58 protein-coding genes and 1 pseudogene (1 of these 59 running past the window's edge) are annotated in these 57,671 nt (G+C 43.4%); 20 read left to right on the top strand and 39 right to left on the bottom strand.

Annotated features, from left to right (window positions below):
- The 4 genes in view from yfkAB to RG959_RS13190 are tightly spaced (at most 17 nt apart) and all read left to right on the top strand, a layout consistent with a single transcriptional unit that may run on beyond the window.
- Window positions 1–1,075 carry the 3' portion of a radical SAM/CxCxxxxC motif protein YfkAB gene (gene yfkAB, locus RG959_RS13205; RefSeq protein WP_342797494.1) on the top strand. Its footprint begins 53 nt before the window's first position, so 1,075 of the gene's 1,128 nt are visible here — the last part of the coding sequence; its start codon lies beyond the left edge, outside the window; it ends in the stop codon at window positions 1,073–1,075.
- Window positions 1,072–1,611 (top strand): peptide-methionine (S)-S-oxide reductase MsrA, encoded by a 540-nt coding sequence (msrA, locus tag RG959_RS13200; protein ID WP_342797493.1) that lies wholly within the window; start codon window positions 1,072–1,074, stop codon window positions 1,609–1,611. Before yfkAB ends, msrA begins: the two co-directional genes overlap by 4 nt.
- A complete protein-coding gene (locus tag RG959_RS13195) occupies window positions 1,577–2,962 on the top strand; it encodes an aminotransferase-like domain-containing protein (RefSeq protein ID WP_342797492.1) in 1,386 nt (461 codons plus the stop codon). The genes msrA and RG959_RS13195 overlap by 35 nt, the downstream gene beginning before the upstream one ends.
- A gap of 17 nt (window positions 2,963–2,979) precedes the next feature.
- Window positions 2,980–3,261, top strand: coding sequence for a DUF6509 family protein (locus RG959_RS13190; RefSeq protein ID WP_342797491.1), 282 nt, complete (start codon window positions 2,980–2,982; stop codon window positions 3,259–3,261).
- 92 nt (window positions 3,262–3,353) lie between these two features.
- On the opposite strand, the gene RG959_RS13185 is transcribed toward RG959_RS13190, so the two are convergent.
- The 8 genes from RG959_RS13185 to RG959_RS13150 form a co-directional block, all read right to left on the bottom strand.
- Complete coding sequence (locus tag RG959_RS13185) at window positions 3,354–3,491, bottom strand: hypothetical protein (RefSeq protein ID WP_242232960.1); 138 nt, start codon at window positions 3,489–3,491, stop codon at window positions 3,354–3,356.
- A 113-nt stretch (window positions 3,492–3,604) separates the two neighbouring features.
- Complete coding sequence (locus tag RG959_RS13180; protein ID WP_342797490.1) at window positions 3,605–4,009, bottom strand: sporulation protein; 405 nt, start codon at window positions 4,007–4,009, stop codon at window positions 3,605–3,607.
- A gap of 120 nt (window positions 4,010–4,129) precedes the next feature.
- Window positions 4,130–4,759, bottom strand: coding sequence for a metal-dependent hydrolase (locus RG959_RS13175; protein ID WP_342797489.1), 630 nt, complete (start codon window positions 4,757–4,759; stop codon window positions 4,130–4,132).
- 58 nt (window positions 4,760–4,817) lie between these two features.
- Window positions 4,818–5,117: a hypothetical protein gene (locus RG959_RS13170; RefSeq protein ID WP_242232963.1), complete on the bottom strand. Its 300-nt coding sequence runs from the start codon at window positions 5,115–5,117 to the stop codon at window positions 4,818–4,820.
- Window positions 5,118–5,259: 142 nt separating this feature from the next.
- Complete coding sequence (locus tag RG959_RS13165) at window positions 5,260–5,610, bottom strand: hypothetical protein (protein WP_342797488.1); 351 nt, start codon at window positions 5,608–5,610, stop codon at window positions 5,260–5,262.
- A 219-nt stretch (window positions 5,611–5,829) separates the two neighbouring features.
- Window positions 5,830–6,030 (bottom strand): cold-shock protein CspD, encoded by a 201-nt coding sequence (gene cspD, locus RG959_RS13160; RefSeq protein WP_242232965.1) that lies wholly within the window; start codon window positions 6,028–6,030, stop codon window positions 5,830–5,832.
- Window positions 6,031–6,145: 115 nt separating this feature from the next.
- Entirely contained in the window at window positions 6,146–6,661 is a 516-nt protein-coding gene (locus RG959_RS13155) for a hypothetical protein (RefSeq protein ID WP_309088184.1), read from the bottom strand.
- Between the two features lie 58 nt (window positions 6,662–6,719).
- Window positions 6,720–8,090, bottom strand: coding sequence for an aldehyde dehydrogenase (locus RG959_RS13150; protein WP_342797487.1), 1,371 nt, complete (start codon window positions 8,088–8,090; stop codon window positions 6,720–6,722).
- 117 nt (window positions 8,091–8,207) lie between these two features.
- On the opposite strand from RG959_RS13150, the gene RG959_RS13145 reads away from it, so the two are divergent.
- The gene (locus RG959_RS13145; RefSeq protein ID WP_342797486.1) at window positions 8,208–8,804 is read left to right on the top strand and encodes a YitT family protein; all 597 of its coding nucleotides are present in this window, start codon (window positions 8,208–8,210) and stop codon (window positions 8,802–8,804) included.
- Between the two features lie 19 nt (window positions 8,805–8,823).
- Here RG959_RS13145 and RG959_RS13140 read toward each other — a convergent pair whose 3' ends face one another.
- Window positions 8,824–9,816 (bottom strand): metal ABC transporter solute-binding protein, Zn/Mn family, encoded by a 993-nt coding sequence (locus RG959_RS13140; RefSeq protein ID WP_342797485.1) that lies wholly within the window; start codon window positions 9,814–9,816, stop codon window positions 8,824–8,826.
- A gap of 114 nt (window positions 9,817–9,930) precedes the next feature.
- Window positions 9,931–10,674: a type I methionyl aminopeptidase gene (gene map / locus RG959_RS13135; protein ID WP_251272356.1), complete on the bottom strand. Its 744-nt coding sequence runs from the start codon at window positions 10,672–10,674 to the stop codon at window positions 9,931–9,933.
- Window positions 10,675–10,827: 153 nt separating this feature from the next.
- On the opposite strand from map, the gene RG959_RS13130 reads away from it, so the two are divergent.
- Complete coding sequence (locus tag RG959_RS13130; RefSeq protein WP_251272357.1) at window positions 10,828–11,451, top strand: HAD hydrolase-like protein; 624 nt, start codon at window positions 10,828–10,830, stop codon at window positions 11,449–11,451.
- Between the two features lie 29 nt (window positions 11,452–11,480).
- On the opposite strand, the gene RG959_RS13125 is transcribed toward RG959_RS13130, so the two are convergent.
- The 5 genes from RG959_RS13125 to parE all read right to left on the bottom strand — a co-directional run bounded on the left by RG959_RS13125 (window position 11,481) and on the right by parE (window position 18,862).
- On the bottom strand, window positions 11,481–12,677 hold the full coding sequence (locus RG959_RS13125) for an MFS transporter (protein ID WP_342797484.1): 1,197 nt from the start codon (window positions 12,675–12,677) through the stop codon (window positions 11,481–11,483).
- A 20-nt stretch (window positions 12,678–12,697) separates the two neighbouring features.
- Window positions 12,698–13,567, bottom strand: a complete 870-nt coding sequence (locus RG959_RS13120; protein WP_342797483.1) for a TetR/AcrR family transcriptional regulator — start codon at window positions 13,565–13,567, stop codon at window positions 12,698–12,700.
- A gap of 138 nt (window positions 13,568–13,705) precedes the next feature.
- Complete coding sequence (gene mscL / locus RG959_RS13115) at window positions 13,706–14,086, bottom strand: large conductance mechanosensitive channel protein MscL (RefSeq protein ID WP_342797482.1); 381 nt, start codon at window positions 14,084–14,086, stop codon at window positions 13,706–13,708.
- A 371-nt stretch (window positions 14,087–14,457) separates the two neighbouring features.
- A complete protein-coding gene (parC, locus tag RG959_RS13110; protein ID WP_342797481.1) occupies window positions 14,458–16,881 on the bottom strand; it encodes a DNA topoisomerase IV subunit A in 2,424 nt (807 codons plus the stop codon).
- A gap of 4 nt (window positions 16,882–16,885) precedes the next feature.
- Window positions 16,886–18,862: a DNA topoisomerase IV subunit B gene (gene parE / locus RG959_RS13105; RefSeq protein WP_342797480.1), complete on the bottom strand. Its 1,977-nt coding sequence runs from the start codon at window positions 18,860–18,862 to the stop codon at window positions 16,886–16,888.
- Window positions 18,863–19,095: 233 nt separating this feature from the next.
- On the opposite strand from parE, the gene plsY reads away from it, so the two are divergent.
- Entirely contained in the window at window positions 19,096–19,698 is a 603-nt protein-coding gene (gene plsY, locus RG959_RS13100) for a glycerol-3-phosphate 1-O-acyltransferase PlsY (RefSeq protein WP_342797553.1), read from the top strand.
- Between the two features lie 118 nt (window positions 19,699–19,816).
- Window positions 19,817–20,134 (top strand): HesB/YadR/YfhF family protein, encoded by a 318-nt coding sequence (locus RG959_RS13095; RefSeq protein ID WP_342797479.1) that lies wholly within the window; start codon window positions 19,817–19,819, stop codon window positions 20,132–20,134.
- Here RG959_RS13095 and RG959_RS13090 read toward each other — a convergent pair.
- The gene (locus RG959_RS13090; protein ID WP_342797478.1) at window positions 20,115–20,417 is read right to left on the bottom strand and encodes a hypothetical protein; all 303 of its coding nucleotides are present in this window, start codon (window positions 20,415–20,417) and stop codon (window positions 20,115–20,117) included. The genes RG959_RS13095 and RG959_RS13090 overlap by 20 nt on opposite strands.
- Entirely contained in the window at window positions 20,417–20,839 is a 423-nt protein-coding gene (locus tag RG959_RS13085) for an acyl-CoA thioesterase (protein ID WP_342797477.1), read from the bottom strand. The genes RG959_RS13090 and RG959_RS13085 overlap by 1 nt, the downstream gene beginning before the upstream one ends.
- Before the next feature lie 235 nt (window positions 20,840–21,074).
- Between RG959_RS13085 and RG959_RS13080 the strand changes: the two genes are divergently transcribed.
- The gene (locus tag RG959_RS13080; protein ID WP_342797476.1) at window positions 21,075–21,491 is read left to right on the top strand and encodes a peptidase dimerization domain-containing protein; all 417 of its coding nucleotides are present in this window, start codon (window positions 21,075–21,077) and stop codon (window positions 21,489–21,491) included.
- A 40-nt stretch (window positions 21,492–21,531) separates the two neighbouring features.
- Window positions 21,532–23,211, top strand: a complete 1,680-nt coding sequence (ggt, locus tag RG959_RS13075; RefSeq protein ID WP_342797475.1) for a gamma-glutamyltransferase — start codon at window positions 21,532–21,534, stop codon at window positions 23,209–23,211.
- Between the two features lie 96 nt (window positions 23,212–23,307).
- Here ggt and cobT read toward each other — a convergent pair whose 3' ends face one another.
- Both cobT and acnA read right to left on the bottom strand, forming a co-directional pair.
- A complete protein-coding gene (cobT, locus tag RG959_RS13070) occupies window positions 23,308–24,357 on the bottom strand; it encodes a nicotinate-nucleotide--dimethylbenzimidazole phosphoribosyltransferase (protein WP_342797474.1) in 1,050 nt (349 codons plus the stop codon).
- 153 nt (window positions 24,358–24,510) lie between these two features.
- Window positions 24,511–27,237, bottom strand: a complete 2,727-nt coding sequence (acnA, locus tag RG959_RS13065) for an aconitate hydratase AcnA (protein WP_342797473.1) — start codon at window positions 27,235–27,237, stop codon at window positions 24,511–24,513.
- A 690-nt stretch (window positions 27,238–27,927) separates the two neighbouring features.
- Here acnA and RG959_RS13060 point away from each other — a divergent pair.
- A complete protein-coding gene (locus RG959_RS13060; RefSeq protein WP_342797472.1) occupies window positions 27,928–28,212 on the top strand; it encodes a hypothetical protein in 285 nt (94 codons plus the stop codon).
- Between the two features lie 411 nt (window positions 28,213–28,623).
- Here RG959_RS13060 and RG959_RS13055 read toward each other — a convergent pair whose 3' ends face one another.
- Window positions 28,624–29,034 (bottom strand): hypothetical protein, encoded by a 411-nt coding sequence (locus tag RG959_RS13055; protein WP_342797471.1) that lies wholly within the window; start codon window positions 29,032–29,034, stop codon window positions 28,624–28,626.
- A 463-nt stretch (window positions 29,035–29,497) separates the two neighbouring features.
- Complete coding sequence (locus RG959_RS13050) at window positions 29,498–29,656, bottom strand: hypothetical protein (protein WP_242232988.1); 159 nt, start codon at window positions 29,654–29,656, stop codon at window positions 29,498–29,500.
- A 676-nt stretch (window positions 29,657–30,332) separates the two neighbouring features.
- Here RG959_RS13050 and RG959_RS13045 point away from each other — a divergent pair.
- Window positions 30,333–30,551, top strand: coding sequence for a hypothetical protein (locus RG959_RS13045; protein WP_342797470.1), 219 nt, complete (start codon window positions 30,333–30,335; stop codon window positions 30,549–30,551).
- A 570-nt stretch (window positions 30,552–31,121) separates the two neighbouring features.
- Here RG959_RS13045 and RG959_RS13040 read toward each other — a convergent pair.
- From RG959_RS13040 to RG959_RS13025, 4 genes are all read right to left on the bottom strand, one after another.
- Window positions 31,122–31,277, bottom strand: coding sequence for a hypothetical protein (locus RG959_RS13040; protein ID WP_342797469.1), 156 nt, complete (start codon window positions 31,275–31,277; stop codon window positions 31,122–31,124).
- A gap of 129 nt (window positions 31,278–31,406) precedes the next feature.
- Window positions 31,407–32,006 carry a lytic transglycosylase domain-containing protein gene (locus RG959_RS13035; RefSeq protein WP_242232991.1) on the bottom strand — a complete coding sequence of 200 codons (600 nt, stop codon included), beginning with the start codon at window positions 32,004–32,006 and terminating at the stop codon, window positions 31,407–31,409.
- 111 nt (window positions 32,007–32,117) lie between these two features.
- Complete coding sequence (locus RG959_RS13030) at window positions 32,118–33,629, bottom strand: glycine betaine uptake BCCT transporter (RefSeq protein ID WP_342797468.1); 1,512 nt, start codon at window positions 33,627–33,629, stop codon at window positions 32,118–32,120.
- 132 nt (window positions 33,630–33,761) lie between these two features.
- Window positions 33,762–35,237 (bottom strand): hypothetical protein, encoded by a 1,476-nt coding sequence (locus RG959_RS13025; RefSeq protein WP_342797467.1) that lies wholly within the window; start codon window positions 35,235–35,237, stop codon window positions 33,762–33,764.
- Between the two features lie 216 nt (window positions 35,238–35,453).
- Here RG959_RS13025 and RG959_RS13020 point away from each other — a divergent pair, with 216 nt between their 5' ends.
- The 3 genes from RG959_RS13020 (at window position 35,454) to RG959_RS13010 (ending at window position 38,111) form a co-directional block, all read left to right on the top strand.
- Window positions 35,454–35,807, top strand: a complete 354-nt coding sequence (locus RG959_RS13020; protein ID WP_242232993.1) for a DUF485 domain-containing protein — start codon at window positions 35,454–35,456, stop codon at window positions 35,805–35,807.
- Window positions 35,808–35,809: 2 nt separating this feature from the next.
- Window positions 35,810–37,327: a solute symporter family protein gene (locus RG959_RS13015; protein ID WP_410493052.1), complete on the top strand. Its 1,518-nt coding sequence runs from the start codon at window positions 35,810–35,812 to the stop codon at window positions 37,325–37,327.
- 73 nt (window positions 37,328–37,400) lie between these two features.
- Window positions 37,401–38,111, top strand: coding sequence for a L,D-transpeptidase family protein (locus RG959_RS13010; protein ID WP_342797466.1), 711 nt, complete (start codon window positions 37,401–37,403; stop codon window positions 38,109–38,111).
- Here RG959_RS13010 and RG959_RS13005 read toward each other — a convergent pair.
- The 5 genes from RG959_RS13005 to mug all read right to left on the bottom strand — a co-directional run bounded on the left by RG959_RS13005 (window position 38,108) and on the right by mug (window position 43,654).
- Complete coding sequence (locus RG959_RS13005) at window positions 38,108–39,334, bottom strand: PucR family transcriptional regulator (RefSeq protein WP_342797465.1); 1,227 nt, start codon at window positions 39,332–39,334, stop codon at window positions 38,108–38,110. The two genes, RG959_RS13010 and RG959_RS13005, sit on opposite strands and share 4 nt — an antisense overlap.
- Before the next feature lie 201 nt (window positions 39,335–39,535).
- Entirely contained in the window at window positions 39,536–39,985 is a 450-nt protein-coding gene (locus tag RG959_RS13000; RefSeq protein WP_342797464.1) for a hypothetical protein, read from the bottom strand.
- Between the two features lie 756 nt (window positions 39,986–40,741).
- Window positions 40,742–41,500, bottom strand: a complete 759-nt coding sequence (locus RG959_RS12995) for an exodeoxyribonuclease III (RefSeq protein WP_342797463.1) — start codon at window positions 41,498–41,500, stop codon at window positions 40,742–40,744.
- 702 nt (window positions 41,501–42,202) lie between these two features.
- Window positions 42,203–42,850 carry a serine/threonine protein kinase gene (locus tag RG959_RS12990; RefSeq protein ID WP_342797462.1) on the bottom strand — a complete coding sequence of 216 codons (648 nt, stop codon included), beginning with the start codon at window positions 42,848–42,850 and terminating at the stop codon, window positions 42,203–42,205.
- A 270-nt stretch (window positions 42,851–43,120) separates the two neighbouring features.
- On the bottom strand, window positions 43,121–43,654 hold the full coding sequence (gene mug, locus RG959_RS12985) for a G/U mismatch-specific DNA glycosylase (RefSeq protein ID WP_342797461.1): 534 nt from the start codon (window positions 43,652–43,654) through the stop codon (window positions 43,121–43,123).
- 203 nt (window positions 43,655–43,857) lie between these two features.
- Here mug and RG959_RS12980 point away from each other — a divergent pair, with 203 nt between their 5' ends.
- Complete coding sequence (locus RG959_RS12980; RefSeq protein ID WP_342797460.1) at window positions 43,858–44,136, top strand: hypothetical protein; 279 nt, start codon at window positions 43,858–43,860, stop codon at window positions 44,134–44,136.
- 666 nt (window positions 44,137–44,802) lie between these two features.
- Here the strand turns inward: RG959_RS12980 and RG959_RS12975 are convergent.
- The 4 genes from RG959_RS12975 to RG959_RS12960 form a co-directional block, all read right to left on the bottom strand.
- Window positions 44,803–44,982: a hypothetical protein gene (locus tag RG959_RS12975; protein ID WP_242233001.1), complete on the bottom strand. Its 180-nt coding sequence runs from the start codon at window positions 44,980–44,982 to the stop codon at window positions 44,803–44,805.
- 167 nt (window positions 44,983–45,149) lie between these two features.
- Window positions 45,150–45,743: an SCO family protein gene (locus RG959_RS12970; RefSeq protein WP_342797459.1), complete on the bottom strand. Its 594-nt coding sequence runs from the start codon at window positions 45,741–45,743 to the stop codon at window positions 45,150–45,152.
- A 101-nt stretch (window positions 45,744–45,844) separates the two neighbouring features.
- Window positions 45,845–48,952, bottom strand: a complete 3,108-nt coding sequence (locus tag RG959_RS12965) for an AAA family ATPase (protein ID WP_342797458.1) — start codon at window positions 48,950–48,952, stop codon at window positions 45,845–45,847.
- Entirely contained in the window at window positions 48,949–50,070 is a 1,122-nt protein-coding gene (locus RG959_RS12960) for an exonuclease SbcCD subunit D (protein ID WP_342797457.1), read from the bottom strand. Before RG959_RS12960 ends, RG959_RS12965 begins: the two co-directional genes overlap by 4 nt.
- Window positions 50,071–50,199: 129 nt before the next feature.
- Between RG959_RS12960 and RG959_RS12955 the strand changes: the two genes are divergently transcribed.
- Window positions 50,200–50,628 (top strand): DUF2621 domain-containing protein, encoded by a 429-nt coding sequence (locus RG959_RS12955; protein ID WP_342797456.1) that lies wholly within the window; start codon window positions 50,200–50,202, stop codon window positions 50,626–50,628.
- 30 nt (window positions 50,629–50,658) lie between these two features.
- Here the strand turns inward: RG959_RS12955 and RG959_RS12950 are convergent, their stop codons facing one another.
- Together RG959_RS12950 and RG959_RS12945 are read right to left on the bottom strand one after the other, a co-directional pair.
- Window positions 50,659–51,147, bottom strand: coding sequence for a CcdC family protein (locus RG959_RS12950; RefSeq protein WP_342797455.1), 489 nt, complete (start codon window positions 51,145–51,147; stop codon window positions 50,659–50,661).
- A 23-nt stretch (window positions 51,148–51,170) separates the two neighbouring features.
- On the bottom strand, window positions 51,171–51,878 hold the full coding sequence (locus tag RG959_RS12945; RefSeq protein ID WP_342797454.1) for a cytochrome c biogenesis CcdA family protein: 708 nt from the start codon (window positions 51,876–51,878) through the stop codon (window positions 51,171–51,173).
- A 172-nt stretch (window positions 51,879–52,050) separates the two neighbouring features.
- Here RG959_RS12945 and RG959_RS12940 point away from each other — a divergent pair, with 172 nt between their 5' ends.
- On the top strand, window positions 52,051–52,230 hold the full coding sequence (locus RG959_RS12940; protein WP_342797453.1) for a Spo0E family sporulation regulatory protein-aspartic acid phosphatase: 180 nt from the start codon (window positions 52,051–52,053) through the stop codon (window positions 52,228–52,230).
- Between the two features lie 26 nt (window positions 52,231–52,256).
- Here the strand turns inward: RG959_RS12940 and RG959_RS12935 are convergent, their stop codons facing one another.
- Window positions 52,257–52,775 (bottom strand): hypothetical protein, encoded by a 519-nt coding sequence (locus tag RG959_RS12935; protein ID WP_342797452.1) that lies wholly within the window; start codon window positions 52,773–52,775, stop codon window positions 52,257–52,259.
- A 769-nt stretch (window positions 52,776–53,544) separates the two neighbouring features.
- Between RG959_RS12935 and RG959_RS12930 the strand changes: the two genes are divergently transcribed.
- Window positions 53,545–53,679 carry a hypothetical protein gene (locus RG959_RS12930; RefSeq protein ID WP_342797451.1) on the top strand — a complete coding sequence of 45 codons (135 nt, stop codon included), beginning with the start codon at window positions 53,545–53,547 and terminating at the stop codon, window positions 53,677–53,679.
- A 585-nt stretch (window positions 53,680–54,264) separates the two neighbouring features.
- Window positions 54,265–55,542: a M48 family metallopeptidase gene (locus RG959_RS12925; protein ID WP_342797450.1), complete on the top strand. Its 1,278-nt coding sequence runs from the start codon at window positions 54,265–54,267 to the stop codon at window positions 55,540–55,542.
- A 490-nt stretch (window positions 55,543–56,032) separates the two neighbouring features.
- Here RG959_RS12925 and RG959_RS12920 read toward each other — a convergent pair whose 3' ends face one another.
- Window positions 56,033–56,467, bottom strand: a complete 435-nt coding sequence (locus RG959_RS12920; protein ID WP_342797449.1) for a hypothetical protein — start codon at window positions 56,465–56,467, stop codon at window positions 56,033–56,035.
- 207 nt (window positions 56,468–56,674) lie between these two features.
- Window positions 56,675–56,923, bottom strand: a pseudogene (locus RG959_RS12915) (recombinase family protein); the annotation flags it as partial.
- Window positions 56,924–57,671 lie beyond the last annotated feature (748 nt).

Below are 57,671 nucleotides of genomic sequence, written 5' to 3'. Positions count from 1 at the left end.
TGACCAGTCCGGCTTTGCCCGGCTGTCTAATATTGAGTTTACGACGACGACACTCTGCAATATGCGCTGCGAGCATTGTGCGGTCGGCTATACGCTTCAAACAAAGGACCCTGAGGCTCTGCCTCTTTCGCTGCTGCTGTCACGCCTGGAGGAAATTCCACATTTGCGCGCGATCAGCATCACAGGCGGCGAACCGATGCTTTCCAAAAAATCAGTTGAACAGTATGTAAAACCATTGCTCAAATATGCCCACGAGCGTGGTGTTTATACCCAAATGAATTCCAATTTGACGATTGATGCCGGGCGTTATGAAGAGATTGCGCCTTTTCTTGATGTTCTGCATATTTCCCATAACTGGGGCACTGTAGACGATTTTGTGGAAGCCGGGTTTGCCAATATGGAGCGTAAACCTTCCTACAGCCAGCGGGAAAAGCTATTTGACCGAATGATCGAAAACAGCCGGATTTTATCTGAGGCAAATGTGATGGTATCGGCCGAGACGATGCTGAATAAACGGACTCTTCCTCATCTTGAACACATTCATAAACAAATTGTCGGGGAAATGAAATGTGCCCGCCATGAGGTTCATCCGATGTATCCAAGTGATTTTGCCAGCGCGCTTGAATCTTTGACGCTTGACGAAACCCGCAGCGCGATCCATCACTTGCTTGATGTTCGTGACCCAGATGTGTGGATGCTCTTCGGAACACTTCCGTTTTTTGCGTGCAGTTCAGATGAACGCGATCGTGAACTTCTGACCCGCCTGCACGAGGAACTGCTCGTAACCGTGCGCAATGACCCGGATGGACGCTCGCGATTAAATGTGAATATTTTTTCCGGTGATGTGATCGTAACCGATTTTGCAGATGCACCGTCGCTTGGCAATATTGCAGACAACTCTCTTCAATCTTCTTTTGAAACGTGGCATCGTTCTGCATTGGCAAATGAAATTGCCTGCCATTGCTCGTCCGTCCGGTGTTTAGGCCCGAATTTACTTGTTAAAAAAGCTTATTATCCAGATACAGATTTTACAACACAAACAGCTTGGACAGAAAGAAAGGAAGTACAGCAATGAAAAAAGAAAAAGCGATTTTTGCTGGTGGGTGTTTTTGGTGCATGGTCAAGCCATTTGACCAATGGGACGGTATTGAATCCGTCATTTCCGGTTACACAGGCGGGCACACAGAAAACCCGACGTATGAGAAAGTAAAAGCCGGCGGCACCGGCCATAAAGAAGCAGTTGAAATCATCTACGATGCCGATATTATTTCATATGAGCAAATCCTTGAGGTATACTGGCAGCAAATCGATCCAACCGATGACGAAGGACAGTTCCAGGACCGGGGTGACTCTTACCGGGCCGTTATCTTTTATTTGTCTCCTGAGCAGCAAAAAGCGGCCGAGGAGTCTAAACGAAAACTGGCAGAGAGCGGTATGTTTAAAAAGCCGGTTGTGACGCCTGTTTTACCGGCTGGTCCGTTTTATCCGGCAGAAGACTACCATCAGAATTTTTATCAAACACACGAGGAAGAATATAAAGCGGACCGGGCACAGTCCGGCCGCGATGAATTTTTAAATGAGCATTGGACAGATCATGAAACGAAGCATTAAGTCAGATGCTGTTGCTGGCTGGATTAAAGATCAAATCGTGCGCGGCAAATGGGCGATTGGCACGAAGATTCCAAGCCAGCGTGTTTTGGCAGAAGAACTGTCTGTAAACCGCAGCACGGTTGTAGCTGCGCTCGAACAGCTGAAAGCGGCTGGAATTATCGAGGGCGTAATGGGAAAAGGAACGATTGTAGCGAGCAATACATGGTCGCTTCTCGCTGCCCTGCCTGCAGAAGATAAAGTACAATCTTTACCAGCAGATACGGGGATTATTGACTTAAGCAAAGGTGAGCTTGCCGAAGATGTTTTTCCGGAAAATTATTTAAATGATGTGCTCAGCCGGCTGTCTGGAAAAATCCATTCACTAGGATATGAAGACCGGGGCGGTTATGAGCCGCTTCGTGAGGCCATTGCCGGGTATATGACCCGGCAGGGAACCAAGGTAGCGCCGTCTTCTATTTTAATTGTGTCTGGTGCTATGCAGGGATTTGGCTTGATTGCATCCGGCCTGCTTGAGCGGGGATCTTCTGTTTTACTCGAAGAGCCTTCTTATCTGTACTCCATCCGTACTTTTCAGTCGCTTGGCATGTCACTCAAAGGCATTGAGATGGATGACGAAGGAGTGAAACTGGATTCACTGCAGAATACTTGGACGTCCGGCCAAAAAGGAGCGCTTTATACCATTCCCTGCTTTCATAACCCGACCGGTATTTTAATGAGCGAAACAAGAAGAAAAGAAATACTGTCTTTTTGCAGCACAAACCGCCTGCCTGTAATTGAAGATGATATTTACCGGGATTTATGGCTTGATGAACCGCCGCCGCCTTCTTTAAAATCAATGGATGAGACCGGTAACGTGCTTTATATTGGCAGCTTGTCAAAAACGTTGAGTCCCGGGCTGCGGATCGGCTGGATCGCCGGTTCTGATTCCGTTATTGAACGGCTGGCGGACTTGAAAATGCAGGCTGATTACGGAACGAGTTCCCTCTCGCAGCGCGTAGCAGCTGAGTGGCTTGGTGAAGGGCTCTATGAACATCACCTTGAATATGTCCGTAAAGAGCTGAAAAAGCGGCGGCAGTCGGCTTCAGAGTCGCTGCAGAGGCACCTGTCAGATGTTGCGCAATGGACAATGCCGAACGGCGGCTTTTTTGTCTGGCTTCGTTTGAATCAGCCTATTTCTTTGAGAGAGTTATATACAGAAGCATTAAATGAAGGGATTTTATTTCATCCGGGAAGTATTTACACAGAGGGTACGTCACGGGCGATTCGGCTGTCGTACGGCTATGCCCGTCCCGATCAGTTTGAAGAAGGCATCAAACGGATGAAAAAATGGATTGTTGCTTTATCAAAATAACTAAAGGAGTATCACACATGGTCATTACAGAACATACACTTGAAAAAATAGAAGATCCATTTGGCATTTTAGAGGGAGATCGATACGAATATCGCCTTTTTGCTTCCGTAGATGAAGAAGATGAGTTATATTCACCAGAAGGCTTTTATATCCGCGTTTTGTACGCAGTAACGGACTCTGGACAGCATATAGCCGGTTTATTTTTGCATAACCGCATAGATGACAGCGTATTGGATTTTGAGCTAGAAGAAGATGAAGTGGAAATGGTTCGCGAATACTGCGCTGCCCACCTTTCCTAAACAGTAAAAACCCCGTCTGCTCTATCAATGCGGACGGGGTTTTTACATGACTTCACTGACGGCCGTTTCCGTAACGATCAATCCCTTCTTCCTTATTGGGCTTTTTGAATATATAACTTCATCTGTTCTTCTGTTAAGTTGTGCATAAAACGGTAAAACGGAATTTTTTTAATTCCAAACGCCTTGCACATTTCCAAGTAATATTCATATGCTTCCCGGTACATCTCCATATTTGCCACCCTTTCTGTTATATAACAATTTATTTTTGTGTTAATTACTATATAACAGAATGGAAGGGTTGTCAATTTCTTTCAATAAAAAAAAGCAGAAAGATTTCTGCTTTTTAATGAATAATCACTTCGTCTTCATCTTCTGGATCTACGGCCTGATCAATAAATACTTTTGTGCGGATAAACCATTTATGTGTTTCATCGGTTTTAGGACTCTGCAAAGGAATCTTGATAGAAAATGGAACCTTATGTGCCTCACTTGCTTTTATATTCCGTTTAAATGGCAGGATCACTTCTTGGAAATGTTTTTCGTGCCATGAAAAATCACTGTCTTCCTTAACTTCTTCGTACTGAAGGTAAAGCAATATTTGAATTTTATCAATCGGCTCTTCCACTTTTCCTCCCTTTATGTAGACATAACCGTTTATCGTTTCTCCCGACGATACCGTTTTTTGATCTATCATCGTATCTACTTTAACGCTTCCTATGCCAATGCTTGAAAAAAAATCTTTCCACATGTACAGCTCCTCCTGTTTTTAGTTTTCTTTTCCCTGAATAAGCTCTTTTTATAACGTTTTTTTGATTATTTTATTTGAATTTTGCACATAATGCATTATTAACAAAATAACGGTAAGCGTTCAAAATTCTTTTTTCCATAATGGATAGAAAAACTTGGTTCCTTTTTTATTGTATGGAAGCAGCTTCATGTCGGCGATCAAATGAGATAAGTATGCAAGCATTAAAACGGTTTGAAGACCCTGAATCGGGAACTTTCGGGCAATTTCAGCGGCAACAAAATAAAAAAGAATCATCCCGATAAAAGAGTGTGTCCATGTCCGATGGGAAACAACAGAAGCAAATATAATGAATAATCCTATGTAAACAATCCATATTTCCTGTATGTACCACCCCGCATATGCGGCGACCGCGCCGGTTAAAAACAGTGATGTTCTTTGCTTAATAAACAGTCTTGGCAGAAGCAGCAGTCCAAGGCTGACAAGAAAGCCGGTTACCTGTTTTACACCGAACAGCATAAAATAACTGTATAAAGCGAGCAGTACACCGGCTGCCGCAAAAAACAACACGAGCCACTTCTTTTCTACCGTAATTTTATTTGCCAGCTTTCCGTTCACATCCAGATCGGGAACTAACGCAGTAACGGCTCCGACAAAACCGAAAAGAGCCATTTCAACGATTGAAGACTGCGACCAGACAGCTATGCCCACCCCTGTAGCAGCCCCAATCACCATATGGGAAGATCCTTTCATGATTCCTCATCCTTTCATCATATAAAAAGCCGCCCTTTTACCGGACGGCTTTTTACTTTTATAAATTGTCCATAACTTGAAGCATCCAGTCTTGTACTGCTTCAATATGCTCTGTAGAAATTTCCATTTCGCATAATACAGTGCCCTTGCCGATAATTTTCAGCACTGGAACAATGGCCGGCTTTTTAGGATTGTAAGAATAAACAACCGTATCGATGTGTTTGATCGGTATCCGCGTATTCGTTACCATCCCTGTGCTTTTTAAGTATCCATTTTCTACTTTCACGCAGTTTTTCTTCCAGCTGTAGGATGATTCGGTTACAACTGCCTGCGCCTGCTCGTCTGTAAAAATTGCCATCTTTATTGATAACTCCTTTTTGTTCACCGCGACTACTTAAAAATAACAGCTTCTATTCCATTTGTAAATACCATTCTAAAGTTTACATAATATTATTACGGTTCGTTTTGGCACAAAAAAATAAAACGGAACTTATTCCGTTTTACATCACTTTTGCTTTGATAAACACTTGTGGATTTTGCGCCTTTATCGCTTTTACGAAACGGTTTGGGTTGCGCAGAATAAAAAAGTAAGAAACATTTGAACGGGTATAAACAGCAATCCGTTCCTTTTTGACGTAAGGACGGATAATATATTTTTCAAAAAAGGATGCATTCTTTGATATTTCACCCATTTCAAACACTTCCACAATCTCATTCATTGGAATAGAGGTTTCCTGGGTGCCATTTTTAACAACAAGCACTCCTTCTTCTACTTTATGTCCAGAGAATACACGACTTGCCCATACTATTCCAGCAATCATTGCAACGACAGCTGCTGCCATATAGATCATACTCATCCTCCTGATCGTTCATCATTCATCTATTTGCCATCCTTATTTTACTCGTTTTTTCTAAAAAAACACCTATTTCCTTCAGAAAAATGTAGCATTCTTGTGACAAATAACCATAATGATATTGACAGCGCTTGCAATTTATGCTTTTTAAAAAAAGACTCTAAAAATGTAAAACAGGTGAAGCGTTTGCTTCACCTGTTATGGTTTCATTCAGAATTATTGTTTTTCAACGTTAGCAGCTTGTGGGCCACGTGGTCCTTCAACCACTTCAAATGTCACATTTTGACCTTCTTCAAGTGATTTGTAGCCTTCACCTTGAATAGCTGAGAAATGAACGAATACATCGTCCTGTCCTTCAACTTCGATAAAACCGAAGCCTTTTTCTGCATTAAACCATTTTACTTTACCTTCTAGCATGTTATGTCCTCCTCGCGCTTAATACGCAAATCTTTTCTTGCTGTTTGCTGCTATTTCAAGATGAAGCACGTAATGTGATATCATTTGAAACGAACGAACAACTGTCTTTACTATATCATCTTTTTTTAGGTGGTGCAACCGCAATCTTTCCATTTTTCTCAATTTCAAGCATCCTTGCTATCTGTAAAAGATGAGCTGGAATATCCCATTTTATCGTACGGTCCGGGTAGACCCACATGCGGATGATATCAAGCTTATCAAGACCAGTCTCAAGCTTTGACACAACCCATTTCATTCGGTCAAGCCCTGGATTTGCCATAATAAACAAGCTTGGGTTTTCAGCTTCTCCCTGAGCACGAATCAGCTTTTCAATCTGGTCTCCTGTATTGCCCCGCAGCTGGTTGTTGTCATAAACCATGCCTTCCTGCTGGCGTTTTCCGCGTGAACCTTTACACTTTATGTAAGCGTACCAGTCCTGTTTAGCGGCGATTAGATCATGGCTCCCGGCTGCGGCTTCAAGCTGGACCGTCCATCCTTGAGCCATTAAATGCTCCGTTACGGCTTCAAGTACTTCTTCCTGTGTTAGAACAAATTCATCCGGCACTTTTAATCGTTCAAGACTAATCGGCACACGTCTTCCCCCCTTTTCTTTTCATATTACATTCCACCCGCATGCCTGGTTTCCCTTCTCAGCGCAGAATTTTCCGCATAATCTGCACGCGATTTTCATAAGGAGGATACAAAAACGGCATGGAAAGCGACGTTTTTTTGCGCAGAATGCTTTTTTTATGGGAAAAAAGTTCGAAGCTTGCTTTTCCATGATAGGCATTCATGCCGGAAGGCCCGACGCCGCCAAACGGAAGATGCGGACTTGATACGTGAAGAAGCGTATCATTGATCGTAGCACCGCCAAACGGAATGGAAGAAACAAGCTTTTCTTCAATTGCTGCCTCTTTTGTAAACGCGTAAAGTGCCAGCGGTTTAGGGAGCTGTTTGACTTTCTTAATGGCCTCGTCGAGCTCCGTATAAGTAAGAACAGGCAAAATTGGACCGAATATCTCTTCTTCCATTAATGCATCGTCCCACTCTGCTTCAACCACAGCAGGCGCAATAAACAAGTCTTCCCTGTCTGCCGCGCCGCCTATAAGAAGGCGCCCGTTCGTCCGCTCGAGCATAGCATGCAGCCGGTTAAACTGCCGTTCATTTACAATACGCGCAAAATCAGGACTTTCCTGCGGCGCTGCCCCGTAAAAATCATGCACAGCAAGCTGCAGTTCTTCCAAAAAAGCACCCTTTGCATTTTGATGTACGAGCACATAATCCGGTGCTACACATGTCTGGCCGGCGTTTGTAAATTTCCCCCATGCAATCCGGCGGGCGGCTTGTTTTAAATCAGCTGAATAGTCTACGAAAGCCGGACTTTTGCCGCCGAGCTCCAGTGTAACGGGGATCAGCTGCTTGGCTGCTGCACCCATTACTACTTTTGCCGTTGAGGCACTTCCGGTAAAAAATATATAATCAAAAGAAGCCTCTAGCAAAGCGGTAACCGTTTCTTTTCCGCCTTCCTGGACACCGATAAACCCGGGCTCAAAAAGTTCTTCTAAAAGGCTTTTAATCACAGCAGAGGTGTGCGGGGTGCTTTCGGAAGGCTTGACCACAACGGTATTTCCAGCTGCAACGGCACCGATCAGCGGTTCAAGAACCAATTGAAACGGATAATTAAACGGGCCGATGATGAGAACACTCCCGTACGGCTCCGGAATAATATAGCTTTCCGCCGGCTGCTGGTATAAAGGAGTAGCGACTTTTTCCGCCGCTGCCCATTCCTTCAGATGATTCTGCATGTATCGAATGCTTTCATATAAGAAGCCGATTTCTGTTGTATACGCCTCGAAGGCACTTTTGCGTAGATCTCGGTGCAGTGCTGCTGAAATCTCATTTTCATACTTTTTTATCGCTTGCTTTAACTCTGTCAGGCGCTCGATTCGCCAATCGATACTTTGGGTGACGCCTGAATCAAAAAAATTCTTCTGGGCCTGCATCATATCGGCCACATTCATGCTTATCAACCCCTGTATGTATATTTCTTTTAGTTTAACAGTCTCCTATAGGAGCGTCAAAAAACACCTTCAAATTTGGGGTAAAGTGCGCTATGATGACACAGAGAGGTGAAGGTTGTGAACATATTGCTTTGGACAGCTGGTGCCGCCATTCAAGCAGCAGCAATGTCGATTTTTTTATTTCCGCACGCCATTTCTTCCGGCGGTGCAGCAGGTATCAGCATTATGATGAATCATGTGCTTCACACTCCCTATGCAGCAACAATCTGGGGAGTGAACGCCATCATGATCGTCCTGGCCTTTAAATGGCTTGGCTTGAAAACAGCGGCCGGCACCATGTATTGTGTGTCGGTTACAGCGACCGTTATTCATTTTTTAACACCGGTTTTTATTGTTCCACCCGCAACAATTTGGCTTGATCTTCCGGCCGGCGCCCTTTTGTTTGGAATTGGGCTTGGCATCCTGTTTAAAGCCGGTGCTTCTTCCGGCGGTATGGATATCGCGGCGCTTATTCTGTCAAAATGGCGGAACTGGGCACCGGGACGAACGTTATTTTACATAAACACGCTGATTTTAATTGCAACGGGAATTGTGGTGGATGTTAAAACCATCCTCTATGCGATTGCCTGTCAATGGATCGCATCACGGATGATTGATTTTATTCAATCTGCTGCGGTTCATCCTCTGCAAAAAAAGGCGCTTCCGAAGCAGTAGCTTCAGGAAGCGCCTTTTTTTATTTGTCGTTCATCGCTGTTTTTAACGTTTCAATATTTTGTTTCATAATCGACATATAATCCTGTTTCTGTTCAATATCTTCTTCTGTCAGTGTAGCGAGATTGTGAAGGCGGAGAGAATCTGCTCCAATTTCGTCTTGAATCACCTTAGCAATTTTAGGCGTTACGTTTTGCTCGAAAATCATATAGTGAATATTATGCTCTTTCGCTGTATCGGCCAAATCTTTCAGCTCTTTTTGTGACGGCTCATCTGTAGACGTTATGCCGGCCACACTCAGTTGTTCAATGCCGTATGATTTTTCCCAGTAGCCGTACGCTGCATGAGATACGAGAATTTCCTTATGTGCTGCTGTATCTGCCATTGTATGGAAAGCTTCATCCAGCTGCTCAAGTTCGGCTGTCAGCGCCTCATAGTTTTTTGTATAAAGTGCTTCTTCATCCGGGTTTAGTTCAACTAGTTCTTCCTTAACAATTTCGGCCATTTGTTCTGCTAACAGCGGATCCAGCCAGATGTGCGGGTCCACTCCACCGTGGTCATGCCCATCTTCTGATTCATGGCTGTGCTCTTCTGCTGCTTCTTCTGATTCAGCGCTATGTTCTTCTGTCCCATGGTCATGTGCCGAATCAAGGTCCACCTGCTCACCTACATTTACCACATGCACATCTTCAGAAGAAAGGGTCTCGGTTACCTTATCTGCAAACGGCTCCAACTGAAGGCCGTTATACAGGAATAAATCAGCTCCAGCGATATCTAATATCGTTTTAGATGTTGGCTCATACGTATGCTCATCTGCTCCTGCAGGCAGCATGCTTTCTACTTTCACCGTATCACCGCCGATGCGCTGGGTAAAATATTGAAGCGGATAAATCGTTGTATAAACCGTCAATGTGTCATCCGCTGCTTTTTTTGTATCCGCTGCTTTGTTTTCTTCATTTCCGCAAGCTGCCAGCATTAAAAGCAAGCCAGCTGCCGCTGCTGTCCATTTTTTCACTTGTATATCCTCCAGAATCGAATGTTTCTTTAATAATATAGTAATCATTCCGATTTGTAAACAGTAATTGTTACGATTTAAAAAAGCACCCACCTTTTGGTGGGTGCCTGCTCGTTATTTCGTTAAAATAATCGGCTCGCCTCTCGTGACAATAACCGTATGTTCAATTTGCGCTACCCGGCTTCCGTCTGGTGTTACAAACGTCCATCCATCTCCTGACTCTTTAATCATATCGGCTTTTTCTGAAACGAACGGTTCAAACGCAATCACCATTCCTTCTTTTAAAAGCGCATTATCCCACGGATCAAAATAGTTTAAAATATGATCCGGTGCTTCATGGAGTGATTTACCAATTCCATGCCCGGTTAAATTTTTAATGACCTCAAATCCATTGCGGCGCGCTTCATTTGCGACTGCTTTTCCAATTTGGTTTTGCTTTGCGCCTGCTTTGATTTTCATTAAGCCGCGCTCAAAAGCCTGCTCTGCCGTTTGGCATAATTTCGTTAAAACAGGATCGCCCTCGCCTACCACAAAGGAAATACCGGTGTCAGCAAAGTAGCCGTCGAGTGACCCGGAAACGTCAATATTTACAAGGTCTCCTTCTTGAATCACACGGCTTCCGGGGATACCGTGGGCCACTTCGTCATTTACACTAATACACGTAAAGCCTGGAAAATCGTATTCCCCTTTTGGCCCTGAAATCGCACCATGCTGCGCAAACAGGCGGCCGCCCAGTTCATCTATTTCTTTTGTAGTCACGCCTGGTTTTGTAAAAGCGCGCATTTCATCGCGAATCGACGCAACGATTTTTCCAATTTTTTGGAGTGCTTGAATATCTTCATCTGTTTTTACAATCATTAAGTCCATTCCTTCACTTTTAATTTTCCATTACTTATTATAGCAGAATGTTAAGAATCTGTTGAAAATATGTATGGATCATGTTTGATGCACCCATGCAATGTTAAACTAATACTATAAGCCGATACCATCCCGACCGAAGGAGTGATTTCGATGACGAAATGCATCATTTTTGATTTTGACGGTACCCTTTCTGATTCTATTCAAATATTTATAAAGGCATACAATGATTTTGCCGAAAAAGAGGGCTATAATCAAGTTTCAATTGAAGAACTTGATGATTTAAAAAAAATGAGCATTCCTGAGCGCTGCCGCCATTTAAATTTCCCAATGCGCAGCATCCCATTTGCGGCTCCGAAGCTGTACCGCTTTATACGTGAATCAAAGGCCTCTCTTCCGCTGTTCCCAGGCATTAAACAAATGCTTGATGAATTAAGCAGCCGCGGCATTCACATTGCGATCATTTCATCTAATGCATCAGATATTATTAACCACTGCTTAAAATCAAATGGGATTCATTACATTCATGATATCTTTTCTTCTAAGTACATCTTCAGTAAAGATAAAATGATCAAAAAATTATTGAAGCAGTACAATTATTCACGGGAAGAGGTTTTTTATGTAGGCGATGAGCAGCGTGATATTGATGCCTGCATGAAAAGCGGACTGCGGGCCGTCTGGGCGTCGTGGGGATACGACCATGAATCTCTCATTTCCGGCGAAGCGTCCAAAGCGGCTGTTCCAGACGATATTGTTGATTTTGCGCTGCGGACATAAAAAAGTGCGGATCTTTAGTCCGCACTTTTTTAATGAACTGAACTTGCGGTGCTCTGCTTTCTCCCTCTTGCCCAGTGGATGCAGATCAGAAGCGTAACACCGATAATGACAGCCCCAAAAATATAAGGAAGCCCCATATTTACATCGAACAGGGTACCTGCAAGAGCCGGCCCAATCATATTGCCAATGCTCATGTAGGCGTTGTTCATACCAGCTGCAAACCCCTGCTCGCTTCCTGCCATTTTTGAAATGGTTGTGTTAATGGATGGGCGCAGCAGGGAAGCAGCGGTAAAAAACACAGCTGAAATAAGTAAAACGGACGAGAAGCCGGTTGCAAATAAAATGCCGAGCATCGAAACCGCTGCAACAACAAGCATCGTATTCATGACGCGAACTTCCCCAAATCGTTCCAGCACACGGTCAAGCACAAACGCCTGGACAATCACACCAATCAAGCCGCCGATTACCATTAAAATTGAAATATCTGACGGGCTAAAACCGAACTTTTGGTCGGTAAATAAGCTGATGGTAGATTGATAATTAGCCAGTCCAAAAGAGAGTGTAAACATCATAACAAGCAAAATAAAATAAGGCTTTTTCAAAGAAAGCGCAAGCTGTTTCACAAGTGGATCCCGTTTTTTTACAATGGCTTGTACATGTTCTTTCGCTGGTTCACTCAAGAAAAAAGTGGAGATCAGCGCTGCCAGTGCCGCTACCGTACCGGCAATCATAAACGGCGCCCGAAGCCCGAATGCTGCCAGGAAGCCGCCGACACCTGGTCCCACTACAAATCCAAATGACATGGCCGCTCCAAGGCGCCCCATCCCTTTTGCCCGCGTTTCAACTGTTGTAATATCCGCCACAAATGCCATCATCGACGGAATCATAAAAGCGCCTCCGATACCACCAATCACACGGGATGCATATAAAAGAGCAAGGTGATTAGAAAACGCGAATAAGAATTGGGCGGCAGAAAACAGCAGAAGACCAAAAATAATAGATTTCTTTCGTCCGTATCGGTCTGATAAGTCTCCAGCCAGCGGTGAAAATAAAAACTGGGCAAACGCAAACGTTGCAATTAAAAATCCAAACGTTTTTCCGCCGGCCCCAAATTCATGAATAATGGTTGGCATGATCGGAATCACCAGGCCAATTCCTGTCATAATGATAAACATATTCATCATTAAAATCAGCAGTGGAAACTGCTGAATATCTTGTCTTGACATGTACATCCTTCTTTCTTGTCTTAATAAATCGTTTTAGGCATTCTGCCGACTGCCTGTTCAAGCTCTTCGGCCATCGCTTTCATATACGGCAGGCTTTTCAAATTAAAAAGCATCCCTGTTAGAACGGCGGCACGCGGGTTTACTTCAAGTAATTCTTTTTCTAAAAGCGCGATCGAGTCGAGTGCAAAAGAAGCATCCTTTTCTCCTTCCGCCAGGGCTTTCAGTTTTTTAATAAAATAAAGGGGATGAACACTTTCTGAATACAAACCGGCTTCCTTATCAGACCCGGAGGCTTTAAAAAACGGCTCCGGTTTGTCCTGAAGCATCCACAGAGCTGAGGCGTTCAACTGCTGAAATAACTGCCGGGCAAGGCGGTCAAAATCGTGCTGGACGTCTTGTTCAATAATTTCTCCTAAGTACGATATCATCATTCCCTTTATGGAAGTGTTCAAATCTGGTGCATATGGAATGATTTCTTCTCCGTAGATAGCAGCAATCTGTCCCTCTGTTCGCTTTCTCAGCTGAATACTTTCCTGGCGGACAAAATCGTGTAAAGATGAATCTTCAAGGCCGCGTATTTCTTTTAGCTGCATCATAAAAAATTCCTGAAAGGCATAATAATGCCGCGCTCGAATGGCCATCTCCCGGATAAAATGTTCTTCATGGCTGTCTGACTCGTTTTTCGCAGCTGCAATTTGATCGTGCAGCACCTGATAGTAATACTCGAATATATCGGATAACAGTTCTTCTTTTGATTTAAAGTACGTGTATAAACTTCCCTTTGACAGCCCGCATACATTCGCAATCTGCTGCATGGACGTTTGATGAAAGCTTGTTGTTGAAAAGAGCCGCATCGCTGTCAGCAGGATTTTTCTTTTTTTTTCATTCATTTTCTACACCAACCGAACAGTTTTTTAATTGACCGCGAAGTCAATCTTAGCATAGGCTGTCTTAAAACACACGAAAAATGTTTCGCAAAACGAAATAAATATCAAAAAGATACCCGGACGGTTTGTCCGGGTATCGGGTCACTGCCTGCCTGACTTCAGCAAGTCACGTATTTCCGTTAAAAGCTCTTCTTCTTTTGTTAAAGAAGGCAGTGCTTCTTCTTCTTTTTTTTCTTTTGTATAAAGCTTATTAAATAATTTAATAAACAAAAAAATGGAAAATGAAATAATAACAAAATCCACAACAGTTTGAATGAAAATACCGTATTTCACCTCAGCCTTGCCAAATGTAAAAGACAAGCTTGAAAAATCGATTCCGCCAACTAAAAGTCCAACAAGCGGCATGATCACATCAGCCACAAGAGAAGAAACAATTTTACCAAAAGCGGCTCCGAGGATCACCCCGACGGCTAAATCCATCACGTTGCCCCGCATCGCAAATGATTTAAATTCCTTCAGCATGGTCCCCCCTCCTTTCTGCTTCACTGTTTTATATCCTGCAAACAGGCATAAAAAACATTTTAGCAGAAAAGGAGCTTATTTTTCAGCAAGATCGTCTTTTTTCATTTTTTCCCTTCTATTCCATCTTTGCTCGGACTTAAAAAGCTTAATAAATAACGTAATAAAAAAAACTGGGACTGCATAAACCAATACATACAGAAAACCGGCCAGCCATTGCATATTCCCGCCCCCTCTGTTGATTGACTTTCAGTTTTTATATTATATAAGGTTTTTCTGTTTTATTGCAATCTCATTTGAATTTTGCACATAGTTAAATAAACATATTATGAAACTTAAAAAGCTTCACGCCTTCACAGCGTGAAGCTTTTTAGTTAGGCTTCTTCTTTTTCCGTTACAAGAAGCTGTTCTACAGCGCCTTGTTCTTTTTCGTCTACAACAAAGGAACCATTTGAATAACGATCCACTTTTTTCAAAGTATGGACAGCCACTTTTACATCCGGTCCTTTTTTCGTCCGTACATAATAGTCCCGGTCTTCATCAAGCTTTGCTGCACCGACAATACGGTGTGGATTTGTTTTCAATTCACGAAGCAGTACGACGCCGCGCTTGGCACGTGTTGTCTGCTCGAATTGATCGAGCCCGCCCCGTTTTGCCGATCCGCGGTTTGTAACGGCGATAAACGACGTTTCGTCTACGCTGTCCGATACAATAACCGCAACGGTATAATCTTCGTCTTTTAAGCTGATTCCTTTTACGCCGGCTGCACGCGGTCCAACCACAGGTACTTCTTCTTCTGGAAATCGCAGGCCATAGCCGTAATGCGTAATCATTAAAATTTCACTGCTGCCGTCTGTAAGTGCCGCTGCACACACTTCATCGTCACCCTTGACATTCATAGCCGTCAACGCCCGTGAATAGCGCTGTACGTTCAGCTGCGAAAGCTCTGTCCGCTTAATCATGCCGTCTTTTGTGGCCAGCAGCACATATCGCTCGGCAGAAAAATCACGTACAGGAAAAGCCGCCACAATCGATTCATCCTTAAAGCCGCTGACCATACCCGAAGCATGCTGGCCGGCGTCTTTCCAGCGAATATCCGGCAGCTCGTGTACCGGTAAATACAAGTAGCTGCCTTTATTTGTGAAAACGAGCAGCACATCTGTTGTATTCATTTCGCGCTTAAATAACAGCCCGTCCGATTCTTTCATGGCCGGAAGCCCGCCAGAAGCGGAATAAGAACGCGTACCGGTCCGTTTAATGTATCCTTCCCGCGTAACAGAAACAATTACATCCTCACTTGGGATCATCGCTTTTTGATCGATTTTAATTTCCTGGATCTCTGCTTCGATCACCGTGCGGCGCTCGGTCGCATAAATTTTCTTCATGTCTTTTAATTCACGCTTAATAACCGATTCAAGCTTTTTCGCACTTCCTAAAATGGCTTCCAGCTGCTTGATCGTTTTTTCAAGCTCAGCCGACTCTTTTTGAAGCGCGGTAATGTCTGTGTTGGTTAAGCGGTAAAGCTGTAATGTCACAATTGCTTCAGCCTGCGGCTCCGTAAATTCAAATTGATCCATCAAGCGGTGTTTAGCATCCTGTTTATCTTTTGAAGAGCGAATGCAGGCAATCACTTCGTCCAAAATAGACAGTGCTTTGATCAGCCCCGCTACGATATGGTGGCGGGCTTTTGCTCTCTCTAAATCATAAGCTGACCGGTTGGTTACCACTTCTTTTCTATGTTCAATATAAGCATCCAGCAGACGGTGCAGCCCCATCAAAACAGGACGCTTATTCGCGATTGCAACCATGTTAAAGTTATACGAAATCTGCAGGTCCGTCGCTTTAAATAAATAATTTAAAATCAGCTCTGCATCTGCTTCTTTTTTCAAATCAATCACGACCCGCAGTCCGGTCCGGTCGGTCTCGTCCCGAACCTCGGCGATACTGTCGAGCTTTCGATCGATGCGTAAATCATCCATTTTCTTTACAAGTGATGCTTTGTTTACTTCATATGGTATTTCTGTAATGACAATCCGCTGACGTCCTCCACGCATATCTTCAATTTCCGTTTTGGCGCGGACAATTATTTTTCCTTTTCCGGTTTTATACGCTTTTTCAATGCCGTCTACACCTTGAATGATACCGCCGGTTGGAAAATCCGGACCCGGAAGAACAGTCATTAACTCCTCCACTGTGCAATCCGGTTTTTCCATCCGCATAATCACAGCGTCAATCACTTCATCAAGGCGGTGAGGAGGAATTTCCGTGGCATATCCTGCTGAGATCCCTGTTGATCCATTCACAAGCAGATTTGGAAATCTTGCCGGCAGCACAACCGGCTCATTGGTTGTTTCATCGAAGTTTGGAATAAAATCAACGGTTCTTTTCTCAATATCTGTCAGCAATTCACCGGCAATCGCTGACAGTCTTGTTTCCGTATACCGCATCGCCGCAGGCGGATCCCCATCAACTGATCCGTTGTTGCCATGCATTTCAATGAGCGGTGTCCGCATTTTCCAGTTTTGACTCAAGCGGACCATTGCATCATACACCGATGTATCACCATGAGGGTGATAATTACCGATTACGTTCCCGACCGTTTTGGCGGCTTTCCGGAACGGCTTTTGGTGTGTATTCCCCTCTGTATGCATAGAAAACAAAATACGGCGCTGTACCGGTTTGAGTCCATCCCGTGCATCCGGAAGCGCCCGTTCTTGAATAATGTATTTACTATACCGCCCGAATCGGTCGCCAATGACGTCCTCAAGCGGCAAATCTTGAATGTGTTCACTTTCCAATTCGTTATTCCTCCCTGTTGCCAGCCAGCTGCTCATTTTCTAAAAGCGCGGCTTCCTCTTCCAATCCGAACGCCACGTTGGATTCGATCCATTTTCTGCGCGGCTCTACTTTATCCCCCATCAAGACGGTTACACGACGCTCCGCCCGTGCGGCATCATCAATGGTTACCCGGATCAGCGTTCTTGTTTCAGGGTTCATCGTTGTTTCCCATAGCTGGTCGGCATTCATCTCACCAAGACCCTTGTAACGCTGAATGGTGGTTCCTTTGCCCATTTTTTTGAGCAGCGCATCGAGTTCACGCTCAGTCCACACATATTCTGTTACTTCTTTTTTTCCGGTTCCTTTTGAGACTTTAAAAAGCGGCGGCATGGCAATATACACCTTACCGCTGTCAATGAGCGGCTTCATATACCGGTAGAAAAACGTAAGCAGCAGTACTTGGATATGAGCGCCGTCTGTATCGGCGTCTGTCATTATCACAACTTTATCATAATTGGCATCATCCACGGCAAAGTCCGGGCCAACACCGGCGCCGATTGCATGGATAATAGTATTGATTTCCTCGTTTTTAAAAATATCCGCAAGCTTTGCTTTTTCTGTGTTAATGACTTTTCCACGAAGCGGCAGCACCGCTTGAAACTTGCGGTCACGTCCTTGCTTTGCAGAGCCGCCGGCCGAGTCTCCTTCAACCAGGTACAGCTCATTACGCTCAGGATTGCGCGACTGGGCCGGCGTCAGCTTTCCGGACAGCACCGATTCCCCTTTTTTGCGCTTTTTGCCGTTCCGGGCATCTTCCCGGGCTTTGCGGGCAGCTTCTCTCGCTTGCGCCGCTTTGATCGCTTTTTTGATCAGAAGCGCACTTACATCCTGGTTTTCTTCAAGAAAATACAGCATTTTTTCAGATACGATTTGATCGACTGCCGAGCGGGCTTCCCCGGTTCCAAGCTTTCCTTTTGTCTGCCCTTCAAACTGGAGAAGATGCTCAGGGACGCGCACCGATACGATGGCCGTCAGCCCTTCTCGAATGTCCGTTCCTTCAAGGTTTTTATCTTTTTCCTTCAGCAGCCCGTTCTTACGCGCATATTCATTAAATGTACGCGTCATAGCTGCCCGTGCACCCGCTTCATGTGTACCGCCGTCTTTCGTGCGCACGTTGTTGACAAACGACAGCACATTCTCAGAAAAACCATCGTTAAATTGAAAAGCGAATTCTGCTTCGATCTCGTTCTGTGTTCCTTCAAACGACACAACTGGATGAAGCGCGTCTTTTTCTTCATTCAAGTATTTAACAAACTCTTCAATCCCGTTCTCAAAAAAGTATTCTTCTTTTTGTTCACGGTCTTTTCGCTTGTCTTCTAACGTAATTTTCAAGCCTTTTAACAAAAATGCTGACTCTCTTAACCGTTCGCTCAGCGTGTCAAATTGAAAAACGGTCGTTGAAAAAATCGTTTCATCCGGCTTGAAATGAATTTGTGTACCGGTTGATTTTGCTTTCCCTTTTTTCTCAAGTGTTGTAACTGGACGGCCGCCTTTTTCAAAACGCTGCTCGAATTGAAAGCCGTCCCGCCAAATTGTAACCGTGAGCGACTCAGACAGGGCATTGACAACAGAAGCTCCTACCCCATGCAGGCCGCCGCTTGTTTTATAGCCGCCTTGTCCAAATTTTCCACCTGCGTGAAGTACAGTTAAAATCACTTCCGTTGTCGGCTTGCCCGTGCGGTGCATGCCCGTTGGCATTCCGCGCCCGTAGTCACGCACACTGATTGAATTGTCTTTATGGATCGTTACGTTAATCTCGGTTCCATGTCCGCCAAGCGCTTCATCAACCGAGTTGTCAACGATTTCATACACCAAATGGTGAAGCCCACGGCTGTCTGTCGACCCTATATACATTCCAGGGCGCTTTCGAACCGCTTCAAGTCCCTCAAGAACCTGGATGGAGTCTTCATTGTAAGTTGATTGTTTTGTTGCATCCGCCATGAACTAAATCTCCTCTCTTTCCAACACCCGTACATAAAACGTATGTTCTTAACTATCATATCATAAAAAGCGGCGGTTCACCAATCTCTTTGCTGATTCCGTTTTAAAGAGTACGTTACTTTTCCTCGAGAATCAACCGAAATAATTTTACCGCCGCCTTAACCCTCGTGGTAAAATGAATGAGAATGTCATGCACATGATTATACAACACAAAAAGGGAGAATGAGAAATTGATTCCAGCACTTGTACTTATTATCGCCTACTTACTGGGCTCGATTCCTTCCGGTTTAATTGCAGGAAAAGCGTTTTTCGGCATAGATATACGGGAGCATGGAAGCGGGAATTTGGGCGCAACCAATTCGTTTCGCGTTCTCGGAAAAAAAGCCGGCGCTTTTGTGACAGCGGCAGATATTTTAAAAGGAACAGCCGCTGCCTCTATTCCGATTATGTTTGATGATACAGGGGTTCATGCCCTTTTAGCCGGCCTTGCCGCAGTGATCGGACACATCTTTCCCGTATTTGCCGGATTTCGCGGCGGCAAAGCAGTCGCCACATCAGCTGGTGTGCTCCTTGCGTACGAACCGCTTTTTTTCCTGCTCTTAATCGCGATCTTTTTAGTTGTTCTGCTGACCACAAAGTATGTGTCTGTCGCATCCGTAATCGCTGCTCTAGCTGCCTTTATTTATGCGGTCGTCCACACTTTTTATACGCAGGACATCCCATTTTTAGCGGTTGTGACCGCTCTGGCTTTTTTCGTTGTTTACCGGCACCGGGCAAACATGACACGCCTTCGTAATGGGACAGAGCCTAAAATCCCATTAGGCGGGCGCAAATAAAAAACGGCTTGACTGTTGAAGTCAAGCCGTTTTTTGCGGAAATAATTCAAAAACAGCGAACTATTTTGAGTCCTTCTCTTTCCATGCTACACTATGAAAAAAGAATGGAGTGGTAACAGTGAACATCGATATAACAAACGAAGCCTTAAATTGGTTTAAGGAAGAAATGCAGGCGACAGAGGGAGATACCGTCCGCTTTTATGTACGGTACGGCGGCTCAAGCCCTCTTCATGAAGGGTTCTCACTTGGCATGACAAAAGACGAACCACTTGAACCAGCCGTAACCGTTTCTCATGAAGGTGTGACCTATTTTGTTGAAGAAAAAGATGTCTGGTACTTTGACGGCCACCATTTAAAAGTCACTTATGATGAAAAGCTGCAGGAGCCTGCTTTTGAGTACATAAAAGATTCCGCTGCTAAAGATCAAATCGTTTAATATGGTCAAACAGTTTTTCATTTCTTAAGACAACCAGCTGCTTTTCGCCAAGCAGATCGAAATGAGGCCGGGATGGATTTCGCATATCGATCCATTCCGGTTTTAACCCATATTTTCTTCCCCACTCCGCCAATTTCTCAGCATCGGTACAGCCCGCTTTTGTTACGGTCCGGCAACCCGGGAACCGATCATCCTTCCAATAGTGGGTTAAAAAGGCCACTTTGCCTCGTGCAATCTCCTCTTTCCACTTTTCCACTTCTTCCCGCTTTACTCCGAATGCCATTACTTTTCCTTCTTTTCTTTTTCATACACTTCATGCCACTCGGGAAAAGCTTTTTTAAATTTGACCGGGCGGAATGTTTCCTTGTCTACGACGGTATGTACACTTGATCCGGTTACACAAACGTCGCCTGCTTCGTTCACAATTTCGTAGCCGTATGTCGTGCGGATGCCTGTATGTGAGTGGATCCATGTTCGAACAAGCGCCCTCTCTCCGTAACGAAACGGCCTCTTATAGGAAAGCTGGATATCGGTTACCGGGGAAACAAACCCCGCTCTTTCCATATCGGCATAATGAAAGCCTAAATCTTTAATGAGCTGGGTTCGTCCAATTTCAAACCAAACAACATACTGGCCATGATACACAACCTGCATAGCATCGGTTTCTGCATATCGGACTTCTACTTGCGCTTCTGAAATAAACAAAATCAAAACTCCTTTAACAAAATCAAATTCTTCACCTATTTTACCATGTTTTGAACGGGCGTTTATTCATTTTGCTTTTACGGGTACAGACAAAGAACGCGTAAACAAGTTCTTCTGCGTTATACAGTGTTTAAATCCTGTTTAACGGCGATAAAGAGATCGGCTCTCCTTCCTGCATAGTCTTGATTAAAGGCGCGGCGGAAGGGAAAAAATACAGCCTGGCAACGGGATACGGGTGTCCTGGCAAAGCATCGGCCGTTTTCATATGCGTGTTTCCAGTAAAAGTGCCCATGCCGGCGCCGTGCCCGAGCTTGCCCGGAGTGCCACTGAAGAAATCGCTCGTAAAGTGATTAAGCCCCAGCAGGTAAGCGATCATTCAAACGGGCCGTCTGTTGAAATCGGATTAATCGAAGGCAGAACATCCGCCCATGAAAAAACGGTGGCTTCCGCCCGGCTTTTAAAAGAAGTAAAAGAAACCAGCAGGCATATTGTACTGGACATTCACGATGAGTATACAGGCGGCGCCTTAGACGCATTTTTTACTGCAGATAAGGGCACTCTGATGGAGCCTGCCGGTGAATTCTCACATAGTGAAACCGATGAGTCTCCCTTGACCGATTCACTGTCAGAGCGGACTCTCTTACTTGTATAAACGATTGAACGATTATCTTAAACTGACGGAGGCTAACCCTATGACAATAGATCACATTTGGAAAAATCAACGAAATCATGCGCACAAGCAGCGCGCTCACGGATCGAAAGGAATGACAGCGAGCGCCACTGAAGAATCGTCCCTTATTGGTGCAGATGTGTTAGCGAAAGGCGGAAACGCCATGGATGCCCTGGTGGCTATGCAGTTCGCTTTGGCCGTATCTGAACCGTTTAACACAGGGCTTGCAGCCAGCGGCTTTATTCTTTATTACGATGCCGAAACGAAAAAAACGTCCGTTGTAAACGGACACTCGATTTCGCCGAAAAGAGCGCATAAAAATGTTTTTGTAGATGAGCACCAGGATGTGATTCCATTTTTAGAGCGCTCCACCCCTGGTACGGCTGTAGCTGTTCCCGGCATTTTAAGAGGAATAGAAAAAGCGTTGAATGAATTTGGAACAATGTCCTGGCAGGATGTAATTGCCCCAGCCGTTGATTTGTCCGAAAAAGGAGTCCGTGTGAATTTAACCTGGAATACAGGGCTGCAGCGCTTCAGCGGCCGGCTTGGAGAGAAAGCGAAAGACTTTTTTTACCCAAACGGCGTGCCGCTTACTGAAGGGGAAATTGTCGTGAACGAAGACTTAACGAAAACACTTAAAATCCTGCAAGAGCATGGAGCAGATGCTTTTTACAAAGGGGAAATTGCCGATAAAATTGTCCAAACCGTTCAAGAGTTTGACGGTTTTATGGAAAAAGACGACTTGGCCGCTTATGAAGCAACTGTGTCTGAAACGATCACCGGTACTTATAAGGATTATACGGTTACGGTTCCTGCTCCGCCAAATGGCGGCGGCTTTGCTCTTCTTTATATGCTTAAACTGCTTGAAAAGCTGGATATCGGCCAATATGGCCTTCGTTCGTGGGAAAAATATTATCTTCTTGCTGAAGTGATGCGCATTATGACGGCTGATAAGCTTGCATTCATGGGTGATCCTGCTTTTTACGATATCCCATTAAAGGGTCTGTTAACAGAGGAATATTTAGAGGAGCGATTGAAGCTGGTAAACTTTAAATTCCGGAATGAAGATGTAACAGAGGGCAATCCGTGGCCGTATGATGAAAAAGAACCTCATGATAAAACCGCCAGTACGACAGATCCCGGACCCGACACCACTCACTTTATAGCTGTAGATGAAAAAGGCAGCATCGCTGCCTGTACCTCTTCGTTAGAGCACTTCTTCGGCTCTGGTATTATGGTGCCCGGCTGCGGATTTTTATTAAATAATGATATGACTGATTTTGACCCGGATCCAGCCGGTTTAAATTCCGTTGAACCTGGCAAATATCCGGTCAGCATGAAGACGCCGACGATTGTTTTTAAGGACGGCGAACCGATTCTAACACTTGGCTCACCCGGCGGGCCAACCATTCCAGCATCCGTTTTGCAGACGATGATCCATGTGCTTGATTTTGGTCTTGATTTAAAAGAAGCGATTGAAGAACCCCGCATTTATAACGGTACAGGGCCGCTTATTTGGCAGGAAGAAGGCATCCCGGAAGAAGCAAAACAGACGCTTGAGAGTATGAACTATCAGTTTGATTCCATTGCGCTGTCCATAGGAAACGTTCAAGCAATTTTACTAAACCCCAAGACGGGTGAACGCATTGGCGGCAGTGATTCCTCTCGTCCAGGAATTCCCGCTTCCCAGGACCCTGAATAAAAAAATTTCCGGCTGATACGCCGGAAATTTTTTTGTGGCAAGAAAACAACCGAAAAAACCGCCAAGCGCAGCCGGTTTGCACTATACTTTTTTTATCTATACTTGTCCGGCTACCTGGGCAGATTCAAATGTAGCCATTTCCTTAAGCATTAAAACCGCTGATTGAAGAATCGGAAAAGCAACAGCGGCACCTGATCCTTCTCCCAGTCTCATTTGAAAATCAAGAATTGGTTCTTTTCCTAACAATTCAAGAATAGCGGAATGGCCGGGTTCAACCGAGCGGTGAGCCATGATCATATAATCCTTTACATGCCTTGATATTTTCGATGCAGTAAGTGCCGCCGTCGATGCAATAAAACCATCTACAAGAATCGGCGTTCTATTCGCTGCGGAAGCAAGCATTGCCCCTGCCATACCGCAGATCTCTAAGCCCCCTACTTTCGCTAATACGTCAATTGGATCTTCTGCATTCGGCTTTCTTCTTTCAAGTGCCAGGCGGATCACCTGTTTCTTATATTCCCTTTTGTTTTCTTTAATTCCGGTGCCTGCACCTGTCAGCTTTTCGATGCTGATCCCGCTGAACGCGGCAGTAACCGCACTGCTTGCTGTTGTATTACCGGTCCCCATTTCTCCAAGGATCAGACATTTAACGCCGCTGTGGATCATTGCTTCTGCCTGCTGATAGCCTGTTTCGATTGCTTTGACCGCTTCATCCCGGCTCATCGCGTTTTCGTTTAAAAAGTTAGCTGTGCCGTATTTGATCTTCTTGTTTATCAGCTTCTCCTCTTCCATATCTCCTGCTATCCCGATATCCACTACATACATTTTGGCTCCAATGGATTTGCTGAAAACATTGATAGCCGCTCCCCCGTTTAAAAAATTGCGTACCATTTGCATCGTCACTTCCTGCGGAAAAGCAGACATCCCTTCAGATACGACTCCATGATCGGCCGCAAATACAATAACACCCGGCGGTGAAACAACAGGAAACGATTCTCCCGTCATTTTAGCCAGCTCAACAGCCAGTTCTTCCAGCCTGCCGAGGCTGTTTTTCGGTTTGGTCAGCGTATCTGCATGCTGCTGAGCCAATTCTCCCGCTCTTTCGTCCAAGCTTGGTATATGTACAGTCATTACCTTGCTTTCCATCGATTCAAAAACATCCTTTCTCCTTTTTGTCTGCAACTGCTCCAACAAAAATCTGCTAACAGCCGGAAACAGCATTGCCACATTTATTTTACAATGTATGGTGGAGATCAATAAAAAAGCCGGTTCCTGATTGGAACCGGCCGCATTCAAATATTAGTTGCCTGCTTTAACACTTTGCAATTTGCCGCGAAGGACCATCTGCAAAATACCGCCATGACGGTAGTAGTCAACATCTACTTCAGAATCAAAACGAACAAGCGCTTCAAATTCTGTTTTCTTGCCTTCTTTATTTGTAGCTGTTACTTTAACGATTTCGCGTGGTTTTACACTGTCTGTAATCGCCACTTCAAATGTTTCTTCTCCTGTTAAGCCAAGAGTATCGGCATTCTCGCCTTTTTTGAATTGAAGCGGAAGCACACCCATCATGACAAGATTGGAACGGTGAATACGCTCATAGCTTTCCGCGATAACTGTTTTTACGCCAAGAAGGTTTGTACCTTTTGCTGCCCAGTCACGTGAAGAGCCCATACCGTAGTCTTTGCCTGCCAATACAACAAGGCCTGTTCCCTGCTCCTGATACTTCATGCAAGCATCATAAATCGGCATTACTTCGCCTGTCGGCCAGAATGTTGTGTATCCGCCTTCTGTGCCTGGAGCAATCTGGTTGCGAATACGGATGTTCGCAAATGTACCGCGCATCATGACTTCATGATTTCCACGGCGTGAACCGTAAGAGTTGAAGTTGCGAGGCTCTACGCCTTTTTCACGCAAGTATTTGCCTGCTGGTGTATCTTTACCAATCGCACCCGCTGGTGAAATGTGGTCCGTTGTAACGGAGTCACCGAATTTACCCATCACGCGAAGGCCAGCAAGTGCCTGGATCGGCTCTGGATTTGGTGAAAGATTTTCAAAGAATGTTGGGTTCGCAATGTATGTGGATTCAGAATCCCAGCTGTAAAGAGCATCATCGTTCGTTTGGATTTGATTCCATTTTGCATTGCTGTTAAATACTTGATCGTATTCTTTGCGGAACAATTCAGGTGTTACAGTGCGTTGTACCGCTTCTTTTACTTCTGCTGTACCCGGCCAAATGTCTTTAAAGAATACATCTTGTCCGTCTTTTCCTTTGCCAATCGGATCTTTTTGAAGATCGATGTTTACGTTGCCTGCAAGCGCATAAGCCACAACAAGCGGCGGAGACGCAAGGTAGTTTCCTTTTACAAGCGGGTGAATACGTCCTTCAAAGTTACGGTTTCCTGAAAGAACAGACGTGACAAGAAGGTCGGAATCAATAATCGCTTTTTCAATTTCTTCTTTCATTGGACCTGAGTTTCCGATACATGTTGTGCAGCCATAGCCGACAACGTTGAAGCCGATTTTCTCCATGTATGGAAGAAGGCCGGAATCACGCAGGTAGCCTGTTACAACTTTTGAACCTGGCGCCAATGAAGTTTTTACATACTTCGGCACTTCAAGACCAAGTTCAACCGCTTTTTTCGCAACTAGACCTGCTGCCAGAAGAACATATGGGTTTGATGTATTTGTACAAGATGTGATCGCTGCAATACCGATCGCCCCTGTTTTCATTTCTGCTGTTGTGCCATCTGCAAATGTAACGGTTGCTGTACGGTCAAGCTCTTCTTTTGTTAAGCCAAAACCGTGGTTGCCTTGCGGCGCGCTTACAGCTTCCTGGAATGATTTTTGCATTTGAGAAAGCGGAATTAAGTCCTGCGGACGTTTTGGTCCAGACAAGTTTGGCTCAATTTGGGCCAAGTCTAGCTCTACTACTTGTGTGTAAACAGGATCTTCGCTCGCTGGCGTAAAGAACATGTCGTTTTCTTTCAAGTACTGCTCAACGACTTGAATGTGTGCTTCATTACGTCCAGTTAAACGCATGTAATCAAGCGCTTCTGAATCCACTGGGAAGAATCCGCATGTTGCACCGTATTCTGGCGCCATGTTTGCAATCGTTGCACGATCCGCAAGCGGAAGCGTAGCAACACCTGCACCGAAGAATTCAACGAACTTACCAACTACGCCTGTTTGACGAAGCACTTGTGTTACTTTTAGTGCAAGGTCTGTCGCTGTAGCGCCGTCTGGAAGCTCACCTGTTAGTTTTACACCCACAACTTCAGGAATTGGGAAGTAAGATGGCTGTCCAAGCATACCTGCTTCTGCTTCAATTCCTCCAACGCCCCAGCCAAGTACACCGATACCATTGATCATCGTTGTATGCGAGTCAGTTCCAACCAATGAATCAGGGTATGTTTCAAATTCACCGTTTGCTCCTTCTACTGCATGAACAACGCTTGCGAGGTACTCAAGGTTTACCTGGTGGACGATACCAGTTGCCGGCGGAACCGCACGATAGTTATCAAATGCTTTTTGAGCCCAGCTTAAAAACTCATAACGTTCTGCGTTACGATCAAACTCAAGCTCCATATTGCGCTCAAGTGCTTCTTGTGTACCGTAAGCATCTACTTGAACAGAGTGGTCGATAACAAGGTCAACTGGAATCTCAGGATTGATCACTTGTGGATCGCCGCCGATATCTGCCATTGCTTTACGAAGAGATGCCAGGTCAACAACAACCGGTACGCCTGTAAAGTCCTGCAGGATAACACGGGATGGCTTAAATGGAACTTCTGCTTCTGCATCCGCATCTGCTCCCCATTTAGCCAGGTTTTCAACATGTTCTTTTGTAATGACATAACCATCAAATTGACGAAGAACAGATTCAAGTAATACTTTAATTGAGTAAGGAAGACGGGATACGTTTCCGATACCTGCTTCCTGAAGTGCTGCCAGACGGTAGTAGTTATAGCGCTTACCGTTTAAGTCAAAGCTCGCACGGGCGTTAAAAACATCAGTAGTCGCCATTTTGGTTCCCCCTCTTAACTAGTTGAATATGTACTAAAACGATTGGAAAATAAATTTTTTATTTTTTCTAATTTTCCACCCCTTTTATCTTAGTACATTCATTAACATAAGTAAATGAAAAGAAATTTATTGCTTCCGATAAGAAAAACAAATCATTTAAAAAATGACTTTTGCATCGTCCTTTTAAAGTATCCCCTATCCAGCCGCGTTTTTTCAAGAAACAAATAGTCATATTTCCAGTCGAGCTCGGGCATATACATATGCTTAAAATTCATTCCCTAAATGGTGCTCAGTACCCAACGCTGATGGTCTGCATTCGCTGTCCGGTCGAGTGTTTTCAGAGTGTTTTCACATTGTTTCACTTTTTTATTTTTCAAAATAATTCCCAGAGTTTTACCTCGAACTTATCAATCTCATACAGTTTGCATGGAAAATGAGGTCGGGCAAGCTCTTTTGCCAGCTTTTCACCTTTCACATTAATCCTTCTTCATCCCCACTGGGAAGAACGAAAAACATGTGTCATCATCCCTGTCTCTCCCGCTTCATTTAACATATCACTATTACCCCACTTTTGTTTGGTTAAACTGGCAGCTGTTTCTGGATGCCGCGTTTTGAAAAACGGGCCTGCGGGTAAAATTAGTTATACGCAGGCGCCCAAGCGGCAGCTTCTGTAAGAAGGAGGATTTTCGTATGTATACTAGCAATGTAGATAAAAAACAAAAAAGCGGTGGACTTGGCTATCTTTTAGTGGGGGCAGGAGCCGCAGCATGGTGGCTGTCCAAAGAAGAAAATCGTTCCAAATTAGACAGCTTGATTTCCCAGGCGAAGCAAAAGTTAAGCAGCTCTCCGTCTTCTAACGAGTCATCTCCGATTCAAAAAGCAGGCGATTCACACTCAATTGACGTCCCTGATCATAAAATGGTTGGAGAAGGATCCCAATTTGCTGTTGATTACTACAACAAAAAACAAAAATGAGCTGTTTAATTTGTTTCATTTCAATGAAATCAATGAAAAGAGTTGATTTACCAACGTTCCTACGAGGGTAGATTATTTTTTGCTTTGTAGTCTCCCCCATTGTTCCCCCAGTACTTCGGGGGAACAATGGGGGAGACTTTAAATTTAGAACAGACGCTCTAAAAGGTTCTTACCTGAGACCTTTTTATTTTTCTTCTATGGATCTCTTGACCATCTTTCGCGGCTTTTTCGGCTTTTTAATGTACCCAGTTTCAGATCATGCTTTTCCGCTAATGCAGAAAGCGTGATTTTGATTGCTTCCCATTCTGATCTGATATCATTCTAGTTCGCCACTTCACATCACCATCACCTCCAATTTGTTTTTAGGCAAAGAAAAAAGCAGCCCGCAGGATGCTTCCTTCCACTCTGTATTCAGCTAATTACTTCCTCGAAAACTACTTTTAGATATTCATCAAACTTATGGTCATTAAAGAATCCACCTTCGTGACATACCCAATTACCTTCGGATACTAAGGGAGATATAATATCAATTCGCTGTCGGTCTTCCCCAATAATCTTAAAAACCTCAATAGAGTTTTTATCTCTTTTGAATCCAAGAACATGTCCTTGGATTCTTATTTCTGAGAAAAGTTCATCTTCTGGATAATCACTATATACTTGGATATCTCCATAAGTTGCTGGTATAAAGTCCTCTACGCTTTCACCAAACTTTTCAACGCGATCATTGATAAAAGATACAGCACGATCTGTTAACTCTTTTCTCTTTACATCATTTGCATACTGCTCTCTTAAATTCGCTACGAATCGGCTTTCAAAACTCATACAAGCACCTCCCTTAGTTTATTATCATTATTTCGACAAAAGGAGATATTTTCCTGCATCAAACATATCTGATTCTGTGAAATCGCTGCTCAAGCGAGGTAATCTCATGCAAACCAAACAGAAAATCGATTTAACCGCGGTTTAAAACTTTAGAGAGTATCCTGGTATCAAAAGCGACCGTTGCGACAATGCTTATTTTAAGAGTTCCGTCAAAATATGGCCTTTCTTTGAATCCCTTAACTGTGGAAGAAACTAATTAAACCCAGCCAACTGGCAGGGTTTAATAATAGCTGCAATTTAATTGAGTCAATCACATCCTTCGTTAACTATCGCACCCTCTAGTTGACGAAAAACAATTTAAATTTATTTTCACATAAAATTTAATTAAATAAAAAAGAGTAACCGGTGCAGCCTGCTTCATAATGAAAGCAGCTCTATAGCTTTTTAAAAAGACATTTTACACTTATCTTTCACAAAATTCTCTTTCCATCATTTTCAGCTTTCTTTTCATCTCTCGAATATCTTCTTTCATCTCTCGAAGATCATCTTCCATCCGTTTAAGCTCGTCTTCCATCCGTTCACGCCGACTTCTCCGGTCGCGGTTACTGCAGTTAGAGCACATATCATACTCTCCTTTCATTTTTTATTGTCTTACACCATTAGAATATGAAAAAATGCTAGACATGCTTGGGAGATTATCCACAATTTAAGTTATAAGTAAAAGAAAAAAAGAGAACTGACTAAAAACTTGCAAAGATCGCATTTAAGCACAAAAAAGATTTAGTCCTAAAATCAAATCCCGATAAGCAAACTGGGTTGCCCTTCACTTCTGCATGCCGGCTTTAAACGGTTGGCCACCAGTAAAGCTGTAGCGCTGTTTAATGTTGAGTATGCTTTCGCGGAAGGGCGTCTTGCTCTATGGGAGATTCCTCAATCAATTCGTCTTGAGACTACAGTAACTTTGCCTGATCTATATCTTTATAATCAATAGTGACGTTTCATCTTAAAAAACATAATGGTGCTTGGCACGCTATCCCCCTTCGGAAATGAAAACTTTGAAGATAGAAGTATGTTGCTTCACACAAATAATTCATCATAATTTATACAAAATAATTAAGTATACCTCCGAATAATAAAGTGCTGTTTTTAAACCGGAAAGATACCTAACAAAGATTAAACTTGCAAACAGTGGTAATATTAAGATTGAGGATTTATCCTATGGACAAAATTTCTAAAAGTGGCTTGGAGGAAAGGTGTCACCTTTTGTCTAAAAATAGATTTAAAAGGAGCGTTTGTAAATGAAAACAATGACTAGACTCACTTTCGCCAATAACCAAAAAGAGCTGGATCATAAAATTGAACAAATTACACAAAACCATGAACAACGAAATCCTGAATGCAAAGTTGAGATTTCTTACTTAGACCCGGAATTAGAGGATATCCGTTTTCTAAAGGACCAAACCACACAATTATTAATTGGAATACGAATAGTTGAAAAAGCAAATGGCGATAAATAAGCAGTATTAAACATGTTTATTTATTTTGAAAAAAGAGGTGTAAAAGGATGGCAGGCAGAAACAAGTATAATACTGGAGAGATAGTGAAAATAAAAACAACGGATGAATTAGTAACCATAAATAAATGGCATTATGTACAAAATATGAAGCAATACTCTTATACCGTGAAAGAGTATCCACTAACTTTTTATTTCGAAGATGAATTTTATAGTCATAACTAAATTAATCAGTGCGGTTGACCAAACCGCAGCTAAGTCGACTCTAGCAAAAAAATATTCATGAACATGCATTGAGCCTCAAAAAAAGCAACCAGACGGTATAAAAAAAGCCACCTAGCGTATGATGATAAATATAAACGTAATAAAGGTGGCTGCTTTTGTGATAGAAGTTAAAAATTTCTTTCTCAACCAGCCTGTCCCTTTCTGAGACAGGTTTTTTATTTTACACTATAAAGGAACGTACATTCTTAAAAAACTTTATTTGTCTGCAAACCTAATCAAGTTCAAACAATTTGAGAACGTGACCGTGAACCCCTTACCCCCTCAGAATTGCGTCTATTTTTGGTCGGAGCTAGAGACCATGAGAGAACATAACTAACTTATACTCTAATCCTTCTCCTAGGTTATACAGGGATCCGTTAATAAATAACGTGCCGCCATAAAGCGCCTGCCATTCTGTTTTTAACGCTAACGAACCAATGATGACCGTACCAACTGCAATCCTCATAACCGCTTCTGCAACGGTCATGGGCGATGATTTTGAGACTTACTACTTATTCAGCCCTATCAAACAAAGCATTGACCGCCAAAACAAGCAAATAAAAACAGCAAAAAGCCGCCGGAAATCCGGTGGCTTTTACTGTTCTCTTTTTGTGTATTCACCAACATAATATAAAATGTCAGATACATACTGGTCACTTTGATTATAAGCGAAGATCGCCCGTTTCATATCACCATCGGCAGCACCGTTTTCACTTAAATAATGGGCAGCACTGTAGATCGCATCTTCCACATTGAAAGGATCTGCTTTCCCATCTCCATTGGCATCCACCCCATATCCGCCATATTTTGCAATGACAGCCGGGTCTGTTTTTTCCTCTTCCGGGATATCACCTTTACCGAGGCCGCTGCAAGTCGGATGCTCCCATCCTACAAACGTACACGGCATAAACTGCATCGGGCCTTCCGCGCCTGCTGGAGAAATCATTGGATCCATCGTTGAAAATTTTGTTTCTACACGGTGGTGAGCAGCAAGAAGCTCCCACGGAATTCCATACTCTTCAGCTGCCGCTTTATAGATCGGCATGTACTCTTCTGGAATCGACTTAGACTGCAGAAATTTCGGCGCTTTGTCTGTTATTGAAAAAACGGCCATTAAGAGAAAAGCGGCCAGCAAGAATGGAATCGCCAAACAGCCGTACGCCCGTTTTTTCAATCTTCTTCTTTTTTTTGCCATGATCGTTAAACTCCTTAAATGCTCTTGCTTAACTCATCATAGAAAAGACCGAACAAAACTTCAAGCAAAAACAAATCTCTCTTCTGCTTAGAAGAGAGATTTGTTTTTTATTTACCTAAGCGGAAAACGCCCGTCTTTTTTCCTCATTTCTTTTCTTTCTATAACTAATTCCTTATAAAGAGAAATCATCATTAAAATAATAATAATAGAAAACGGAAATGCCACGGTAATCGCTGCATCTTGAAGAGCTTGAAGTCCTCCGCTATATAAAAGAACCACTGCGATAAGCGACTGAAAAATGCCCCAAGTGACTTTTATATTATTCGCAGGTGTTAACGAGCCATGCGTTGTCTGCATACCCAATACGAAAGTTGCAGAGTCGGCCGATGTAATAAAAAATGTAGTGACAAGCAAAACAGCGACGATAGACAACAATTGTGACCATGGAAGCTCATTAAATACTGCAAACAGTACTTCCTCAGTTGCGTAATGAGTAAAATCTGCAATACCTTCCATCTGCAAGTGCGTAGCAGAGGCGCCGAAAACAGCAAACCAGAAAAAGCTCAACAAAGATGGCATCAGCAAAACACCAATTAAAAATTCACGTACTGTTCTTCCGCGGGAAACGCGCGCAATAAAAACACCGACAAACGGTGCCCAGGAAATCCACCAGGCCCAGTAAAAAATCGTCCAGCCATTGATCCAGCTGTTGTGCTGTTTATTCAGCGGAGCGATTTGAAAGCTCATTCGTAAAATATTTTGCAAATAAGAGCCAATCGTATCTGTAAACATATTTAAAATAAACATCGTCGGACCAAGAATCAGCATTAACACGAGAAGAACAACGGCCAAAACCATGTTGGTGTTGCTCAAAATTTTAATTCCTTTTCCAAGGCCAGACAGAGCCGAAATGATAAACAAAACCGTTACCACTGCAATAATAATAAGCTGTACGGTAAATGAAACAGGTACCCCGAACAAATACGAAAGACCACCGTTGATTTGTGCTGCTCCGAAACCAAGCGTTGTGGCAACTCCTACCACTGTAGCAAAAACAGCAATAATATCGATAACGGTTCCGAGCCATCCTTCTGCATACTTTCCGAGTACCGGTTTCAGTGTCCGGCTGATCAAGCCTGGTTCTCCTTTTCTAAACTGAGAATATGCAAGTGCTAGTGCTACAACTGCATAGATAGCCCATGCATGAAGACCCCAATGGAAAAAAGTGTACCGCAGCGATTCACGCAGTGCACTGTCTGTTCCTGGTTCTGAAAGCGGGCTTGAAATAGCATAATGGCTAATCGGCTCAGCTGCTCCCCAAAAAACAAGACCGATGCCCATCCCCGCGCTAAACAGCATGGCAAACCATGTACCAGTCGAGTATTCTGGTTTTTCACCCGGCTGTCCCAGACGAACCTGGCCTACTGGACTAAAGATAAGAACAAAGCAAAATACAACAATAACGGATACTGTAATTAAGTAGTACCAGCCAAATGCGGAAGTAACAAAGTTTTTCACATTGGCCGTCATGGTGCCAAAGGATTCAGGAGCAGCTGCTCCAAAAATAGCAGCAGCTAATACTAAAGCAGCTGTCCACCAAAAAACAGATGATGTTTTTTTCATACATTTCCCCTTCCATCTTAAACATTTCTTTTGCGTAACGAATGAAAAACAGTGGTTTGATTTGTTCAGACACGTCTATTACCGTACCAAAATAAAAAAGCCCTATCAAGTGATAGGGCTTTTTAAAAGTGGTTATCCTGCATCAAGCTGCTTTAGTCCGGGTGTTTTTGCAGCCGCTTCTGCCGCTTTTTCCCGAAGCTTTAATTCTTCGTTTTTCAAGTCCGCCAGCGATTTTGAAGCTTCCGCTTCCGCTTTTCGAAGACGGCTGCTTTCAAACTGCCAGCCGTTTGCCGTCGCGCGTGCTGTTGTCAGCTCCGCAATCAAATCTGCTTCATAGTATGGATACTTTTCCATCACTTCGTCTGCCATCTTCTCATAGGATGCTTGCAGCTTTTTCTCGAGCGTGTTTTTTTCGGTCTGCCAGTACGTGTTTGACAGCCAGGCGCCGGCAGCAGATAAAACGCCTTTTTTCTCCCTATTTGTATCTATTTTTTCTGTTACCCGAATCAACTTTTCTCTAAGCCGTGTATTCGATATGCTCACATCTCCAAGAAAAGGGCGGGCGGCATCGGTTTTCAACAGTACAATAAGCCGCTCTCTTAAGTTTTGGTAAACGGCTTCAGCTCTTTTTTCTGAGCTTTCAGCCAAAGCCAGCTCCTGCTGAATGTGCAAAATATGCTTTTCTTCTTTTTGCTGCTCAAGCTTCAACTCATTAATCTGCCTGAACAGCAGCAAATAAGCAGACTCTCTTGTAACCCATTCTGATGACAGAACCGATTCATCATTTGCTTGAGCGCTTTCATCTGATGTATACAAAATCAGCATCGCCGCAGGCAGCAGCCAGCTTCCCGAAAACAATGTTTTCAGCGCTGCTTCCGTTGTAAATAGGGCATCCGGGTGAAGAATCCACATTTCTTTTGGAAAGCCCGGCGGCACTTCCTTTTGAATCGGAGAAAGGATCTCGCCATACATGAATAAACCAGAGCGAATGCCCATTTCGAATACAAGCGGTCCTATGCCGATCCCCTGCTTGATCTCTTCAAAAGAAGCACTGCGGTGTATATGTAAATGCTCGAAAATCTGCACTTTTTTAAAATCCGGAAGTTCTTCCCAATAACGGCGGATATTTGCTTGAAGAGACTCTTTCCCTTCTTCCGCTTTTTCATTTTTTAAAATGCGCTCAAATAACTGGACATATTCGTAATGAAGTATAAATTCAAGCTTGCTGGAAATAAAAGAAGCTTCAAATTTTGCTTCTACCGCTTTATTTTTTTTCGCTCTTTTTTCAAACCATTTATTCTCAATTTCCGCACTGCGCGCGGTTACTTTTTCTCTTTCATTTAAGCGTGCAGCCGGCAGTTTCAGCAGCTTGGCTAATGCCAGAAACACATCAAGCTGAAGTACTTGATCCGGAATCTCATTTCTTTTTTTTATTTCAGCTGCAATGGCTCCAAAATAAGGAGCAGTTTCTTCTTTAGAAAAACGGCTTTTTGCTTTTAATGCCAGCAGTTCTTTTGCCTGCATGGAATGCAAAATCGCGTGAATCATCCGAAGCTTCGGACCTGTCACATTTGCTACCGCTTTGCCGATCGGCTTTAACTCTGTCATGTTGATCCGCTCCATTTACTCCTTTTTTTCTGATTTTACACGAAAAAAGTATGGAAAGAAAATGAAACCCTTTCTTTCTTATCGCGCTCGTTGTTTTAAAAGTATATCTTTTTTCCTTTTTATAGTTGCTAATTGCCTGCCATTTTTTTAGAATAAAGATACAATTCTGATTTGTAAGCGATTTCAGAATTGAAAACGGCCTAGGGGAGGGCTTTTATGGAACAGAAAGTAGAACGCGTTTTACAGCCGCAAAAAAACTACGATTATGAGAAAATTGCGGCCAGCCCGGAATTCAAGTCACTGATCCGCAAGAAAAACAAGTTTTTACTGCCCGTTACCATCTTTTTCTTACTGTTTTATTTTTCATTGCCCCTTTTAACTTCTTTTTCAACCGTGCTGAATAAACCGGCGGTTGGCGATATTTCATGGGTATGGGTACTGGCTCTGGCACAGTTTATTATGACCTGGACGCTTTGTATGGTGTATGTTAAAAAAGCGAACGGATTTGATGCCGATGCAGAGAGCATTGTAAACCGCCACAACGATACGAAAGGAAGTGACCGCCCGTGAGTATGGTAGGGCTTTTTTTCTTCGTTGCCATTGTGGGGCTGACTCTGTATGTGACGTATCTGGCTTCCAAGCGGACAAACTCCGCCAGTGAGTTTTACACGGCTGGGGGCGGGCTGACCGGCTGGCAGAATGGCATTGCCATTGCAGGTGATTACTTATCGGCTGCTTCATTTCTTGGTATTGCCGGTGCCATCGCCTTAAATGGCTTTGATGGCTTTTTTTACAGTATCGGCTATCTGGTCGCGTATCTCGTTGTCCTGTATATTGTAGCTGAACCGCTTCGCAACTTAGGCAAATACACCCTTGCCGATATGATTACAGCCCGTTTTAATCAGCAGAAAATTCGCGGAACTGCGGCCATTTCTACTTTAACCATTGTTCTCTTTTATATGATTGCCCAGCTTGTTGGAGCTGGTGCATTAATTCAGCTTTTGCTTGGCATTGATTACTGGGTGGCTGTTTTGCTTGTCGGCATTATGATGACCACATACGTGCTTTGGGGCGGTATGGCGGCTACCAGCTGGGTGCAAATCATCAAAGCGGTTCTTCTGATGATCGGTACGGTCTTGATTTCGTTTCTTGTTTTACTAAAGTTTGATTTTAATATTATGAAAATGTTTACCGATATGAAATCCCTTACGCCAGCGGGTGAAGCGTACTTGAATCCAGGCGTAAAATACACAAATGGGCTGGATACGATGTCTATGATGATTGCCCTTGTGTTTGGAACGGCTGGCCTGCCGCACATCTTAATGCGCTTTTTCACCGTGAAAGATGCCCAAACAGCGCGCAGTTCCGTTGTTTATGCTACCTGGATTGTTGGAATCTTTTATATTTTAACGATTTTCCTTGGCTTTGGTGCCGCTGCTTTTGTAGGCTCTGAAAAAATTGTAGCAGCGAATGCAGCCGGTAATATGGCCGCGCCTCTTCTCGCCCAGGCGCTGGGCGGCGATCTGTTAATGTCCTTTGTATCTGCGGTTGCTTTTGCAACGATTTTAGCTGTTGTAGCCGGCCTCGTCCTATCCGGTGCCTCTGCTTTTGCCCACGATATTTACGGACAGATTATTAAAAAAGGAAATGTCACTGAAAAAGAGCAAATGAATGCAGCCCGTTTTGCTTCAATCGGCGTTTCCGTTTTTTCAATTATTTTAGCTCTTGGTGCCCAGACGATGAACGTAGCGTTTCTTGTCTCGCTCGCCTTTTGTATTGCCGCAAGCGCAAACCTTCCTGTTATTATTTACACAATTTATTGGAAGAGATTTAATACAACCGGTGCGCTGAGCGCTATGATTACAGGTCTGGTGACCGCCCTTGTACTGGTTGCGTTAAGCCCGAATATTTGGAGCCCCGAAGGCACAGCCATTTTAACAGGAACCGCTCTATTCCCGTTAACAAACCCGGCGATCATTTCTGTGCCGGCCGGCTTTATCGCAGGCTATATTGGATCAATCGTTTCGGCTAAAGCAGATGCGCGCAAATATGCGGAAGTAGCCGTTAAAGCCAATACTGGATTAAAATAAAAGCACGGAGCAGACGGAACGGTCCGTCTGCTCCGTTTTTTCATATAATAAAAGAAACAAGGAGGTTATCGAGTTGCGTAAGATTCTCACAGCCGGTTTATGTATGCTTCTGGCTGCTGTGATCGTTCCCCTGCCTTCAAAGGCGGCTTCAGACCCTTATTTATCTGCACTGGCTCATGTGAAAAACAGCAAGCAGGTCATCATTGCAGAAGGAAGTACAAAATCGATCACAGCAACGATCCGCCTTTACGAGAAAACAGGGCGCCACTGGCAGTTAAAACGGATTTCTCCGGCAGTTACCGGAAAAAATGGCTTATCCTTCTCCAAACAAGAAGGAAACGGCGCCACCCCTACCGGCTTTTATGACATTGGCCGAATGTTCGGCTATGCCCAAAAACCAGCAGGTGTCCGGAGCAGCTACACGGTCACAAACCGGTTTCATTATTGGATTGATGACCCCCAATCACCAGACTACAACAAATGGATTTATTACCGGGGTGATCCTGCTGCCCGCTGGAAATCATTCGAGCGCTTAAACCATGAATTATACAAACACGCTATCGTCATTCGCTACAATGAAAACCCGATCGTCAAAAACGCAGGCAGCGCCATTTTTATTCACCGCTGGCGGACAGGATCGACGCCAACAGCCGGATGCCTAGCGCTGAGCGAATCGCATTTACTGGTTTTAATGAAATGGCTGGATCCTGCTAAATCACCGAAAATTGTCATCGGCACACCTGATTCGATTCGTTCTGACCTCGTTCAGGCCTCTGCCGATTAATTGAGAGAATGATTCATCTGCCGGATAAGCAAATCAATATAAAGCAGCGTTTTTTCGCTCATATCTTTGCTGTTAAACCCGGTAATTTCACTGATGCGCTTCATCCGGTAAGCAAGCGTATTGGGGTGCACATGCATCACACTCGCCGCTTCGTTTATATTGCCGTCATGGGCTAAAAACATATAAAGCGATTCAATCATATTAGCATTATGTGTTTTGTCGTATTCTTCAAGCGCTTCAATGACCGCATTTTTTTTGCCAAGGCGAATGGAACGAAACTGTTCAATAGATTGAAAAATACCGAGCTCGTCAAAACAATGGGGCAGTGTAATGGTTGAAAAAATCTGTTTCATTTTTAATACACGCAGCGCTTCCTGATAGCTTTCCTGTACATGCAGCGGGTTTTGTACAGCTGTTCCTGCTGCCCCGACCGGCGAAAGGCCAAGCCGTTCCGCTGATTTAGCCGTAAAATCAGTAATATAGGAGCTGACCGTTTCTAAATCAGCGGGTTCTTTAAACCGGATCAGCAGAACCAGCTGCTCCCCGTCATAGGTTCTGGCAATACTGGCCAGCTGTTGCAAGGTTTCGGTCAGGTAATCGATTTGCCGCTCCAGGGTACGGTCAATAGTACGGCCGAAATCAAACAGAATCACCAGCAAACTGCCGGTCAAGGTGAGGCCGTATGCTTTGTTGGCCTGTTCCATTTCATTGCGCGTGGCGAAATGCCCGGTCAAAAGCTTCCAAAAAAACTCCTGATGGCTTTCTTCTGCTGCACGCTTTCTTTTTTCATGCTGCAAAAGCTGGTTTCTTACCGCTTTCGCCGCTTCCTTTAAAATCGCCATCTGTTCATCTGAAAAATGAGCACCTGACTGGGCCCAGATAAAGCCGATCACTTTATCCTGTTTTCGTACTGAAATGGCCACCCGCTCGCCAAGAGAAACTTGTCCAATTGCAGGAATCACAACAGGTTCCTCTGTTTCAAAAAGAGTCGGGATCGCTCCGCTTTTCCATAAGCTGTTTATCACGTGCTCGGGTACTCTTCGTCTCATAATGGTAGCAATTCGAACGGGATCAATTTCTCCTTCGTGTCGGCTGTAGGCAATAATCTGGTGGTTGGCATCTTCGATCGTAATCGGGCAAAGAAGCGCTTCACTGATTCGGTCTGCCAGCATTTCAATTGATTCATACTCGTGGGCAAAATAATGTGTTTTCTCGTTTGACATATCCATCCTCCGGTGCAATAGGCTATATTTATTATAATCGCCGCCTGATTAATTGTAAAAAAAACCGGAAAAGCAGGCTCTGATGCCTGGTAGATGTATATGCTTCAACGTGAATGATCTGAATTGAATAATGTCCAGTCTTAATGACGAATCTCGCTTCTTCTACTGACCTAAAAAATAGGCGGGTTCAGTTTACAGCTGTCATTCCATTATCTTTAACTTTTTAAGATAAAGATAAAACCAATAGATAAGAGCCAGAGCAGATAAGTAAGCCACATAAGTCCAAAAAATATCCCAGCCGTTCTTATAGATAATAAGCCCTGTAAAAACTAATATATATTCAAGCAGGGTCATACATAATGCAGTGAAAAAAATAAGCAAATATGGATGTTCCTTTTTCATTATAAAAAAAATCAAATAGCACCCTATTATAGGATATATGCCTATATTAAACGGAAGTGCGGGCAAAGTTTTCTGTACGGCAAAAGGATATATCTCACCAAAACTAAAATAAATCCAAAACTCATTGATAAGATAGGCAATAACTGACGTAAAAGGCCCGATCAATGGAATCATTTTTTTGTTTTTTGAATGAAGATGTATGATTCCAATAATCCAAGGAACTATTAATACCATTAAAGAAAAGTACATCTTGTTTGAACCTCCATTGCGTTACCTTTCTTCATCAATGAGCTGCTTTGAGCGAATTTTACATAGACATAGCTTAACCAATTTACAGTAATGCGATACTCCGTTAAAAATACTCCTCGGTATTTCAATGCCCAGCCCCAAATCCGCTGTACATACGGCTGGGCTGGCAGTTTTGACGCAGCTTACGGAAAAACCCCCTTGAAGTGAAGCTATACAGCTCAAGGGGGTTGTCTATATATGAGTGTATGGATCTGCACGATTCACGCTCTTGGTGATGTACTAGTGTGATGAGCATAGGCTATCTTCTTCTTAACCTCAAAATGTCTTATTATCAACCCTCGATGAACACTTTTCTTCATTTTCTTCCTGTCCAATTTACCAGCTCAAATGTATGGTTAATAAGTGATATAAAAAAGCACTTATTCAGAAAAAACCAGCTAAATATGATTGAATAAAATCGGGTAATAGCTGAAAGAATAATCCCTCATATTTAATATCGAGTAAGCCAGCAATAAACAGTAATATAATCATTAAAATTAAAATAGGTTTCTTATTCTTTTTAGATATCGACTTCAAAAGGTTCCCTCCACTAAAATACTATAATAGGAAGCTTGTTCTTGTGCGAAGTCGCAAGCTTGTCCTTTTCTTTTGTCCATTTTTCAACTTTAAACAACTGACTCTTTTGACTGCCCGTTTTTCCGGCGCACAGCTTACCTATCTGTCATTCCAAGTCTACTCATGATACATACTGCCGCATCAATGTTTCATTTCCAATACCACTGGACAATGATCGCTCCCCATAACACCAGCATGGATTTCTGCTTTTAACAGAGATTCGGCCATTCGTTCGGAGACAATAAAATAATCGATTCTCCAGCCGATGTTTCTCTCTCTTACCTTACTCATATAAGACCACCATGTATAGGCGCCTTCTCTGTCCGGATAAAAATACCTGAAACTGTCGATAAAGCCCGCTTCCAGCAATGCTGTCATCTTGCCCCGCTCCTCTTCCGTAAAGCCTGAGTTTCCCCTGTTAGACTTAGCGTTTTTCAAATCAATCTCCCGGTGCGCGACATTCAAGTCTCCACAATAAATGACCGGTTTTACACGATCCAGTTCAATTAAGTAATCGCGCACCTCCTCTTCCCAGATTAAACGATAATCAAGACGGGAAAGATCCCTTTTGGAATTAGGCGTGTAAACATTGACTAGAAAAAATTTATCAAACTCGAGGGTAATGGCCCTGCCTTCGGATTCTTGTTCATTCGCACCAATCCCATACTTCACCGAAAGAGGCGGAATTTTAGTAAAAACAGCTGTACCGGAATACCCTTTTTTCTCTGCGTAATTCCAATATTGATGATAGCCTTCCAGGTCAAGGTTGATTTGACCTTCCTGCAGCTTCGTTTCTTGAAGGCAAAATATATCAGCGCTTACTTCATTGAAATAATCCAAAAATCCTTTTCTCACACAAGCTCTTATGCCATTCACGTTCCATGAAACCAGTTTTACCATGTATGTTTGTCTCCTCGCTGTCCCTTTTAGTAAACTCCATGGTTACTATACTAGTTAATAGAAAGAAAAGCATCCAGTGACGAGTTTTTTGGTAAAACAGTTTGTTAATAGCGCTAAATAAAGAAGAAATGAAATTGGCCATGTATGAATAAAACAGGAACGTCACAGAAACTCTTATAACACTAATCTTTTTTAACACGTATATACACCTCACTATTGTTACATTTTATAGATTATCATTGGGTTTTCTTTTTTAGTTAAAACATCTTATACGTTAACGGCAAACGAATAAAATCTGTAAGCAAAATACCTGCCCTATCCACTTTATTGTAAAGTGACTGTCTCAAACATAAAAAAAAGCCACTTTTAAAAAAGCAGCTGGTTGTTTCTATCGTTCAAGAGTTTTTCATTTTCTTCTCATTCAGCCTATTGACGACATCTTTCATCGACAATGCGGTCTAGTTTCTCTTCCCTAATTTCTAAAACATATGACCAAATAAACCCAACAAAAATTTGTTCATTTGCACTAACCAAACCGCTTCCTAGATCCCACAATTTGGTTGATTTGGTTCATACTTTTTCTTTAGACTCTTTATTTGCATTACATAAAACAGTGCCAGATGCCATTTTAGATTTAACATCTGAATAAATGGAGAACAGCTTTTTTATGGGAACAATTATATAAAACCAAAAGCACATTGTTCAATGAAACGACTTCTTTTTAATATGTGTATAGATCCTATAAGAATGTCTTACTAAATCTAAAACAAATAATGGAATTTTAACCGGGAATTTATATAAAGTCTTCCGGTAAAACTTATAATAAGCTTTGACGATATCATTCCATTTTTCATCTTCCTGCTCTTTGTAGAAATCAGATACATCTACCACATATCCCTTTCCGTCATTCATCATCACATTTTTCCCATGTACATCTACAGGTGTCAGCCCTTGACTTCGAGCATAATCCAAAGCTTTATTGATGTCTATGATGACCTGTTCCGGTATCCTGACTCCTATTGCAACTGCATTGTATAGGGTAATTCCTTTTAGCCTCTTTAACACAAGGAAGTTCTCTCCCTTATAGACTAGTTGAGAATAAGCAGGATGGTGCCCAATTCTTTGGTAAACCTCCGCTTCTTTTTCTAATCCTTCCAAGTTTCTGGCGTAGATTTTTACAACCCAATCTTTATTTGAATGATGCAGAAAAACAGCAGCATAGTTACCGACACCAAGACACTTCCACTCTTTTGGTGTGTAAAGAACCTTAATGGGTTCGAATGGATTTTTACTTTTCATTTTTACGTTATGTATAAGCGTTTTTTCAATTAGCGCAACGTAACTTTTCATTCTCCAATACAACTCCGTCCATAACATCACAGTGCTTTCTTTAAATAACGACAAAACCTTTATATTATATTAATTCTCATCGCTTTAATTAAACAGGCTTTTTTTGCCTATAATGAAATCCATCCCCTTATTTATTCAGGAACATAACACCAATGATACCAAGAGCAAAAAAACGCCTCAAAATGAAAACGAGGATATAAGAGGAGAATAGTCTATGTACAATCATTGAACCACGTGTTCCTGAAATAGCCAGCCGCCAAAGGGAGCCGGCTATTCCCGCCGGCCCTCTCCTTTTTCCAGAGAGGAAACAAGCGGCAGGAGCTGCTTGTAAATACTGACGATTTCCTCTATTTTCATCCTTACCAGGCCACTGGAAGAAGGCGCCACGAAGTCCAGCGTACCTTGAACGATAGAAACAGGCTGGGGGCCCCATGCAACCTGCTTCCTGCCGCTATATTCCTGATAAACCCCTTTGCCGACAAAACAAACAATTGTAGGCCGATAATGTTCTATCTTTTTCCTTAACAAAACCCTGCCCTCCTGATACTCTTCTTTTGTAATTTCATCAGCCGTTTTCGTTGGCCTCGCCACAATATTTGTTAACCCGTACCCTAACTCTACTAATTGACGGTCCTCGATTGCTGTAAATTTTCTAGAGGTTAATCCCGCTTCAAAAAGAATTTTCCAAAAGCGGTTATTCGGATTCGCAAAATGATGCCCCGTTTCCCCAGAGCGGACACTGGGATTGAAACCGACAAAAAGAATATCAAGATTTTCTTTTAAATGGTCTTTAATTGGTTTCACCCTTGAGACCTCCCTCTCTTTTAATCGACTCGTTTACTTCTCTGTACTATTCCCTATTTTTTGATGTGATAAAAAACAGAACCCTAATCCTTACTTGCCGGAACAGTTTTTCAATTTTGCTTTATTGTTTCGGATAACTCAAGCAGCGGTAAAATTTACAAAAGCTAGTTTATAAGATCGATATCGTATTCATTGAAGTGGAATTGAAAAGGTACACCGGCCCAATCAAGGAAAGCATGTCCTATAACGAAGTGGTCAAAACAGACACAGACCTCCACACAGTTATATATGAATGGACCTCAGCAGATACATCGTTTGGCAATGCAAACTTCATGTTTCAAGGTGGTGTGACCAAAGCACAACCCGGCCTCGGAGAAGATACTCTTTCTGATGTACAGAGCACTACAGAAGATTGCAACACGATTCAAAGTGGCAGGAGCTCTGAAGAAGCACAGAAGATCATTGACAGTGCAGGTGAATGATCTTCTGAAGCGAGTATAGCTGGTGAGCAGTTCATACGTTTATCATCACTTACGACGGCGAATCCCCTGGCTCAAACGCTGCCCTAGTATTCATGAAAAATAAACTGGAGTCTAAATCCTAAATTGGATTGAAGCAAGCTCTGCTTAAGCAGGGTCGTTTGTTCGGCTTTGAAAATGGCAGGCTCAGGCTTTTGCTTTCCGACCGGCTGTTCATCCAGCTGCACCTCAAATAACGTAGTTACATTCCTTTTCGGTTAAATTCTTCCCAATTTTTCCGTATATTATCGTATGATGAAAACAGAAAATTCCTTGACGTTATGCAGGGCGGCGTAGAGGATGCAATTGGATCGGGTAGATGGATTGCATTTGAATGAAACACCGCACACCTGCATATGGAAGTTTTAAAACAAGCAGCGGAGGCTAAAGGAACAGCGGCTGCCTCTCTGACAGAAACACCTTTTAAACAGCCAGCTGCGGGCTGGCTGTTTTATTCGCAACGAAAAAAACCCTTGATGATCAAGGGTTTTCACAAGTGTTGTCTAAGGTGTGCCCAGCGGGGAACGTGCCCCGATGCCTGGAACCTGCTGAAGTATATGACTATTGTTGAAAAAGGAGAGCAATAAAAACAGGCTGGAAATCGAAGAGGATCTGGACAATAAGAGGAACTTAATACTTTCTTGCGCCGCATTTCGGGCAAATATACACATCTTCGGCATCAAAAATGGATCCGCACTTTGTTTTTTCAAGTACAATCATAGCGCTGCGAAGCTCCGCCCGTTGTCCTTCCCAACCACATTCACACTTGACGTTGTTTGTTGAGCCAAATTTGTACAATCCATAATTCATACTGATTCACCCCTTAATTAGCGTATTCAGATATTATCTGTATGTTCATTTTACCGAGATAGACATTACATTTCAATATCACAAAAATTAAATTTTTGTAAATCTTAGAAAATACTTTTTTTAAAATCAAAAACTCCGGATCCAAATCCGGAGTTTTTTAGTTTTGTTTACTGTTTGGAAAGCGATTTTACATCCTGGACCATTTCGTCAAACGGCACTTCTTCCCCGTCCTGTTTATTTCCTGGATAGCTTTTTACAACAATTCCTTTTTCATCGACCAAGTAAAAGCTTGTTCCATGAATGAACTGGTCTGATTTCGGATCTGGCAGCGCAATGGCTTGAAAGCTTTTCTCTGCAAATGTGCTTATCTCTTTCTCTTCATACCCTGTTAAAAGGTTCCAGTTCGATTCATCCGCTTCGTAATGTGAAATATAGCTCTTCAACGCCTGCGGTGTATCCCGGGACGGGTCAATGCTGAACGACACAATTTCATAATTTTGAACACCTTCCTCGTTCAAGCGGTCCTGCAGCTCGCTCATGTTTCTTGTCATCGGCGGGCAAACCGTCGTACAGTTTGTGAAAATAAAATTAGCGAGCCACACTTTCCCCTTCAAATCAGCCAAACCAACTTGTTCACCATTTTGATTGGTGTAGGTAAAGTCTTGGACTTCCACATCCATGTTGCCTTCAAACTGACGGCCGCATGCACAAAGCAATAAAACAACAGCGGCCATAATAAAAATGGACTGAACTATTTTCACATAACTCCCTCCAAGCACCTTTTATCCTTTTATCGTAGAGGAAACCTTCTTATTTCTCAATGTGCTGCTGCGGCCTGATCTTGAATACTTTATGAACGTTTTCAGCTTTCTCCTGTAAAAACAAATGCAGCTTTGCTTCCGGTATCGGACTGGCCTACCTCCAGACGAGCATCAATCCGCTCTTTCAGCTCTGGCACGTGGGAGATAATGCCGACCAGGCGGCCGTCCGCTTGTATATCCATTAACGTTTCAATGGCCTGGTCCAGCGATTCCGGATCAAGCGTGCCGAATCCTTCGTCCACAAACATCGTTTCAAGCGATACGCCGCCAGCATAGTTTTGGACCACTTCCGCCAGTCCGAGTGCAAGGGCAAGCGCCGCTTTAAAGCTTTCTCCCCCGGACAGTGTTTTCACATGCCGGCTGGCACCCGTATATTGGTCAAACACGAGAAGATCCAGGCCGCTTTGTGCATTTCCTTTTGACCGCTCGGTTAAACGCTCCAGTAAAAAACGGCCATTTGTCATCGCCGAAAGCCTCGTGTTGGCTGCGGTCAAGATATCTTCCAAAAACGATGCCAGTACATATCGTTCAAACGTTACCTTCAGGTCATTTTTTCCGTGCGTTACTTCAAACAAATGGCCAGAAAGACGGTACGCTTCTTCAGCCTTCGCCATCCGTGCCGCTATCTCTTCAACCGACTGGCGGATACGCCGAGATTCTTTTGCACAAGCAGCGACGGCAGAAGCCTCATTTGCCCATTGAACAGCTTCTTCATTTAACGCTCCAATCTCTTCTTCAAGCTTGCTGATGTCTGCCCGCTCATATCCTTGAAGAGTGGTTTGCAGCTCCTCAATCAGCAAAGTAAGCTCGCGTTCTTTTTGTTCGAACTGCCGGACCGTTTCTTTCATTTCTGCAAGGGATTCGAGCCATTTCTTCGCTTCCTCATATTGTTCGGCGGACTGAAAACCAGCCTGCTGTCGCTTTTGCTCAAAAGCCGCTCTTACTTCTCGATAGTCCCTTTCTGCTTCCTGAAGTGTTTGCCGGCGTTCCTCCAAAACAGACAGGGCTGCCTGCATAGCTGTACGGGCACGCTGAACGTCTTCTGCTGCCTGTTCATAGCGGCGCTCTAAAACGGCTGCTCTTTGCTCTATACGCTCAAGCTCTCTGGCAAAGTAACCGCTGTTGCGCATCGCCTCAGGAATTGATTGTTCAAGCTGCTGTCGTGTACTCTGCGCTTGAATAAAAGCCGTATGATCCGCCATTTCCTGCTGTCTCGTTTGTTCTAATTCGGCTTCAAGCTGTTGTTTTTGTTTTTTCAGCTCATCCAGCTGCCCTTCCAGTTTCTGCTTTTGCTGAAGATCCTGGGCAGCTTGTCTGCGTGTTTGCTCGGCTTCTTTCAAACGCTCTATCGCTTCTTCCGCTCCAAAGTCAGATGGAAGCTTTGCTTTTAGCTTGTCCACGTTTTCTGCTGCATGCCCTAATGCAAAACGGGATTCCATCCACTTTTGTTCCGCCTGCCGGTTTTCCTGGCTGAGACGGTCTGCTTGCTGCTCCGCTTTCTTCAATGCCTGCTCCCCAAGTGGCGCTTCTCCTCCTGCAGCCGGGTTAGGATGATGAATGGAGCCGCACACGGAGCATGGTTCGCCTTCCTTCAATTCGCGGGCCAGCATCGCTGCCTGGCTTCTGTGCCACTCTTCTCTTTTATGCTGCAGTTCTTTAATGGCTTCAGTCGCGGCCGAGGCTGCTTTCTGCGCTTCGATTTGGGCGGCTTCTTCTCTTTTTTGAAGGTCGCCCATTTCTTTTTCGGCATCGGCTAACTCTTGAAATTGTTCAATCAACGCGGTTAATCTCTCAATCCGATAGCCCGATTCCAAGTATATTTCTTTTGAAGAATCGAAAGCTTGCTGAGACGCCTCCATCTTTTTCCCGGCCGCATCCAGCTCTTCGTTTTTCCGGATGAACTCGGCAGCGGCTTGTTTTGTTTCCTTCAGGCGCCCCTCTGTCTCTCCTGCTTTTTCTACGGCATCTTGATAGGCATAAACCGCTTCTTTTATCGACTGAAGATGCTGAAGCTCTTTTGTACATTCATCCCGTTCAGGACGGCGGCTTTCTTCTGCTTTCAGCCGTTCTTCCGCTTCTTCAAGCAGCTGCCGTGTGTTTTGCATCTCCGCTTCCGCTTCACTTTTTCTTCCTTCGGCAGTGTGCACAGCCTGGCGGGCCCGCTTTTCCATCATTTCATAGGATTGCAGCTTGTCTGCCCGCTCAGCTCCGTCTATTTTCTGACGGTATCTGTCGAAGTCTTCTTTTTGTTCATCAAGCTCTTTTTGTTCCAGCCGGGCCTGCTCCAAACGGTCAAATTGGGCATTTCGGGACAGCCCCCGCTCCCGTTCTCCCAGCAAAAAATCACGGCGTTCGCTTAAACGCTGCACTTTTTCCTGAAAGCTTTTATACTGCTTGTCCATTTCTAGAAGATCGAGCTCAAGCTGATCAAACACTGCTTTTCTTTGAATCAGCTCATCTTCGAGCAGCCCGCGCATCGTGCTTGAGTATGCAGGTAGACTTTTCAAAAGGGCCATTTGCTGGTCAGCAGCCCGGCCTGCTTCCTTTTTCAACGCGTCGGACTTTTCTTTTAAAATATCCTCTACCCGTTTATAGAAAGAAGTTTGAAACAGCTTCTGCAAAATTTTCTCTTTTTCCTGGCTGCCGGCCATTAACAGCTTTTGAAATTCTCCCTGCGGAATCATTAAAATCTGCCTGAACTGATTTGCTTCAAGACCGACTAATTCATTTATTTTTTCGTCTGTATCCCGTACATTCGAAGCAAGGAGCACTTCTGTGCCGTCCGCTTTTTTTTCATACAGCTCAGCGGTAGCTCCTGCTGTTGTCATACCGCCTCCGCGTGCTTTTGGCTTTTCCTGCTGAGGGGTCCGGCGGATTAAAAACGTCCGTCCTTTCAATTCGAATAGAAGCGATACTTCCGTCAGCTGTTTTGGATCTGCAAATTGGCTTCGCATTTCCGAAGCACTTCGATGATCCCCGCTTGGCTTGCCATACATCGCAAAACTGATGGCGTCAAATATCGTTGTTTTTCCTGATCCCGTTTTGCCGGAAATCACAAACATTTTTCGGTTTTCGAGCGTCGAAAAATCAATCACCTGCCGGCCTGCATACGGACCAAAAGCAGTCATTGTCAGTGTCACAGGCTTCATAATCCATTTTCCTCCTGTTTCGCCTCTTCTAATATAGAAGTCATATATGTTTTTTTCTCTTCTGAAAAACCGAGCCCCGTCATCGCTTCGTAAAATTCCGCAAACAGATCGAGCTCGCTTTGCTTTTCTCTCATAGAAACAGAAGATTCAAATGACAGAGGGGAAGCAGCTGCTTTTTCAAGGTGGAGAATATGAGGGAATTTATGCTTTAACTTGGCCATCGGATCAATAAGCGCTCCTTCATCCCTTAACCGTACCTTGATATAGTCCTCTGAAGCTTCTCCTTCCATCAATTCATCAAAAAAGCCCGTGACGATTTTCATATCGCGCATAGGTGCCAGTGCTTTTTTGGTAATGGAAAGCTTCTTTTCTTCGTTTATTTCCACGATGGAGATACTTTTCGTATGGGACGCTTCTGAAAACGAATATTTCAGCAGTGACCCTGCATATTGAACCGTCTGGTGGTGAATGGCCGCCGGATTGTGCAGATGTCCAAGCGCCGTATAGTGAAAAGGAGCAAACAGCTCGGCACCGACATTTCCTGTTCCGCCGACTGATAAAATCCGCTCAGAATCACTTGTTTCTCCTCCTGTGACAAACGCATGACCCACCGCCACGTGAATGCCGTCCCGATCCATTGTTTCGCTTAAACGCCCGGTTAAGACTTTCATCGCATCATGATGAGTGCGAATTGAATCGTCTTCGTATAAATACCGAACTACACCCGGCTCCGCATAGGGAAGGCAATGGAAATGAATGCCTTCAATAACCGGGCAGAACATGTTTTTTTCCATTTTTCCAGCCAGGTAAAAGCGGTTTTGCCGAAACCACGTTGAACCGAATGCCAGCCGGTCTGCACTGTCGTGGTTCCCCGAAATAGCGACGATCGGTATATTCATTTCTACGTTAATCGTAAAAAGCGTTTCATTCAGCAAATTAACTGCCGAAGCCGGCGGAACCGACCGGTCATACAAATCTCCCGCGATCACCAGGGCATCCGGCTGCTCCTGCTCCAGCAGACGAATCAGCTCCTGCAGCATAAAACGCTGATCCTCGATCATCGATACGCCGTGCACCATTTTTCCGAGATGCCAGTCAGCGGTATGAATAAATTTCATTTCGGTTTCCTCCTACTACGTATGTATGTTCCGATCATAGCAGATGAACAAGTTCTTGAAAAGAATGAACAAGCCGTTTCTTGTTTGCTATAATAGAGTAAAAGAAAATCATGTAATGGGGGTTGCGGCATGCTGGAAGGCTGGTTTTCTTACTTTATCGTTGCCTGGACAGTGATCCTTGTCGGCTTGTTTGCCATCGGCGGCTTTTTTATGTTTCGCAAGTTTTTAAAACGAATGCCGAAGCAGGATGGCCGTTCCGACATGGACTGGGAAGAGTATTACGTTGATAAAACACGGAAACTATGGGGAACAGAGGAAAAAAACATGCTCGAAGAATTAGTTTCTCCTGTGCCTGAGCTGTTTCGGGATGTGGCCCGCCACAAAATTGCCGGCAAAATCGGAGAACTCGCTTTAAGAGAAAGGGCCCGCCATGTTTCGGCCGACTTGATTATCCGCGGCTACATTATGGCTACGCCGAAAAGAGACCATAAGTTTTTACGCAAGAAACTTGATGAAATGAATATCGATATTGCTCCCTATCAGCATTTGTTTGAATAAAAAAACAGCCTTGTCATCAAAGGCTGTTTTTTAGGTTATGGGTATAGGCTGATCGGGCAGCTGCCGCTTCAGCGTCATATATTTTTTATACATCGACAGGCGCCACGGCAAAATCATCGCAAACGCCAAAATAAAAAACATGCCGCCAATCTGGCCCACATCAATCGTTGTCGACAGTACAAGCTTTCCAATAATCCGGATCACAAGCAGTGACATTAAAATAATCGGAAAAGCTTTAGAACGTTTTAAGTAAATGTCATGACCGCGTATTTCAAAATTCGATGTTTTAATGAGCAATAAAGAAAACAAACACCCTACAGCGGCTGCTTCCAGCAATTCAAGAGGTGTAACCCGAAACATTGGAAATACAAACATCAAAGCGCCGGTACTCATAAAAAGCGGAGGCATAATAATTTTTCGGGCTGAAGTCGGTTTCTTCGCTGCTCTCATACGAACAAATAAAGCACCCAGCCCCATCATGACAGCTGCTAAAGACGATATGGCAACCATCCAATCCATCTTGATCATCCCTTTAATACAAATTAAAAACCGGTAAATCCGCCAAACAGCGGCGTGAGGATCATAATGATCTGTGTCATCCAGTCAAAAAAGAGAATAATCCCCATTCCTATCATAACATAACCGCCGATTTTTACAATCTTAGCACTGTGTAAACGGATCCATTTCATTCGTCCGATAAAAAAAGAAAGAACAAAAAAAGGAATGGCGAAACCGAGCGCATAAGATACCATATACAACATAGCAGAGTCCGGGTTAGCTCCTGCCATATAAATAACCGCAAGCAGAATGGGACCCGTGCATGGCGTCCAGCCCGCGCCAAACGCAAGGCCAATGAGAGAAGAGCCAGCATATCCAACGGGCCGGTTTTTAAAAGTCACTTTCTTTTCAGACATCATAAAACCCGGCTGCAGGATGCCCGTGACCACCAGGCCAAAAAAGATAATAAAAATGGCGCCAAGCTGACGAATAAGGTCATCCCATTCTTTTAAGAATTGGCCAATAAAAGAAGAGCCAAAGCCGATTAAAACAAACACGAGAGAAAAGCCGAGCAAAAAAAAGAGGGTATGCAGCATACTTCTCCTTTGCAGCATGGCATTATCGTTTTTTAATTCATTTACACTCATACCGGTAATATACGATAAAAAGGCAGGATACAGCGGCAGGCAGCACGGCGAGATAAAGCTTAGAAACCCGGCGCCGAAGGCTAAAAACACGTTCAGCTCACTCATGAATCGATCACCCTTTCCTTTTCATTGTAACAGAAACGGTATGGGACGGAGGGGCAACATTGGCAGGAGGAGAAAAAAGTTCAAAAACGACAAATTTTTTTGAAAATAAGTAAATGATTGGGTATACTAGAAAGTGTAAAACCTTAGATAATAATGGAAAGGGTTGTCCGCCGTGAACAAAGAAATACTGCTCGACGCCATAGAAGCGAAGCGGACTGAACTACTAAATGTGGCTTTTGAAAACGGACTAACCTCTCCTTTAGCGATTGAATACAGCCAGGAATTAGACCGTCTTTTAAATTTATACGATGAACTGCATATTCAGCACACTAAAAAAACGTGCGCAAAATAAAAAAACCGTCCATACGGACCGTTTTTTTATTTTTTCTTATAAACACCAATTAAGCCGTTGTCGATAAACATTTGGTCAAATTCAGCCACTACTTTGTCTCCAGGAATGATTTCGCTGCCATATACATTTTCATCGGTAAAAAGAATATCTCCTGATTGAGCGCTTGTACCTTCATAATTCATTTCTCCGTTTTTGTACCATACCCGTTTAACGGTATATACTACTTTTTCGGGTTTTACGTACTCTGCGATGTTAAAGCCGCCGTCTTCCCAGTATGTACGGATACGGTCACCCACTTTTAATTCAATTTCTACATCTGACTGTTTAAAACGAATCGTTTCACCGTTGCTGGAAGTGGCGCGATAGTAGCCTTTTTCAATGTTGGGGGATTTGAATGTAATAATATAATGTTTTAACGAAATGCCTTCTTTTTCGAGCATTTCATAAGGAGTACCAGTTAATTCGTCTTCAGAGGCAAGAGCCGGGATGCTAACACCAAACAACAGGAACGGAAGAATAACTAAAGATAAAAACCGTTTTTTCATTTCGCATCTCCTCCTTTTCTCTCATACCTTTCTATACCCCATCCCCTTTGAAGATAAGCCTTTGTACAGAAAAAATTTGTGGGTTTTATAGTTTATTCATCCCGCTATTTATATTATATGCACGTATTCAGGTGAATATGTCCCACAACAAACATCCCTTTTTTCTTTTGAAAACAAAAAATACAAACAAAAACTGGTTATTGACAAGAGCAAACAGCTCGTTTTTTGCTTTTATTATATGTTTCCAAGTCCGCTGCCCCATACAGCGAAAAGCGCCGGTTACAAACCGCTCCAGCAACAAGGCTCATTTCACAGCACACATACACATTTACCCACGCAAAAACACCTTCTCCCGTTAATGGCTTAACAAGCCCTGGTTCAAAAGAAATGAACCAAAACAAAGCAAAAAGGGCGTTTTCCCTGGTATGAACAATAGATGAAAATAAGCTCCGGCGAAATACACAATGATGCACACGATTTATTACGTAATTGGAAGCCAAGAAGCCGGTTATTTCCATGCCTAAAAAGTTTCCGATGACCTTCATGCATGCCGGTAAAAATCGAACTAGACTGCAGCGTAAAAATATTTCAAAGACTGTCCGTCAGAGACCAGAATCCTACCATACAGATGAAACAAAGCAATTTATTATTCTCTTTTCCGTAAAAAGATTATCAATCGGGACAAATGCTTGGTCCAGTGCGTTTCCCTGTTCATATCTTATAATAGTTTCTTTGCTATTTTTCTGTAAAAGAGGTGTAGTGATATTAAATGGTTACAGTTACGGTTACGACGATGGCAATGGCAGTTGAGGCTTTTGCGACGGCGGTTACGCAGTCGCTTTGCAGTGTTTTTAATTTTGTTGATTATTTTGTCACTATTGATGCTTGTCTCAGCATCTTTTAACTCCGCATAGTTCGTATGTTGATAATGATAGAATCTTGGTTTATATTTTGCGGCGGCGGGTAAAGAAACGAATGTATGGCTCAAAAGCTTCACATCTATACATTTTTGTTTTGCCGCGGCTCCCTCTGCGGCTTTTTGTATGCGGTTTATTTTTCCTTCGCAACAGGCAGTAAATTTTCACACTTGTAGCCATTATTGCTGCGGCATACTCCTGCAGCTTTTATATGCGCCTTTTCTCCGCGTAAAAAACTTTTCCGCTGACATATACGTGCATATACTTGTAGCTTGAAGCAGGGAATTTTTGAAAGTTGTCTTTCTATTTCCATCCGATGTTAATGAATAAAAATACTGTGCTTATCCTTTCTGTAGAGCTGATGCTTTCTTGTATCCTGCAGGTGAACACATAAATCATTGCCATTCTTTCATCTTGCTTCCCGCTGAAAGGGTTTTCTGCACGGCTCTCTTTTTAAAGACGTTGCCTTCAAATAACATATAAAATGAAAAGAAACGAATATAATGAACGGAATGCATGCTGCACCTCCGTGACTGGCTGGCATTTATTTTGACGTTGAAAGGAAGAGCTTAGTGAAAAAATTTTTACTCGGGTTTCTTATTTTTTATCTTTTGTATGCGGCAGGTATCAGCGTGTATTTACTCAATCTTGAGCCGGGTTACGTTCCGGCTGAGTATGCCGGCACAAGCGCAGACCCGAAACAGTTTATGACGGAAAAAGAGATAGCGGAAGCACATCATTTAGATTTAATTGATTATTTTACATTCCTTTTACAAACGCCGCTTGATGTAGTGGTCCTGCTGTTTTTCATGATGATTTCAGTGAAACTGCGTGACCGGGCAGCTGCACGCTTTCGCAAATCCTTTTGGCAGACCGGCTATTATTATTTCTTTTTCAGTGCCCTCTTGACGCTCTTGTATTTGCCGCTTGATTTCTTTTTTTATCAGCTGTCGCGAAATTATGGTCTGTCGAGCCAGTCCGCTGCTTCCTGGTTTAGTGATCTCGGCATCAGCTTCGGCTTGGACCTTGTCATAGGCATACCGCTCGTCTGGCTGCTTTTTTTCGCGATCAGAAAATTCCCGAAAAAATGGTGGCTTGCTGCCTGGGCGGCGTCCCTGCCACTGACAATCCTCTTGATGTTTATTGCGCCCGTATTTATTGCGCCTCTGTTCAATGACTATAAACCGCTGGAAAACCAAAAAGTCAAAGCGGAAATCCAGCAATTGGCCGATGAAGCCGGTATTGGGGACGCAAAAATTTTAGAAATGAATATGTCCAAGCAGACCAATACGATTAACGCCTTTGTCAATGGCTTCGGCAGCAACATGCAGATTGTGCTCGGCGATACGGCGATTAACGAGCTGACTATCGAGGAAATCAAATTTGTGATGGCGCATGAGATCGCCCATTATAAAATGAACCATATTTATAATGGGCTCGTGCTGCAAATCATCGTCGGTTTCTTTACCGCCTTGGCCACCTTCTTTTTATTTAACTGGCTGCGCAAAAAGTGGGGGCACCGTTGGGGAATTAACGGTCCGCATGATATCGCCGTCCTGCCGCTTCTTATGGTCTCCTTCAGCCTCATGTCCATTCTGGCTTCTCCGATCGGCAACTTTCAAAGCCGCCTTTATGAAATGGAATCGGACCGCTATGCGATGGAGACAACGGCAGACAAAGAAGCAGCCATTAGTGCTTTTCAAAAACTGACGAAAAATGCGAAATCAACCAGCTATGAACCGGCCATCATCCACTTTATTACCGGATCGCATCCACGCATTACAGAACGGATTGATTTTTTCGACAAATATGACAATAAAGATTCTGGCCAAAGCAATTCTCCTTCTTGAATGGAAGAACAACATTCTGGGCAGCAAAACTTAAAATCATATTTGTACAGTGTTTTCTGCCGTTCATGGTAAACATTTAGTGCCACACATACAATCTACTGCAGCCTCCATTGTGAAGAGGCACAGCGTGTCCTGTTTACTGGACCCTAGATGCTTACCCTTACCACTTAATGAGTGAAGCAAGCAACTGCGCAGAACGGCTTAATGTGAGATTAATCGACCGCAGTAACATGATAAATTTAATTGCGGAAAGCAAGGCGATCACTCAGGCACAGGAAAAGCCCCGGCCGGTTTTGTCCGGCGGGGTTATTCTATTTAACACTTTTCGAAAACAGCGCCACACCGCGGCTCATTGACAATTGGACAACACAACGTTCCCCCGGCAACAACCGAGTCAGACGGGGCGGCAGTAAGTATGATAATAAGACCGGAGCAGAAAATATTGCGCACAAAAAAGCCAACGACTGTTAAACCGATGGCTGCCCTGTCATTACTGATCCGTCGACAAAAGCGAATCGCTGAATGTATAACCAAGATTTTTACCATCACTCCCGTAGACATGAACGTCATTCAAGTCGGTAAAAGCACGATATTCCGCATAATAGTAATAATGATTGACTACCATCGAGCCAAGTTTATTAACGGCCAATTGGCGCACTGCATCATCGTCTGTTGACGCTATAGTCGAATATATCTTTGCGACATGCTGGTTCGGCACGATTTCAACTCGGTCAAACAATGCAATGCCATCGTTGCTTGCAAAATTTAACCGAAATGTTTGAGTAAATTTCTCCGATAAAGCTTCGTCTACCGTACCAGGATATTCTTGCGCCGGCTCTTCCGCAGAGACAAACACGATTAACGCTATTATTAAACTAAATACAATAAGCACACCGATCATTTTAACATTCACTGCTTTAATCACATTTATCGTCTCCCTTATTCTGTTTAGATAAGTGTAGACGAGCAATATTAAATTCATACATAAGAGGACGCTTTACTACGTTATTCGTTGTTATATCACACTTGTCGTAAAAAATTTTTTTGTTGTGCGTAAATTCCGGGCAGCAGATGCGACATATTCAGAGGAGGTACTCTGGGGGCAGCGCTAATAAAAAAGTAAAGGCACTCGCTGGGGCTGGTGTATCTTCTTCCGTTCCTGCTCGGTTATATACGCTAGGAGCGATTGGAATTGGTTTTCCATCAGCTTACCCATGTCGCCCATTTCACGGAATTTACGGCTGTCAAATAGCGCTTCGGTTTCAAGCACGATAATATCTGCGCCTATTTCACAAGTAATGTAACGCCATTCACCAATCACGGCATCATAGTTACAGCCCAGGCTATCCAGTGCGTCAATATAGACGAGGTCGGCGGCGTTATTCCGTAATTATTCTCTTTGTTGTTTATATTTCTTCGCAGCGGGTAAGTAACTCGAGACAAGGTTTCACTTTAAACCACCTACCCTATATCTCGTTTATTGCTGCGGAGTCACCCCGCAGCCTTTTTTTATTTATTTGGTTTATCTTCGTGTCAAAGCGGGTAGAGCAATAATTGTGGCAACCCTACCACCTCTTGCAGAGTTTCAACCCACTATTACATACTTTTTTGCTGCGGACCTTTCCGCGGCCTTTTTTTATTTATATCGCTCGGCAACGAGTAATTGTATAAACGTAGTTCCCACATATCATGTATTCTCGTTTAAGCTGCGACCATAGAATCCTCCGTGGCTTTTTTGTGCGTTTAGCTATGCTTCTTCTGCAAGCATACGTACACAACCTTAAAGTACGAAACGATCAAGCATCTTTTTCAACATGCCATTGTAAAATCCGACCAGATTGCGGATTTTCTTCGTTTTCGTACACATAACAGCTGTGTGTAATGCAGTCATAGTGATATTCTCAACGTCTTATTTATCGAAAGCGCCGTACTTAACTAATAAGAAGACTTGCTTTCACAATTCTAAAACAGGAAATAGCAATTTAAATACAAAAACACCGCCTGAATTTCATTCAAGCGGTGTTTATCTATATTAGAGGAGGTACTTGCTGTAGCACCCTGCCTTTTCATTATAGGTTTTCCAAAAATCAAGTTCTTTCTCATGGAAGATGATTCCGAAATAAAAAGGA

Source organism: Domibacillus sp. 8LH, assembly GCF_038806185.1.
Lineage (GTDB): Bacteria > Bacillota > Bacilli > Bacillales > Domibacillaceae > Domibacillus > Domibacillus indicus_A.
The sequence above is the reverse complement of the archived record's forward strand: the minus strand, read 5'-3'. Positions and strand labels throughout refer to the sequence as shown.

Coding starts and splice junctions, on each gene's coding strand:
- msrA (WP_342797493.1), top strand. CDS start 1,072: ATGAAAAAAGAAAAAGCGATTTTTGCTGGTGGGTGTTTTTGGTGCATG.
- RG959_RS13005 (WP_342797465.1), bottom strand. CDS start 39,334: ATGTCAAACGAGAAAACACATTATTTTGCCCACGAGTATGAATCAATT.
- RG959_RS13150 (WP_342797487.1), bottom strand. CDS start 8,090: ATGAATGTGGCCGATATGATGCAGGCCCAGAAGAATTTTTTTGATTCA.
- mscL (WP_342797482.1), bottom strand. CDS start 14,086: ATGCTGAAGGAATTTAAATCATTTGCGATGCGGGGCAACGTGATGGAT.
- RG959_RS13060 (WP_342797472.1), top strand. CDS start 27,928: ATGTATACTAGCAATGTAGATAAAAAACAAAAAAGCGGTGGACTTGGC.
- cobT (WP_342797474.1), bottom strand. CDS start 24,357: ATGGAAAGCAAGGTAATGACTGTACATATACCAAGCTTGGACGAAAGA.
- RG959_RS12960 (WP_342797457.1), bottom strand. CDS start 50,070: ATGAAATTTATTCATACCGCTGACTGGCATCTCGGAAAAATGGTGCAC.
- RG959_RS13040 (WP_342797469.1), bottom strand. CDS start 31,277: ATGAGGATTGCAGTTGGTACGGTCATCATTGGTTCGTTAGCGTTAAAA.
- RG959_RS13185 (WP_242232960.1), bottom strand. CDS start 3,491: ATGGAGATGTACCGGGAAGCATATGAATATTACTTGGAAATGTGCAAG.
- RG959_RS13175 (WP_342797489.1), bottom strand. CDS start 4,759: ATGAAAGGATCTTCCCATATGGTGATTGGGGCTGCTACAGGGGTGGGC.
- RG959_RS13025 (WP_342797467.1), bottom strand. CDS start 35,237: ATGACAGAGTTAAAGCCGATCGGCAAAGCGGTAGCAAATGTGACAGGT.
- RG959_RS13000 (WP_342797464.1), bottom strand. CDS start 39,985: ATGTACTTTTCTTTAATGGTATTAATAGTTCCTTGGATTATTGGAATC.
- RG959_RS13035 (WP_242232991.1), bottom strand. CDS start 32,006: ATGGCAAAAAAAAGAAGAAGATTGAAAAAACGGGCGTACGGCTGTTTG.
- RG959_RS13050 (WP_242232988.1), bottom strand. CDS start 29,656: ATGTGCTCTAACTGCAGTAACCGCGACCGGAGAAGTCGGCGTGAACGG.
- RG959_RS12930 (WP_342797451.1), top strand. CDS start 53,545: ATGGTTACAGTTACGGTTACGACGATGGCAATGGCAGTTGAGGCTTTT.
- RG959_RS13125 (WP_342797484.1), bottom strand. CDS start 12,677: ATGTCAAGACAAGATATTCAGCAGTTTCCACTGCTGATTTTAATGATG.
- RG959_RS12975 (WP_242233001.1), bottom strand. CDS start 44,982: ATGAATTATGGATTGTACAAATTTGGCTCAACAAACAACGTCAAGTGT.
- RG959_RS12995 (WP_342797463.1), bottom strand. CDS start 41,500: ATGGTAAAACTGGTTTCATGGAACGTGAATGGCATAAGAGCTTGTGTG.
- RG959_RS13120 (WP_342797483.1), bottom strand. CDS start 13,567: ATGAATGAAAAAAAAAGAAAAATCCTGCTGACAGCGATGCGGCTCTTT.
- RG959_RS13170 (WP_242232963.1), bottom strand. CDS start 5,117: ATGGCAATTTTTACAGACGAGCAGGCGCAGGCAGTTGTAACCGAATCA.
- RG959_RS12990 (WP_342797462.1), bottom strand. CDS start 42,850: ATGAAAAGTTACGTTGCGCTAATTGAAAAAACGCTTATACATAACGTA.
- RG959_RS12945 (WP_342797454.1), bottom strand. CDS start 51,878: ATGAGTGAGCTGAACGTGTTTTTAGCCTTCGGCGCCGGGTTTCTAAGC.
- RG959_RS13180 (WP_342797490.1), bottom strand. CDS start 4,009: ATGTGGAAAGATTTTTTTTCAAGCATTGGCATAGGAAGCGTTAAAGTA.
- RG959_RS13190 (WP_342797491.1), top strand. CDS start 2,980: ATGGTCATTACAGAACATACACTTGAAAAAATAGAAGATCCATTTGGC.
- RG959_RS12950 (WP_342797455.1), bottom strand. CDS start 51,147: ATGGATTGGATGGTTGCCATATCGTCTTTAGCAGCTGTCATGATGGGG.
- RG959_RS13030 (WP_342797468.1), bottom strand. CDS start 33,629: ATGAAAAAAACATCATCTGTTTTTTGGTGGACAGCTGCTTTAGTATTA.
- RG959_RS12965 (WP_342797458.1), bottom strand. CDS start 48,952: ATGAAGCCTGTGACACTGACAATGACTGCTTTTGGTCCGTATGCAGGC.
- cspD (WP_242232965.1), bottom strand. CDS start 6,030: ATGCTAGAAGGTAAAGTAAAATGGTTTAATGCAGAAAAAGGCTTCGGT.
- RG959_RS12955 (WP_342797456.1), top strand. CDS start 50,200: ATGCTGGAAGGCTGGTTTTCTTACTTTATCGTTGCCTGGACAGTGATC.
- acnA (WP_342797473.1), bottom strand. CDS start 27,237: ATGGCGACTACTGATGTTTTTAACGCCCGTGCGAGCTTTGACTTAAAC.
- RG959_RS13090 (WP_342797478.1), bottom strand. CDS start 20,417: ATGGCATTCGGAGTAAAGCGGGAAGAAGTGGAAAAGTGGAAAGAGGAG.
- RG959_RS13015 (WP_410493052.1), top strand. CDS start 35,810: ATGGTAGGGCTTTTTTTCTTCGTTGCCATTGTGGGGCTGACTCTGTAT.
- ggt (WP_342797475.1), top strand. CDS start 21,532: ATGACAATAGATCACATTTGGAAAAATCAACGAAATCATGCGCACAAG.
- map (WP_251272356.1), bottom strand. CDS start 10,674: ATGATTGTAAAAACAGATGAAGATATTCAAGCACTCCAAAAAATTGGA.
- RG959_RS13020 (WP_242232993.1), top strand. CDS start 35,454: ATGGAACAGAAAGTAGAACGCGTTTTACAGCCGCAAAAAAACTACGAT.
- parE (WP_342797480.1), bottom strand. CDS start 18,862: ATGGCGGATGCAACAAAACAATCAACTTACAATGAAGACTCCATCCAG.
- RG959_RS12935 (WP_342797452.1), bottom strand. CDS start 52,775: ATGAAAAAACGGTTTTTATCTTTAGTTATTCTTCCGTTCCTGTTGTTT.
- RG959_RS13045 (WP_342797470.1), top strand. CDS start 30,333: ATGAAAACAATGACTAGACTCACTTTCGCCAATAACCAAAAAGAGCTG.
- RG959_RS13130 (WP_251272357.1), top strand. CDS start 10,828: ATGACGAAATGCATCATTTTTGATTTTGACGGTACCCTTTCTGATTCT.
- RG959_RS13165 (WP_342797488.1), bottom strand. CDS start 5,610: ATGATCTATATGGCAGCAGCTGTCGTTGCAATGATTGCTGGAATAGTA.
- RG959_RS13055 (WP_342797471.1), bottom strand. CDS start 29,034: ATGAGTTTTGAAAGCCGATTCGTAGCGAATTTAAGAGAGCAGTATGCA.
- RG959_RS13195 (WP_342797492.1), top strand. CDS start 1,577: ATGAGCATTGGACAGATCATGAAACGAAGCATTAAGTCAGATGCTGTT.